The sequence below is a fragment of the Myroides odoratimimus genome (genome assembly GCF_038039805.1).
GTDB lineage: Bacteria > Bacteroidota > Bacteroidia > Flavobacteriales > Flavobacteriaceae > Flavobacterium > Flavobacterium odoratimimum_B.
The window spans coordinates 57,672-115,342 of record NZ_JBBPHK010000009.1; the positions used below are offsets into that span (position 1 = coordinate 57,672).

47 protein-coding genes (1 of these 47 only partly in view) are annotated in these 57,671 nt (G+C 34.0%); 31 read left to right on the top strand and 16 right to left on the bottom strand.

Going from position 1 to position 57,671, the window contains the following annotated elements; translation table 11 throughout:
• On the bottom strand, positions 1 to 624 hold the 5' portion of the coding sequence (locus tag AABL85_RS08720) for a BT_3928 family protein (RefSeq protein ID WP_286415020.1). Its footprint begins 477 nt before the window's first position; only the first 624 of its 1,101 coding nucleotides appear in the window; it begins with the start codon at positions 622 to 624; the stop codon falls past the left edge of the window.
• 28 nt (positions 625 to 652) lie between these two features.
• Positions 653 to 1,198, bottom strand: a complete 546-nt coding sequence (locus AABL85_RS08725) for a DUF1599 domain-containing protein (RefSeq protein WP_286415022.1) — start codon at positions 1,196 to 1,198, stop codon at positions 653 to 655.
• Between the two features lie 124 nt (positions 1,199 to 1,322).
• Here AABL85_RS08725 and folP point away from each other — a divergent pair, with 124 nt between their 5' ends.
• Both folP and AABL85_RS08735 read left to right on the top strand, forming a co-directional pair.
• Positions 1,323 to 2,147, top strand: a complete 825-nt coding sequence (folP, locus tag AABL85_RS08730; protein WP_341309822.1) for a dihydropteroate synthase — start codon at positions 1,323 to 1,325, stop codon at positions 2,145 to 2,147.
• Complete coding sequence (locus AABL85_RS08735) at positions 2,144 to 2,752, top strand: hypothetical protein (protein WP_025124730.1); 609 nt, start codon at positions 2,144 to 2,146, stop codon at positions 2,750 to 2,752. The genes folP and AABL85_RS08735 overlap by 4 nt, the downstream gene beginning before the upstream one ends.
• Positions 2,753 to 2,891: 139 nt before the next feature.
• Here AABL85_RS08735 and rlmH read toward each other — a convergent pair whose 3' ends face one another.
• The 10 genes from rlmH to AABL85_RS08785 all read right to left on the bottom strand — a co-directional run bounded on the left by rlmH (position 2,892) and on the right by AABL85_RS08785 (position 9,356).
• Positions 2,892 to 3,365, bottom strand: coding sequence for a 23S rRNA (pseudouridine(1915)-N(3))-methyltransferase RlmH (rlmH, locus tag AABL85_RS08740; RefSeq protein ID WP_006265824.1), 474 nt, complete (start codon positions 3,363 to 3,365; stop codon positions 2,892 to 2,894).
• Positions 3,366 to 3,505: 140 nt separating this feature from the next.
• Positions 3,506 to 4,207 (bottom strand): hypothetical protein, encoded by a 702-nt coding sequence (locus AABL85_RS08745; RefSeq protein WP_341309823.1) that lies wholly within the window; start codon positions 4,205 to 4,207, stop codon positions 3,506 to 3,508.
• 8 nt (positions 4,208 to 4,215) lie between these two features.
• Positions 4,216 to 4,905 carry a hypothetical protein gene (locus tag AABL85_RS08750; protein WP_341309824.1) on the bottom strand — a complete coding sequence of 230 codons (690 nt, stop codon included), beginning with the start codon at positions 4,903 to 4,905 and terminating at the stop codon, positions 4,216 to 4,218.
• A 6-nt stretch (positions 4,906 to 4,911) separates the two neighbouring features.
• A complete protein-coding gene (locus AABL85_RS08755) occupies positions 4,912 to 5,610 on the bottom strand; it encodes a hypothetical protein (RefSeq protein WP_341309825.1) in 699 nt (232 codons plus the stop codon).
• Positions 5,611 to 5,612: 2 nt separating this feature from the next.
• Positions 5,613 to 6,260, bottom strand: coding sequence for a hypothetical protein (locus AABL85_RS08760; protein WP_341309826.1), 648 nt, complete (start codon positions 6,258 to 6,260; stop codon positions 5,613 to 5,615).
• A gap of 6 nt (positions 6,261 to 6,266) precedes the next feature.
• Positions 6,267 to 6,872: a hypothetical protein gene (locus AABL85_RS08765; protein WP_341309827.1), complete on the bottom strand. Its 606-nt coding sequence runs from the start codon at positions 6,870 to 6,872 to the stop codon at positions 6,267 to 6,269.
• Positions 6,873 to 6,887: 15 nt separating this feature from the next.
• On the bottom strand, positions 6,888 to 7,607 hold the full coding sequence (locus AABL85_RS08770; protein WP_341309828.1) for a hypothetical protein: 720 nt from the start codon (positions 7,605 to 7,607) through the stop codon (positions 6,888 to 6,890).
• A gap of 11 nt (positions 7,608 to 7,618) precedes the next feature.
• On the bottom strand, positions 7,619 to 8,338 hold the full coding sequence (locus tag AABL85_RS08775) for a hypothetical protein (RefSeq protein ID WP_341309829.1): 720 nt from the start codon (positions 8,336 to 8,338) through the stop codon (positions 7,619 to 7,621).
• A 14-nt stretch (positions 8,339 to 8,352) separates the two neighbouring features.
• Entirely contained in the window at positions 8,353 to 8,994 is a 642-nt protein-coding gene (locus AABL85_RS08780) for a hypothetical protein (RefSeq protein WP_341309830.1), read from the bottom strand.
• Between the two features lie 26 nt (positions 8,995 to 9,020).
• A complete protein-coding gene (locus tag AABL85_RS08785; RefSeq protein WP_229949143.1) occupies positions 9,021 to 9,356 on the bottom strand; it encodes a PadR family transcriptional regulator in 336 nt (111 codons plus the stop codon).
• 290 nt (positions 9,357 to 9,646) lie between these two features.
• Between AABL85_RS08785 and AABL85_RS08790 the strand changes: the two genes are divergently transcribed.
• The 3 genes from AABL85_RS08790 to AABL85_RS08800 all read left to right on the top strand — a co-directional run bounded on the left by AABL85_RS08790 (position 9,647) and on the right by AABL85_RS08800 (position 11,795).
• A complete protein-coding gene (locus tag AABL85_RS08790; RefSeq protein WP_341309831.1) occupies positions 9,647 to 9,964 on the top strand; it encodes a rhodanese-like domain-containing protein in 318 nt (105 codons plus the stop codon).
• Positions 9,965 to 9,966: 2 nt separating this feature from the next.
• Positions 9,967 to 10,581, top strand: coding sequence for a class I SAM-dependent methyltransferase (locus tag AABL85_RS08795; protein ID WP_341309832.1), 615 nt, complete (start codon positions 9,967 to 9,969; stop codon positions 10,579 to 10,581).
• 629 nt (positions 10,582 to 11,210) lie between these two features.
• Positions 11,211 to 11,795: a hypothetical protein gene (locus AABL85_RS08800; RefSeq protein WP_341309833.1), complete on the top strand. Its 585-nt coding sequence runs from the start codon at positions 11,211 to 11,213 to the stop codon at positions 11,793 to 11,795.
• 36 nt (positions 11,796 to 11,831) lie between these two features.
• On the opposite strand, the gene AABL85_RS08805 is transcribed toward AABL85_RS08800, so the two are convergent.
• Positions 11,832 to 12,134, bottom strand: a complete 303-nt coding sequence (locus tag AABL85_RS08805) for a DUF6804 family protein (RefSeq protein ID WP_341309834.1) — start codon at positions 12,132 to 12,134, stop codon at positions 11,832 to 11,834.
• Between the two features lie 380 nt (positions 12,135 to 12,514).
• Here AABL85_RS08805 and AABL85_RS08810 point away from each other — a divergent pair, with 380 nt between their 5' ends.
• Together AABL85_RS08810 and AABL85_RS08815 are read left to right on the top strand one after the other, a co-directional pair.
• Complete coding sequence (locus AABL85_RS08810; protein WP_341309835.1) at positions 12,515 to 12,952, top strand: hypothetical protein; 438 nt, start codon at positions 12,515 to 12,517, stop codon at positions 12,950 to 12,952.
• 10 nt (positions 12,953 to 12,962) lie between these two features.
• The gene (locus tag AABL85_RS08815) at positions 12,963 to 18,026 is read left to right on the top strand and encodes a DUF4132 domain-containing protein (protein WP_341309836.1); all 5,064 of its coding nucleotides are present in this window, start codon (positions 12,963 to 12,965) and stop codon (positions 18,024 to 18,026) included.
• Between the two features lie 67 nt (positions 18,027 to 18,093).
• Here the strand turns inward: AABL85_RS08815 and AABL85_RS08820 are convergent, their stop codons facing one another.
• Entirely contained in the window at positions 18,094 to 19,059 is a 966-nt protein-coding gene (locus tag AABL85_RS08820; RefSeq protein WP_341309837.1) for a hypothetical protein, read from the bottom strand.
• Positions 19,060 to 19,208: 149 nt separating this feature from the next.
• On the opposite strand from AABL85_RS08820, the gene AABL85_RS08825 reads away from it, so the two are divergent.
• From AABL85_RS08825 to hisIE, 18 genes are all read left to right on the top strand, one after another.
• Complete coding sequence (locus AABL85_RS08825; protein ID WP_341309838.1) at positions 19,209 to 19,850, top strand: hypothetical protein; 642 nt, start codon at positions 19,209 to 19,211, stop codon at positions 19,848 to 19,850.
• A gap of 19 nt (positions 19,851 to 19,869) precedes the next feature.
• Positions 19,870 to 20,502: a hypothetical protein gene (locus AABL85_RS08830; RefSeq protein WP_341309839.1), complete on the top strand. Its 633-nt coding sequence runs from the start codon at positions 19,870 to 19,872 to the stop codon at positions 20,500 to 20,502.
• A gap of 128 nt (positions 20,503 to 20,630) precedes the next feature.
• A complete protein-coding gene (locus AABL85_RS08835) occupies positions 20,631 to 20,909 on the top strand; it encodes a DUF2262 domain-containing protein (RefSeq protein ID WP_341309861.1) in 279 nt (92 codons plus the stop codon).
• Between the two features lie 412 nt (positions 20,910 to 21,321).
• Positions 21,322 to 22,809, top strand: coding sequence for a hypothetical protein (locus tag AABL85_RS08840; protein WP_341309840.1), 1,488 nt, complete (start codon positions 21,322 to 21,324; stop codon positions 22,807 to 22,809).
• A gap of 23 nt (positions 22,810 to 22,832) precedes the next feature.
• On the top strand, positions 22,833 to 25,529 hold the full coding sequence (locus AABL85_RS08845) for a hypothetical protein (RefSeq protein ID WP_341309841.1): 2,697 nt from the start codon (positions 22,833 to 22,835) through the stop codon (positions 25,527 to 25,529).
• Positions 25,530 to 25,635: 106 nt separating this feature from the next.
• The gene (locus AABL85_RS08850; protein WP_341309842.1) at positions 25,636 to 28,308 is read left to right on the top strand and encodes a hypothetical protein; all 2,673 of its coding nucleotides are present in this window, start codon (positions 25,636 to 25,638) and stop codon (positions 28,306 to 28,308) included.
• Positions 28,309 to 28,907: 599 nt separating this feature from the next.
• Positions 28,908 to 29,951 (top strand): hypothetical protein, encoded by a 1,044-nt coding sequence (locus AABL85_RS08855; protein WP_341309843.1) that lies wholly within the window; start codon positions 28,908 to 28,910, stop codon positions 29,949 to 29,951.
• An 86-nt stretch (positions 29,952 to 30,037) separates the two neighbouring features.
• Positions 30,038 to 31,429 carry an aminopeptidase P family protein gene (locus AABL85_RS08860; protein ID WP_341309844.1) on the top strand — a complete coding sequence of 464 codons (1,392 nt, stop codon included), beginning with the start codon at positions 30,038 to 30,040 and terminating at the stop codon, positions 31,427 to 31,429.
• 102 nt (positions 31,430 to 31,531) lie between these two features.
• Positions 31,532 to 31,996 carry a hypothetical protein gene (locus AABL85_RS08865; protein WP_286395518.1) on the top strand — a complete coding sequence of 155 codons (465 nt, stop codon included), beginning with the start codon at positions 31,532 to 31,534 and terminating at the stop codon, positions 31,994 to 31,996.
• 108 nt (positions 31,997 to 32,104) lie between these two features.
• The gene (locus AABL85_RS08870) at positions 32,105 to 33,397 is read left to right on the top strand and encodes a DUF6051 family protein (RefSeq protein WP_341309862.1); all 1,293 of its coding nucleotides are present in this window, start codon (positions 32,105 to 32,107) and stop codon (positions 33,395 to 33,397) included.
• A gap of 336 nt (positions 33,398 to 33,733) precedes the next feature.
• A complete protein-coding gene (hisG, locus tag AABL85_RS08875; RefSeq protein ID WP_258204727.1) occupies positions 33,734 to 34,591 on the top strand; it encodes an ATP phosphoribosyltransferase in 858 nt (285 codons plus the stop codon).
• A gap of 11 nt (positions 34,592 to 34,602) precedes the next feature.
• Positions 34,603 to 35,892: a histidinol dehydrogenase gene (hisD, locus tag AABL85_RS08880; RefSeq protein WP_341309845.1), complete on the top strand. Its 1,290-nt coding sequence runs from the start codon at positions 34,603 to 34,605 to the stop codon at positions 35,890 to 35,892.
• Entirely contained in the window at positions 35,885 to 36,952 is a 1,068-nt protein-coding gene (hisC, locus tag AABL85_RS08885) for a histidinol-phosphate transaminase (RefSeq protein ID WP_341309846.1), read from the top strand. The genes hisD and hisC overlap by 8 nt, the downstream gene beginning before the upstream one ends.
• Positions 36,924 to 38,015 (top strand): bifunctional histidinol-phosphatase/imidazoleglycerol-phosphate dehydratase HisB, encoded by a 1,092-nt coding sequence (gene hisB, locus AABL85_RS08890; protein ID WP_341309847.1) that lies wholly within the window; start codon positions 36,924 to 36,926, stop codon positions 38,013 to 38,015. Before hisC ends, hisB begins: the two co-directional genes overlap by 29 nt.
• Positions 38,012 to 38,590: an imidazole glycerol phosphate synthase subunit HisH gene (gene hisH, locus AABL85_RS08895; protein ID WP_341309848.1), complete on the top strand. Its 579-nt coding sequence runs from the start codon at positions 38,012 to 38,014 to the stop codon at positions 38,588 to 38,590. Before hisB ends, hisH begins: the two co-directional genes overlap by 4 nt.
• A complete protein-coding gene (gene hisA, locus AABL85_RS08900; RefSeq protein ID WP_286395528.1) occupies positions 38,587 to 39,300 on the top strand; it encodes a 1-(5-phosphoribosyl)-5-[(5-phosphoribosylamino)methylideneamino]imidazole-4-carboxamide isomerase in 714 nt (237 codons plus the stop codon). The genes hisH and hisA overlap by 4 nt, the downstream gene beginning before the upstream one ends.
• The gene (gene hisF, locus AABL85_RS08905) at positions 39,294 to 40,046 is read left to right on the top strand and encodes an imidazole glycerol phosphate synthase subunit HisF (RefSeq protein WP_341309849.1); all 753 of its coding nucleotides are present in this window, start codon (positions 39,294 to 39,296) and stop codon (positions 40,044 to 40,046) included. Before hisA ends, hisF begins: the two co-directional genes overlap by 7 nt.
• On the top strand, positions 40,043 to 40,639 hold the full coding sequence (hisIE, locus tag AABL85_RS08910; protein WP_286395532.1) for a bifunctional phosphoribosyl-AMP cyclohydrolase/phosphoribosyl-ATP diphosphatase HisIE: 597 nt from the start codon (positions 40,043 to 40,045) through the stop codon (positions 40,637 to 40,639). The genes hisF and hisIE overlap by 4 nt, the downstream gene beginning before the upstream one ends.
• A 327-nt stretch (positions 40,640 to 40,966) precedes the next feature.
• Here the strand turns inward: hisIE and AABL85_RS08915 are convergent, their stop codons facing one another.
• Together AABL85_RS08915 and AABL85_RS08920 are read right to left on the bottom strand one after the other, a co-directional pair.
• Positions 40,967 to 42,220: a helix-turn-helix domain-containing protein gene (locus AABL85_RS08915; RefSeq protein ID WP_341309850.1), complete on the bottom strand. Its 1,254-nt coding sequence runs from the start codon at positions 42,218 to 42,220 to the stop codon at positions 40,967 to 40,969.
• 224 nt (positions 42,221 to 42,444) lie between these two features.
• Entirely contained in the window at positions 42,445 to 42,615 is a 171-nt protein-coding gene (locus AABL85_RS08920) for a hypothetical protein (RefSeq protein WP_286395536.1), read from the bottom strand.
• 1,675 nt (positions 42,616 to 44,290) lie between these two features.
• Here AABL85_RS08920 and AABL85_RS08925 point away from each other — a divergent pair.
• From AABL85_RS08925 to AABL85_RS08950, 6 genes are all read left to right on the top strand, one after another.
• The gene (locus AABL85_RS08925) at positions 44,291 to 50,485 is read left to right on the top strand and encodes a DUF11 domain-containing protein (RefSeq protein ID WP_341309851.1); all 6,195 of its coding nucleotides are present in this window, start codon (positions 44,291 to 44,293) and stop codon (positions 50,483 to 50,485) included.
• A 32-nt stretch (positions 50,486 to 50,517) separates the two neighbouring features.
• A complete protein-coding gene (locus AABL85_RS08930) occupies positions 50,518 to 52,629 on the top strand; it encodes a hypothetical protein (protein WP_341309852.1) in 2,112 nt (703 codons plus the stop codon).
• Positions 52,630 to 52,730: 101 nt separating this feature from the next.
• The gene (locus tag AABL85_RS08935) at positions 52,731 to 53,363 is read left to right on the top strand and encodes a hypothetical protein (protein WP_341309853.1); all 633 of its coding nucleotides are present in this window, start codon (positions 52,731 to 52,733) and stop codon (positions 53,361 to 53,363) included.
• A 23-nt stretch (positions 53,364 to 53,386) separates the two neighbouring features.
• Entirely contained in the window at positions 53,387 to 54,634 is a 1,248-nt protein-coding gene (locus AABL85_RS08940) for a gliding motility-associated C-terminal domain-containing protein (RefSeq protein ID WP_341309854.1), read from the top strand.
• 10 nt (positions 54,635 to 54,644) lie between these two features.
• Positions 54,645 to 55,577 (top strand): PorP/SprF family type IX secretion system membrane protein, encoded by a 933-nt coding sequence (locus AABL85_RS08945; protein ID WP_286395546.1) that lies wholly within the window; start codon positions 54,645 to 54,647, stop codon positions 55,575 to 55,577.
• A gap of 15 nt (positions 55,578 to 55,592) precedes the next feature.
• A complete protein-coding gene (locus tag AABL85_RS08950) occupies positions 55,593 to 57,551 on the top strand; it encodes an OmpA family protein (RefSeq protein ID WP_303261484.1) in 1,959 nt (652 codons plus the stop codon).
• The last annotated feature ends 120 nt before the right edge of the window (positions 57,552 to 57,671 follow it).

Consider the following 57,671-nt stretch of genomic DNA (forward strand, 5'->3'; position numbering starts at 1 on the left):
ATCATAGTAGAACGTAATTTGATAAACAGCTTTAGGCGCATCCTCAGGTATTTCCATGCCTTTAGCGATATCTGTACCTACTTTATAAGCTCTAAAGTCCTTAAAGGGTAAGTGGTTTAGCACCCAATAACCCATAAAACTACATAGTGCTAAAGTTATTATAAGAATACTACTATTGACTTTATTAGAAAAGATGGGTTTAATCACTTGATTGTACTTCATAATGATTAAAATCAATATCAGTAGGACAATATCCTTAGTAAATGACCCCCAAGGTGTTAATGGTACTGCATCTCCAAAACATCCACAGTCTGTCACTTTATTAAAGAATGCAGAGTAGAAGGTAAGGAAAGTAAAGAACACAATCATTAAGAATAATAGAGCAATTGTCAGTTTACGTGCATATCCTATTAACAAAGCTACTCCTAGAATTACTTCAGCAATAACTAGCGTTACAGCTAACCCTACTGCATAAGGAGCCAAGAAAGGAATATTTAAAACAGCCTCAGAGAAATACTCTTCAAGCTTATAAGAGAAACCCATAGGGTCGTTTAACTTTACTAAACCTGATAGGATAAATAATACTCCTACAAAGATTCGAGACAATTGAGCAATTATTTTCATAGTTATTTGATTGTGTTAGAACAGTGATTTATTGGTTTGGTAAATCTAAGTGTATCAATGCAAAAACAGAATAGTTAAGCATGTCTTGGTAGTTAGCTGCTATTCCTTCTGATACAATTGTTTTTCCTTGATTGTTTTCGATTTGTTTTACGCGAAGTAACTTTTGTAAGATTAGATCAGTAAGCGAACTTACACGCATATCACGCCAAGCTTCTCCATAGTCATGGTTTTTATTTTCCATTAATTGTTTTGTCTCTGCTACTTTTTTATCGTAAAGAGCAGTTGCTTCTTCTGCTGATAGATCAGGTTGATTAGCTACGCCAATTTCTAAATTGATTAGAGCCATGATACAGTAGTTCACAATGCCTATGAACTCTGGAATTTCTCCCTCATCTACCTTGCGCACTTCATTTTCTTGAATACTTCTCAATCTTTGTGCTTTGATAAATATTTGATCAGTTAAAGAAGGTAATCTTAGGATACGCCATGCACATCCGTAGTCTTTCATTTTCTTCGTATATAAATCTCTGCATATCGCAATTACTTGGTCGAATTGAGTAGAAGTCGTATTCATTTGGATTATATTTGTGTAATATTTTTTCAAAAATACTAATAATACTAACCCTTTGAAAGAGGCAAAAGTATTTTAGTTGTTTTTATTATATAAAACTACACAAAAAAATAATGTATTACACACGATGACAATAAATTGTAAAGGGGAATTAATTGATTTAAGTATTCCCAAAATTATGGGAATACTGAATATCACTCCTAATTCTTTTTTTGACGGAGGGAAGTATAAGACAGATAATGCCTTTCTGAGTCATGCTGAGCAGATGATAAGAGACGGCGCTGACTTTATCGATGTAGGTGCTTATTCTAGTAAACCAAGTGCGGAGTATGTTAGTGAAGAAGAAGAGGTAGACCGTATCGTTCCTATTGTAGAGTTACTTCAAAAAGAGTTTCCTAACATTCATCTTTCTATTGATACTTTCAGAGCAGGAGTAGCACGTGCTACGATAGAAGCAGGAGCATCTATGATTAACGATATTGCTGCCGGATATTTAGATGATAAAATGTTAGAAGCAGTAGGAGAGTTGCAAGTGCCTTATATCATGATGCACATGAGGGGAAATCCCCAGACTATGCAGTCTATGACTACATATAATGACTTAGTAAAAGAAGTGAAAATATACTTCTCAGAGCGAGTAGCGAAAGCAAGAGAATATAAGATTAACGATATCATACTAGATCCAGGCTTTGGCTTTGCTAAAACATTGGAACAAAATTATGAACTGATGAGTAAAATGGAGTTGTTATCTTCTTTTGAATTGCCTATTTTAGTAGGTATATCTAGGAAGTCGATGATCTATAAGTTATTTGATATTACTCCTCAAGAGGCATTAAACGGAACAACAGTATTAAATACAGTAGCTTTACAAAAAGGAGCTCATATCTTAAGAGTTCACGATGTGAAAGAGGCTGTGCAAACAAGAGAAATAATAAAACAATTGAGTATATGAAAAAAGTGCTACTATTAATACCTGCTTTACTATTATTAGTGAGCTGTAATAAGAAAGAAATGCAATTAAGTAGAGCTTCTTTTATCGTTGAAGAAGGAATAGATGATCATTCACCTATTTACTTTGAAACAGGAGAAGAAGGAAAGAGCTTTAATTTAAATGATGCCAACAGAATTGCTGGTACAAATTATATTGTTTCTGTTCAACGCGATTTGAATGCTAAAGAAGTACTACAAGAGATCAAGAGAATTAAAGATCACAAATATGCAGAAGACAATATGCATAGAGATGAGAAGGGAGTATATCTAAGTTATGCTGATACACTACACAAACACCTTTCTCTTTTTCCAATTAAAGACTTAGACTTTGGTTTTGTAGGACCTACTTCTTTAGATAAAGTAGTATATCTAAAAGATGCTAATAACTTTTTAGTAGAAGGCAAGTCAGTAACTAAAGACCAATTAATAGAAGCTATAAAGGATAAAGATAGTCTACAACTAGGAGTGAATAAAGACGTAACATACGAAACTTATTTACAGACTCGTATTTTCTTTGTAGAAAAAGAAGTAGTAGATAAGTTTTTAAAGACAGATTTAATCTATTAGTCGAATCGTGAAACTGTGAAATCGTTAGTTTGTGAAACCGTGAAACCGTTTTTTGTGAAACTGTCCACTGTAAACCGATTAACTGTTCACCGTAAACCGTAAACTGATTACTGTAAACTGTAAACCGTTCACCAAAAACCTATTCGTGATGATAAGGTTCATTGCGCAGGATAGTGAATCCTCTATAGATCTGTTCGATAATAAATAAACGAATCATCTGATGGGAAAATGTCATTCTAGAAAGTGATATTTTCCCTTTTGCATTTTTATACACGTCTTCTGAGAAACCATAAGGTCCTCCGATTACGAATACTAAGGTCTTGATACCAGAGTTCATCTTCTTTTGTAGCTCATCAGCAAAGCCAATACTAGTAAACTCCTTTCCTTTATCATCTAGTAAGATTAGCTGATCAGTAGGGCCTATCTTAGATAAGATTAATTCTCCCTCTTTTTGTTTCTGCTGATCTTCAGACATATTCTTCGCATTCTTGATATCAGGAATTACCTCTAGGTCAAACTTTACATAAAAAGACAATCTCTTCATATATTCATCCATTAACGTTTGTAATGGTTTACTGTCTGTCTTTCCTATTGCAAGTAATTTGATATTCATCTGTCTGATTTATTTTTTGCAAAAGTAGTTTTTTTATAGAAAATAGCACACTGTCTAAGGTGTATTTATAGCCAATGTAATACTAGGTTGCAGATGTACAACGCAATTTTAGTGATTAATGCGATCATAGTAAGGTGTGTTTAAGTTAATTGGTGTCGTCGAATGGAATGGTGTATCTCTTTGCGCATAAAGGGTATAAATACAAAAAGAGAGATATAAATCCATAGTATTAATAAGGTTATCAAAAAGGAGGTTAGAATGAGAAAGCCAATCGATGAAATATAGTTTTGTAATAGATTAATCGAGTTAAAAGAAGGAGTTATAACTAGTATTACAGGGCCTCCAAGAGCCATAGTAGCCACTCTAGTTAAATACCACTTCTTATTACTTTCTTTATTGATCTGTTTGAGTTCTATCTGCCATCTGACCCCCATACCAATAAAGCTTAAAAGAAGTATAAAAGATGTGATTGTAAATATTTCTAAATAGTAATTAGGCAAAGCTAAACCAATAGTGAAACTCAATAAAAATATAGCTAGTGAAACAATTATTTTAGGAATGGTGAAGAAACTTAATAAGACCATATACATCTGTTTTAAGTAACTATTCGTTGCCAGTTTTATTTTAGAGTCCACTACATCACTAAACCCAAATACCCCAAACTTCTTAAACTCTCTGTCTAGTGCTGTTTCAAAAGTAAGTGAACCATCCTCTTTCCATTGAGACTCTATTCCATTGGCTAAGTGATCGACTAGCTCCAGTTCGATATCATAATATTCTACATAGTGCTTCTTTACGAAAGTGTGTAAAGCTTGTATTTGGTCAGTAGATAGTGTTTTCATAACAGTAGTTATAGGGTGTTAAACTTCTTGATAGTAGCTTCTTTTTCTAGTTTGAGTTTAGGAGATATAACATTGTATGTAATGTATATCCAGAGTCCTACGAATAAGATAAGTACACTTGATAACACAATAGACTTATTAGCTATAAACCTTCCGAAATAATATGTGATGTATAGAGCAGATAAAGGAAATGCTATTACAGATAATCTTATTCTATCCATAAACCATTTCTTTTGAGTCGCTTTATGAAGCTTTTTAATTTGAGTCGCCTCTATGATATAATAAATGAAAACTAGAGGCATTAGACTCCATATAATCACAGAGATTATATCTCTATTCTCAAACATAGTTGATAGATAATTAAGCGATGTATATATGATATAAAAGAGTGCACTCGTTAAGAGTAATTTAGGCCAATGCAGGAAGCGCAGAACTTCTTTTAGAATAATACCAAGATAAAAATGCGATAGACTATTCTCCTTTTTCTCAATGATTGTACTAAACCCAAATACCCCAAACTTCTTAAACTCTCTGTCTAACGCTGTTTCAAAAGTAAGTGAACCATCCTCTCTCCATTGAGACTCTATTCCATTGGCTAAGTGATCGACTAGCTCCAGTTCGATATAATAGTATTCTATATAGTGCTTCTTTACGAAAGTGTGTAGAGCTTGTATTTGGTCAGTAGTTAGTGTTTTCATAAGTGTTTAGTTAATAGTTTTTAATATTCTATCTCTTTCATTTTTGTAGGTTGGCTTGATGATATTAAGACTTACATATATACTAAGTATAGTTAAGGTAATACCTGAGGCCATTAATAAACAATCTCCTATAGAATCATAGGTAGTAGGTAAATCAAAGAGCCTTTTACCTTGCATAATGATATTAAAGAAGATTGTATTCGAGAGTAACGAAAAACTCATAACAGATGAATAAGTACTGTCTAATAGTAGTTTTTTATTCACTTTTTTGCGTAACATTAAATCTTTTGCATAGCTATAAAAGAATACAATAACTGGGCTCAGTATAAATATCATTGTTAAGAATTTAAATTCTTGACCTATCCAATGAAGTAATGCTGCAATGAGTAAAACTATAGCTATAACTGTAACTATTAAAGGAAATGTGAAAAACTCTTTTAAAGATCTAAAAAACATATGTTTATATTCTCTGAACTTTTGTTTTTCTCTACTTTCTTGAATAGATAAGAATTTATAAGAACCAAAGTTGTCATATTCTTTAGCTAATAGGTATTCTAAGCTATTATTGTCACTTTCAGACCATTTCTCTTCTATAGAAGAAGCTAGATGATCAGTAAGTTCTTCTATTATTTCGTAATACTTCACATCTTTACTGATGATAAAATCTTTTATCTCTTCTATTTGATTAATAGTAAGTGTTTTCATAATTATAATATTTTAGATGAAACACTGTTGTATTCTTGACTGTATTCTGAGGTCAAGTAAATGGCTATACTTGATAAGAATATAGCTAGTAGTAAGAATGTTAGGTTTAAGTAAACTATCGAAAAAGTACTCGTGAAACTATAATATAAAGATACCATACCATCTAAAACAAATACACTAAACCAAGCAACGCCTTTGGTATATTCAGTGTAGTAATCCAGTTTAAAGTTTGCGTAACGATTCTTTTTATACTTGAGATAACCCATTACTAACATAGGAAAACCTGTGATAGCTAAAGCTAAACCTAATATGAATAATTGATCTTTGATAAAGACATGAATTATAGAGGTAGTGAATATAGCTAAAACAAATAGTAGCCCAATACTTTGCATATCTTTTACAATTAATGGACTAACTATAAATCTAGGCGTTTTGTTGATCACCCAATTAGAAGGCTTTAGTTGACTATGCCATTTAGCTATTGTTATTTTACTAGCCTCGTGAAAATAAGCACCTTCATCCATTAGCTCTTCTATCTCACAGGCAATATGATCCAATACTTCCTCACGAGTATCTTGATACTTGATATTGTATTTAGAGATTAGAGTATCCTCTATCTGTTTTATTTGGTCAGTAGATAGTGTTGTCATAAGTACCTAGTTAATAGTTCGAATGTTTAACTTGCTTATTTCTAATATGTAATATAGTTGATATAAGGATATAATCAATAGTAGAGGAATCAATTTATACGTAAAACCTCCCCAAAAAAATACAAGATAGAATAAGGAAATACCACTATAACCCAATATATCTTTTTTTAGTTGACTTATTCTATATCCTTTGACTCCATAGTACTTAATAGTTATAAATAATGCTGTCATTATACTAGTCAAGGATGTAAATATTCCTATTGTATTCGCTAAATGATAATCTTCTATTATATTTTTAAAGATATAAGGTACTCCTATACCTATTAGCATGGCTAGGATGATATTGAACACATCTCTTTTTACCCATTGACGACCTAAATAAGAAGGTACATTATTGTATCTTATAAACGGGTGTGGTTTTAAGTCATTATGCCATTTATTAAATGTCTTTTTAAAAGCTGTTTCATATCCAAAACCCTCATTCATTAGTTCTTCTATCTCACAGGCAATGTGATCGAGTACCTCATCACGAGTATCTTGATACTTGATATTGTATTGAGTGATTAAGAATTTTTCTATTTGTTTTATTTGGTCAGTAGATAGTGTTGTCATAGTGATTTTTAGTTACTAGTTAGTTTTTAGTAAGTTATTTTTATCTCTAACATATTTTGGTTTTAGATAGAAGTATGCACTGTACTGTGTAAGTAGTAATAGTGTAAGTAGCACACTCTTAGTTGTATATATAAAGCTTAGTGGTAGTATTCCGTTGTCAGTTACAGACATATAATTCTTTATAGAATGAGTACTTCCAAATACTATTATACATATAACACTAGCTATGATACTATAACTTTTATCATTAAGGGTTTTTTTATAACCATTCATATATCTATACTTTTGCAAAGCTTTAAGTGTTTCGCTAAAAACAATTACCTGTCCTATACCAAAAATTATAAGTATTATTAAGTTAGATAGCGATGCTAACAATAGTGAATGCTGTGTTAGTGTCATTAATGAATATAAAGAAAGAACAACAGCTATTACAGCTAATAGTTTAAAAGAAGTTAAACAATCTTTTACTCCTTTTAAGACAACTAGACCACACTCTTGTATCTTTATGTTCAGGATGGTAGACTGTACTTTGCTTAAACCTTTAATCCCAAATTTATTAATCTCTATAGTCAAGGCCTCTTCAAAAGATACTTGGGTATTAGATTCTCTCCATTGTTGTTCTATACCATTGGCGATATGGTCTGTCAGTTCTTCTATTACCTCTATGTATTCAACCTTGTGGTTGATTAGTTCTTGTCTGATTTTATCTAGTTCTAGTGGTTGTAGTGTTTTCATAGTGTAATTAGTTATATTACTTTAGATTGTGATAGTTCATTCTTTTTTTTAAGTACCATAGGTCTCAGTTTATTGAGAATGATGAAAGGGATAATCAACAAGAGTGTAAATAGAATACTTTTAGGTATCCAGATAAAAGCGCTGTTTGAATAGATAAACTGTTGAGAAGTTTTACTGAAACAAAGAATTATCATAGGTATTAAAGAGAAATAGGTTAACTGCTTTGCTAGTAAATAGTACGCATTAGAAATATACCTTTTTGTATTTCCTAGATAAAGTAATTTACAACTACCGTCACTGTCTATCATGATAACTAGATTAAAAGTTACAATCGTAGCTAAATAACCAACATTAAATATTCTGTCTATAAAATACCATTTACTTGAAATATTAAACAGTAGAAGCGTACCAATAAAAATAGCTAGTAGATAGAACACTTTATAAGTTACAAAGTACTCTTTTATACCTAAACCGATGATACGCAAGTACTCATATATTTGAGCTTTATTCATCTGAGTTTGTACTTTGTTTAATCCTTTAACCCCGAATTTATTAATCTCTATAGTTAAAGCCTCTTCAAAAGATACTTGGGTATTAGATTCTCTCCATTGTTGCTCAATACCATTAGCAATATGGTCTGTCAGTTCTTCTATTACCTCGATGTACTCTACCTTTTGGTTGATTAGTTCTTGTCTGATTTTATCTAGTTCTAGTGGTTGTAGTGTTTTCATAGCATTTTCTTTTTTTAAGCAATCTGTGTACGACGTTGTCTACTATTTTCTCTAGATAACACTATAATATTGATACAGTGGTATAGGGCAACTAATGATAGTAGGTCAAGGTCTCCCATAGTAAAGCCGTTAATCATATACCCGTAAACTTTTATACCAAGTATAAGAGTGAATACAAGTAGTATACTACCAGATACCATAGATTTTAGTATCAAATAAGAAGCTCTATAGTGCTGTCTCTTGCGGTTCTTTATGAATAGTAGAACAGATAATACAAGCCCTATAAAACTGATTGCAAAAAAGCTAATATTATGGGTGGTATGATCTAATTTTAAAAAGAGTGAGTTGATTAAGGCAAACAAGAAAGTGATAACACCTGCTATTCTCCATCTGTTATCATCTCTGCGATACCACGTATTAGAGATAAAAGAAGGGACGTGTCTATACTTAAAATCTTTTCTAGGAGTCAACATTGGATGCCATTTATCAAATACTTGTATAAAAGCTTGTTCAAACTCGTATCCTGTATGATATAGCTCTTCTATTTCACAGAAGATATGGTCTGTCAATTCTTCTTTAAGATTGGCATAACGCACATTATATCTTGCTATCTCAGCAATAATTAGTTGTTGTTGGTTTATAGTAAGTTTTTTCATTGTGTTTTGTCTTTGGTGGTTGCCAATTATGTCAATTTTAGGTTGACAATGTTCTGCATATTGCGGATAAAGCTTTCTAGCTCTTCCATTTTAGAAGTAGTTTCTTTTACTCCAGATTCTGTGAGCTTATAGTACTTGCGTACTCGTCCATCTACACGCTCTAGTTCTACATCTAAAAAACCGTCAGCTTCCAACTTGTGAAGGGCAGGATAGAGAGCACCTTCTGTCAAGCTCATTTCACCTTCTGTTACTTCCTTTACCTTTTGCGTGATTTCATACCCATACATTCGCCCATTCTGATCCAGTAGTTTCATGATGATGGCATTGAGGCTTCCCTTATATAATTGTTGTTGCTTTTTCATACTTAAGATTCTTATGTATAGCAAAAGTATAAAAATATCTGATACCTCCAAATCTTAGGTATATACTTTTTGGGTACTTTTCATATTTTGATGTCTAAATGTTTGTTTAGTGTAAGTAATTAGCGTAAAACATGTGTAAAGTGTTAAGGGTTGAGACTGTCTGAGAATTACCTTTTTGAGTGAGAGGCTGCAGGTGTGTTAAATAAAAGGCTTCTTTGAGTACAGTAACCTAAGTTACAGTTAACCTACAAGGGAAGTCATATCTTTACTCTTTTAAACAACAATGGACTATGTTTGGTTTTATAAACAAGTTATTAGGATTAGATAAGGGAGAGTTACTATTCGCTTATATTCAGGAGGGAGCTATGCTAGTAGATGTACGTACAGTAGGAGAGTTTACAGATGGTTCTGTACCTGGCGCTGTGAATATTCCATTAGATACATTAGGATCACAGTTGCATAAATTACCTAAAGAAAATAAGATAGTCGTATTCTGTAGAAGTGGAATGCGCAGTGGTCAGGCGAAGCGTATGCTAGAGCAGAAAGGATATACACAAGTGATAAATGGTGGAACATGGACTAAAGTCGCTAATGTAAAAGGAAGATAAGCATGAAAGAGTTTTGGGATGAACGATATAAAGAACAAGAATATGCTTATGGGATAGCGCCTAATGCCTATCTAGAAGAAGTACTCAAGCCTAGTCTTGACAAGAAGGTTATATTAATGGCAGCGGAAGGCGAGGGGAGGAATGCAGTATATGCAGCGCAAAAAGGATGGAGTGTAAAAGCCTTTGATCAAAGTATAGAAGCTAGGAATAAAGCACTTCAATTAGCTAAACAACATCAAGTAGAGATTGATTATCTCGTCAGTGATGTTGAATCGCTGTCTTATCAACAGGCATCAGTAGATGCAGTCGCGTTAATTTATGCTCATTTTCCAGAGAGTGTAAGGAGGGCCTATCACAGACAGTTAGGAAGTTATGTCAAAATAGGAGGCACATTGATACTAGAAGCTTTTGCTAAAGAGCATATCTATAAACAAAAAGAGAATCCCGATGTAGGAGGACCTAGTAACCCTACGATGCTGTATAGCGTAGAAGAATTAAAAGAGGATTTCTGCGATTTCGAATTTATTACTCTAGAAGAAGTAGATATCGAGCTTTCAGAAGGTCTATATCACAGAGGAATAGCTAAAGTAATTAGGGGAGTAGCGAAGAAAAAATAAGAAATAAAAGAATACATAGAAGCCTTGAAGCACAAGTTTTAAGGCTTTTTTTGTTGCCATAATATAGTGAATATAGAAAGGGTGGTGTAGAAGTAAACGAAGAATAAAAAGTGTTTTTTCAATCTCTAATCCACAAAAGAGTAATAGTATGTAGATCTAATGATAAGGTAGTTTGAATCTTTACTTAAAGGAAAATATGTGGAGTATAAAAGGAGTATTGTTGGACAAAGCTTGCCTTAGCTCCACTATTCTCGGGCTATTGTCCATGTATTGTCGAAGAATAGGAATTGAAACCCCTATTTTGCTAGGGTTAGAGTACCATTACATATTTCTATATATATAAATTATTTTTGTAATATATTGTTTTTAAGTGTGTTGTGTTTTTTGTGGAATAAAAAAAAGAGGTCATTTATTTTTGTTTTTTTGCTCAAAAACAGATAATTACTGTTTTTAGGAAAAAAAAGTAAAGTAGAAGTTGGTAATACTAACTTTATTAACCGAATACTTAGTGAAATAAGAAAAAAGTAATGCTCTTTTTTTACATAGAAGAACATCAAAATGTTGTTAAAAAGACTTTACAATTGAATTAATTAGTCACCTTTGTATATCATTAAAAAAAATAAAAAAAGATGAGAAGAGTAAGTATTGTTGCTGTATTATTAGTTGGAATAGCATTTGTCTCTTGTAAGAAAGAGAAGAAGGTAGAGACGATAGAACCTTTAGAAGAGGTTATAGAGTTTCAAGAGCCTAAAACTGATGCTGTAGGATCAGACATTGTATTAGGAGTAAGTAACTTTTTGAAGAATGAGTTTCTGACAGAAGCAGATTTGAAGGTGATGACAGATACAGATCGTCAGTTTAAGCTGTATACTGTAGATCTAAATGGAGATGGGAAGAAAGAAACTTTTGTAAGCTTAGAGGGAACATATTTTTGTGGCTCAGGAGGATGCACGATGTTATTGTTAGACTCAACTTATAAGTTAATTACTAAGTTTACAGTGATGCAAGGAGCTATTTTTGTAGAGCCTACTGTAGAAAATGATTGGAAAGTCTTAACTGTAAAGTCTGGAGGGGAGTGGAAGAAGTTGGTATATGCTGATGGAACTTATCCTGCTAATCCATCTATTTTAGAAAAAGCACCTTATGATGCACCAAGTGGGCATGCTGAGGTAATCTTCGATCAAGAGCAGAAATTAGATGTGTATGAGTTTTAGTCATTAAAATAAAATATAACCGCGGATGGATTCACTCTATTCGCGGTTTATTTTTTTATTGCTATTAGGAATGTTGATAAATAGACCAATAGCAACTATGACATCCACTATATTCCAAATACTACGACCAAGAGCGACTTTTAAAAAAGGCTGAAACAGTAGAGCTAGTACAATAAAGATAAACATTTCCGTTCTTTCTTGTCTATAATAAGACTTGTACGCAAAGTAACTAAATCCTATACAGGCCACAAAGCGAACGAATTGATAGAACCCATAAGGTAATTTTAAAAGACACATTAAGAGTAAAACAGCAATAGTGATTTTGATAGCTTTTTCCATGAGTATAATAGATGTGAAATATAGTATTAAGGTACGAAATAACTAGATTAAATGCGATGTCGCTAATTACTATTTTTAGAAAATAGGTTATTCGTATCTATCTTTTATAACTATCGGCAAGTTTTGAAATAAATTATCTGCTTATATGAGTTTTTTGCCGATATCGGCAAGTTTTTAAAATAATTTATCTATTTAGGTAGTTTTTTTGCCGATAACGGTAGGTTAAAGGACACTGTCTATGTATTAATAAGGTTGTGTTCATAAGGGAGAATGGGGAATGAGGTGTCAATATGTGTGATTTGCTATAGAATATAGCCAGTTATAGTTATTTACTTTTTTGCTAAAAGTCTTATCTTTCCTCTTTGAAAAAGAAAGTGATTATGGCTGTAAAGCGAGTGAATATACAGATCAAACAATTGAATAGACTAAGTGATGAGGTAGAGGGACTGACGATAGTGATAGCAGTGCCTACTGAAGCAGTTACGGTAAGAGAGTTTCTTAGTGCCGTAGTGATACAGCAGGTAGAGCAACACATACAGAGGTTCAAACAGCGCGATACTGTAGAACAATTAAGCACTACACAAGAAGCATTAGATACTATTCTGTTTAGTAGTAAACTTCGCTTCAAGTCACCTGAGAAGTACAGAGATATCGATATAGCAGAAGAAGTACAGCGCGTGATACAGGCGTTTGAAGATCAGTTGTTCTTATTGTTTTGTGGAGAGCGAGAGCTGCTGTCATTAGAAGAGGTCATTGTATTAAATGATACTAATGCCTTTGTCTTTATTCCCCTTAATTTTTTAAAAGCTAGTTTTTAAACAGACCCCGATGAATAATAATATTGTAACTATACTAAGAGACTATCAAGTAGATCACCGTACTTACGCAGAGATGCATAAAGAGCTTTATGCGATGGTGTATAACGAGGATTATGTAGGTGTGAAATTAGAACCACATATCGCTATGTTAGGACTACATTTTACTGGCAATAGCAGTGATCCGGAAGATTCTATTTATAGCCCTAAGGTGTTTACACGTCATGATGAGACTTTTGTAGAGATGTTAGCAAGTAATTCTGTTGGGATGTGGCGAGAAGCGGAGTATTACGCTTTATTGGTATACTTTTTTGGAGAGAGGTTAGCGCCTTGGGTACAGGAATTATTAGATCGAGTAGATGAATATATCTTAGGAGAACAATATGATATAAAAGAAGCGACATGGCGTAATCAAGAGCATTCTTTCTTAAAGCAATGTAATGTTATTTCAGGACTGTTATATGGCATATCGTTCTATGACAATCATAACTATGATTCTTATAGTGTAGAGTTGCCACTTCATAAGCAGGTGGAGTATAGTATGCACCTCTCGCTACCTAACTACCTTCCTTATGTATGGGCAGTAGCTTTAGATAAGGGAGATGTGGAATTAAGCAAAACAGTAGAAGATATCTGTGATGGAGATAATGAATATGGGCGATGGACACCTTCTTTTTTATTGATGTTAATGGCATCAAAACAATCAAAGTATTGGGAGAAGGTAAAAGATATTCTTGTAGATGCAGGGCGCGAAGAGGGAATTAGACAAGATATTACAAGGTTGTTATCACATGTACAGGTAGCTAACTTAAAGTATTTTTTAGAAGTTATTCTCTCTCATAATTTAGTGCGTTATGAAGCCGTGCGTACAGAGTTAGCATACCACTTTAGAAGTCATGTAGAGGATGACAAACAAGATAATGTAAAGCGACTATGTGAGTTGATGATTTATACTATAAATCACTATGAGTATTTTGATGATAAAGAATTATCTACATTCAACGAAAAAGAGTTTTACGCATTGATGCACTGTTATCTGTGGATACACAGAGAGATGGCATTTGGCTTTGTAGAGAGTGCATTTGAGGAAGTAGAGCGCAAGTTTCAGCTTGTAATATTAGAGTTCTTACCTAACTTTAATGAATATACGGTAGAGTCTGTTCTATTTAGTAAAGTATTAGCAAGTAGAGATCAAGAGTTTATCGCTATGCTTCTAAACCGAATAAACCAATATTTGGAAGGAAGCAGATCTTCAAGGTATTTTATACAACAAGAAAATTATGAAGAGGTCTATCAGGTATTTTATGACTTATATGAACAGTATAAAAGTGGAGAGACACTAATCTTGAAGAGTAGTGTAATACCAGATTATTACAGAAGCTTTGAATTGAATAAAGAAGAGTTGTTGACTTCATTGTTGTATTTGACAGAAGAATCATCAGAAAAGGCGAGACTGTTTATAGATAAGCGAAACACTTTTACTACAGAGTTTAAAGAAGAATTATTAAATGTCTTGTTGTTTGGAGGTAAAAAATATGGGCTTCAGGGATATGGATATAGTTTTACAGGAGAGATACAGCCTACCTATGAAGTACAAAATGAGTTAGCTTTCGCTTATTTGAAAGAGCGCAAAGAAACAATAGCCTTTGGTTGTATGCGCTTCTTAGCAATCGCTACCTTATCAAGTAAAGACGAAGAAGAAATAGTAGCATACTTTAAAGGGAAGTTTAAAAAGACACAACAGCACTTTATCCGTCTATTAATCTCAAGACAAGATGATTTTAAGGATAGACTATTAGAGCAATTGATACTGAGTGAAGATGTGAATCAACGTTTAGCCGCAATGGAAGGACTATTGGTGCTTGCTCAGAGAGATGAAATACATCGTCAGTTAGGTATTTGGCTTGCACAGTTAGATGCTCTGGATATTAAATATTCAAAAGAGGAAGAAGAATACTTAGTACTCTTGCGAGACTATGGACGTCAAGGAGAAGAAGGACAAGATACAGATATAGCATTATACGATGCTACTGTGGTGAGTGCTATCACATTGCCTTCAGTGGAAGAGAATACTTTATTTAGTCAGCGCATTGCACATAATTGGGGACTTTCTAAGAAATGGGAGGAGGTAGTACGTGAGTTAGATAGTCTTGAGCAGGTGATAAAACAATATGCTACGTATGAATATGAACATTTTAATTATGGAAAAGCAGAGAAGGTACTCTTAGGAACGCACTTCACGAAGATGCATGGTTATGCAGATGATGGTGAATGGACAGCAGAACAGCACTTCCAAGATTACCCACTGTATGAAGTATGGGATCAGTGGTTCGTAGATAGTAAGTTGGATACTTTAGACTTATTCTTGCTGCATTGTGCTACTTCAGAAATAGAGGTTCCAGATTTGGTAAAACCATTATTAGAAGGGAAGTTACCTTATTTTTATAATGAACTCTCAGCTAAATATGACAACTATTGGTATGCGATGGGAACGGTGTTTACTTGCCTAACCTATCAGTATCCATTTAGAGAAAAAACAGCCTATTGTTTAGATGGTTTAAAAACAATCTATAACAGTATTACTCAAGAGGTTTTAGATATAGAAGTACGCACTTCTGTTTATGGAGAAGAGTATAGCTATACATGGGTCGATTATACGGATTTATCTTGGTATGCAGAGTTTATATCTATAGAGGACTTAACAGAAGAACAGTGTTTAGCATATTTCAAACTATTGCGTTGGCGTCAATTGAATTGTAATAAAGCAGATGATAGTTATTATCTGTTGCCTTTTGAATTGATGGCTTTTGCCTGTGATAAGAATGAAATTACGCGAGATGAGTTTATACAGTATTTAGTTACCATAGATAATAGAAAGTCTTATTTCAGTTCAATGTTACCTCCTTTAACAAGGCGATTTATAACTGATAAAGTACAGCAAGTCTTAGTTGAGTTTAAAGCGTATTATTTACAACAGGTTATGGATAGGGATAACCCTACGACTAAGGTATTTGATATTGTCTTTGACTTTCAGGAGATAGAAGGAATGCAGTATTTCTTTGGGTTATTGCATAAGGTAAAAACGACTGGGATTTCACAAGAAAGTATTTATTACTATGCTGAGATGCAAATCACGATTAAGGAATTAGGGCAAATCTATAGTAAACTTATTCGTAGAACAACACCTCTAAGTACTGATACTCAAGAGATGTTTAATGCTCAAGTAACAGAGATAAACTTCAGTGCAGCACAATGGATAGAAGTGGCTGTAGCATGTCCGCAGTGGATAAAGTACATTACGACTTATTTAGATTGGCAAGGATTAGAGTCTGCAATATGGTGGCTGTTCGCTCATCTGCTGGACAATCAACAAGAAGAGGAACGAAACAAGATACAAAAACAGATACAACGCTATTCTGCTATAGCGTTAGAGGAGTTTGAAGGAGGTGTAGTAGATATAGATTGGTTCTTTAGTTTTTATCACGTATTAGGAGAAGAACGTTGGCAGATGCTTTATGAGTCAACTAAGTTTATGGCAGTAGAGGGACATACTCGTGTGAAGTTGTATGCAGATGTATTGTTAGGCAAGGTGTCTATGAAAGACTTGAAAACGAGAGTTATCTCTAAACGCGATAGAAACTATGTACGTGCATGTGGTTTGTTTCCTTTATCTGAGACAGATAGAGAAGGAGACCTGATGGATAGATATGAGTTATTAGAACAGTTTAAAAAAGGTTCTAAGAAGTATGGAGCTATGCGCCAAGAGAATGACTTAAAGATCTATAACGTAGCGATGCAGAACATCGCGAGAGCAGCAGGGTATACTGATGCAGTGCGCTTTCAATGGTCTATGGAGAGCGTACAAGTGCAGTCTATTCTGGAGAACTACAAGGAATTGGTATTAGATGAGTATACATTCTCTTTGACGGTTTCTGATGAGGGAAAAGTAGAGTTGACAGTGAAGAGTAAAGGGGATAAGCCCTTAAAAGCGATACCTGCTAAACTGAAAAAGAATGAACAAATCATAGATTTAGTAGAACGTCAGAAGGCACTGAAAGAACAGTATAGTCGCTCTCGTCTGAACTTAGAGCAGGCGATGCTAAGACAGGATGTGTTCTCTTATGCAGAGATGCAGAAGTTGTTACTACACCCGATTATTAAACACCACTTGGCTAAGTTGGTTTTTAAGTGTGGTGAGGTTTACGGTTTGTTTGTAGAGGGAGTATTTACTACTATGGATGGAGAGGTAATGGATGTACAAGGAGAGGAAGAGTTCGTGATAGTACACTGTTATGATTTATATCAAAGTGGGCAGTGGGTTAACATACAGGCCTATTTGTTTGATAAACAAATAGAACAGCCCTTTAAGCAAGTGTTTAGAGAGTTGTATTTACACAACGAAGCAGAAGAAACAAGTATAGGTAGTTCTAATCGCTATGCTGGCTATCAGGTTAAAGATAAACAGACTTTAGGATTGTTTAAGACCAGAAACTGGCAATATGAATATTATGCTAATTACAGTAAGCTGTATTTTGATGAGGATATTCGCGTTGAAGTTTATATTGACTATTCAGGGGGAAGCAATGCAGATTATGGAGACTATGTCAGCTTAGAACATATCTTATTCACTAAAGCTTCTACCGATGAAGTAATTGCCTTAACAGAGGTTAATCCTATTGTCTTTAGTGAGGTCATGAGAGATCTTGACTTGGTAGTAAGTGTCGCTTATGTAGGAGGAGTAGATCCGGAGACAAGTCTATCTACTGTACAGATGCGCATGGCTGTTGTCAGAGAAACAGCACGATTATTGAAACTAACAAATATCGAGTATAAAGAACGTCACCTTGTTATCACAGGGACTAAGGGAACCTATAGCTTACATGTCGGTAGTGGTGTGATTCACTTGATACCAGGAAAACACTTGTATATCGAGCCTGTACATACACAGGATAGAGGGAAGTTGTTCTTACCTTTTGTAGATGATGATCCTAAGACTACAGAGATTGTATCTAAAGCTTTAATTCTATCCAGAGATGGCAGTATCAGAGATACAGGGATATTAAGACAGATAGAGTAGAATAAACTAAGGCTGAGTAGTTTTATACTCAGCCTTAGTTTATTAATATTGTTTTTGAGATATAGTATTATTCTACAATATTAAGTTGATATCTCATGAATATATTTTTTTGTTCCTCAAATTCATTACTTGCTTTACTGAAAGTAAAATCGTTAGGGTGTTTTTTAGCAAACTCTGATTTTAATTTGTTTAGTTCACTTCCCATAAGAACTTCTTTAAACCCATCAGTAGATTTACTTCCTTTAGCATCTAACCATTGATTAAATTTTTGTACTTGTGCCTCTAATGCTTTTTTGTATTCAGGATCAGAGATATCGTTTAGCAAGGTTAGATCTATTTTTGCTTTTGGTAATGAAGCATAAGGTGTTTTCTCGACTAAGAATTCTATTGTAGCATCATTCACCGTTTTAAGATAGTCTTTAAATTCTTGTTCTCTGTATATTTTGTAAGCAGTCTCTTGGAATTTCCCTGCTTGATAGTTAGGGTCATTTAATAGACTGCGGTTACTTCTTGTGATAATAGGGTTGGTTAATGTTAAACCTTCAGGCATAGGTTCATCTAAATTATACTTCCAATCAAAGTCATGTTTGTCAATAATTAGCTTATTACAAGGTTTGAAAGGAATAAATACAGTCACAATAGAATCATTTATTTTTAAACGAACAGAGTCACTTTGTGTTCCTATAGCCCATTCAATAAATTCTTCAGTAGCTCGTTGATCATTTTCATTTATAAATAGTTGTTTGTAAAATATGTAAGTGCTCTGTGTAGGATTGATAATCGCTTGTCCTTTATTGACACGACCACCATTGTGAATAGTGATTTCTTGATCGTTGTATTTAAGTTGGTGTTTACCATATTCCAAGGAAATTTGTATCATAGTTACAGGTGGAATATCATAAGCAGTATCATCGATATAGACAGTGATAGGTTCTTCTGTTGGATTGTCTATCCAATAATCGTTGGAACTACTATTACAAGAGGTAAATAGTGCACTTATACATACTAAGCACAATAAGATTAATTTTTTCATTTAGTGTAATTTTTGTATAAAGATATTTGTTATTTAAGAATAAGGTTGTTATATTGTTGATTATCAAAAGGGTATTTAAGTAGTATTGCTTGTTTTTTGTTAAGGAATGTAAGAGGATTTTAAATATATTTGAAAGGATTTAATGTATTATGAAACAAATATATATTTCGTGTAGCTTTTCTATGCAAAAGGAGCTTAGAGAAGTGATGAATCAACTAAAATATCAGATAGATACAATCGGTTATCGCCCTTTTGTGTTTATAGAGCACTATAAGTTTGAATTTCATCAAGAGAAAGAGATGATGATGCAAGCGATGAAGGATATTGATGAGAGTTGTTGTTTGTTTGCAGAGACTACAAATAAGGGAATTGGGATAGGTATAGAAGCTGGATATGCTAAAGCACAAGGCAAACCTGTAGTCTATCTACGTCAGGCTGACGCATCACATTCTACTACAATGTCTGGTATATCGGATTATCTTATTCTCTATCACAACACAGAGGATTTGGGCAGACAAGTAAAAGAACTGCTATTTCAAATACAATTAGAGGTAGAATTAAGAAAGTATATTTTAGATTTAGTACGTGAAGAAAAACAGGCTTTTACAAAAGAAGTATTAGCTTACTTAAAAGATTACAAGTTGAAAGGCGGAGGACAAGAAAGAGGGATAGAGATACTTACAGCATCGGGCAATGTATATGATGAAGTCCCTCAGTGGAGAGATAAGATAGAGGATGTATTAGATATGATGACAGGGTATTGTTCTCCTGAGTGGAGAGTGTGGGAATAAAAATGAAGAGATTAGAAATATGAAACAAACAATTTTAGATAGAATAAAGGCTTTAGGTGGGGATATTAGTCAAGTAAAAAGAAAGTCATTAGCAGAAGACTTGATGGCGATTACATTCGATACAGTATTATATCCGAAGCCAGAGGATACACCTTGGGCAGATGAAGAGGATCAAGAGCCTATTTATGGTTTAGGAGAGTTTGTTGATGCTCATCAAGAGCTGATTACAACTGATAAAGAGGCTTTTTTTAATAAGATGATAGCTCATTATTATGTAAATACAGAAGAAGGAAGAGGGCAGATGTTTTGGACAGCAGCTCCTTTTACACCCTATAAGGAAGGAACGGAGGATTATGAGGAATGGAATACTGATTTTATGGATGAGGATTTTGTTAACCTAAGCGAGATAGAGAAAGTAGTAGGTACAAAATATCCAAGCATGATACAGTTATTCTATAGTTATGGTTTCCCTGATCATTATTATATTTGTATAGATGATCCTAATCAAGAGAATCCAACAGTATTCGGTACAGATCATGAAGAGTTCTTTATGGAAGTTACTAATGAAGGAAGTTTAGAGGAATTCATGCAAAAGTTTATGACTCCACAGGAATTGATTACTATAGTAGATAAAGCAATAAGTAAAAAATAGATATGAAATTAACAGCACAAGATTTTAAAGCATCAGAATACGATGAAGAAACATTAGAGATGGATTATACTTTAGGTGAAGAAGTAATTAATCTTTCTATTTATAATGGCGATGATTAGTTAGAAGAGATTCTAGAAGATGTCAATAAGGTAGTAGCTCAGTTAGAGAAATACAATGCAGAAGGAAAAGATCTTATTGTAGAGGAGCTGTATGATGTGTATAGTGAAAAGAACGAAGGATTGTCTGAAGAGCAGTTTAGAGATGAGTTAAATTTATTGTCTCTGTATTTTACTGGAGATGGTGAAGTAGAGTTTAATTATGAAGGAGGAGCATATTTCGGAGACCATATTCTATCTATTGAGATGGTTGATGGAGAGTTTGAATCTCATGTAGCGATGAATGGGTAAGATAATGTAATGTTAGAAATAGCAGAAGACCAGAGAATTTCTCTGGTCTTTTTTATTTATAGAAATTCACAAGGAGACATTGGTCAATGCTTTTTATTTTTATTGCTGAATTTGATGTTAATTACTTTGTTTTTAGGGCTAATTGTTAATTAATGTATTGTTATTTTGTTAATTGGTGTTGTTGTGTTGTTTTTTTAACATATGTGGTTAAGATATATTCTTTCTTTTTGTATTTATGTGTTTGTTATTTTTATTTTTTAATAAATATTTTGTATTTTAATGTTGTTTTTTGTGTTTATAAAGCATATAAATTATTTTTTTTAATATTAATTGTATGGATATTTTAAAATATTAACTTTGATAGCGCATATAGTATGGAGTAAATATATTGTTCACAAAAAAATAAAATAGAATGAAGAAAAAACTACTGTTGTTATCTTGTTTGTTTACTATCGGATTAGTAAACGCACAAGAATCTCAAAAGCGAATTGGAATAGGTGTTTCTCTACCAGATCCAAGCGCTATTTTACATGTGGAATCCACTGATAAAGGGGTGTTAATTCCAAATGTTGTTATTGAAGACCTTAGTAAGAAAGATCCTATTGAAGGGGAAATAAAAGAAAGTTTATTAGTATATAACAATGATGCAACACATGTAGCTAAAGGTTACTACTATTGGACAACGAATGCAAAAGGAGATAGTAAATGGGTTCGAGTAATTACAAGTGATGATGCAAGTGAAATTTTAGGTGGACAAATACAAGAGAAGTTTACAATTGAAGAGAAAGACATTGAAAAATATGTACTTGACACAGATGGTAAGATTAAGCTTGATGCTCAAGGTCAGCCTGAGACAGAAACATTAAAGATTAAAGGTCTTGTTGTTTATGCTCCAGATAAGCTAAAACCAACAGAAGATATTGTCAATATTGATGTTCCTGAAATTGTGAAAGAGTCTCAGACTTTGACCTCTTTTGAATTAGGACATTATCTCTTATACCACTATGATAATGGTAAGTCATACAGAGAACCTTTAACTCCAGAGGAGCAATTAGAATTGAGTACAGTTCAAGAAGGACAGCCAACAACAGAGTTGGAGTTGATCTTTAGAGATGAAAACCAAAATGTACACAAATATGCTGTTAGAGATTTATTAGGAGCTGATAATGAAGAGGTAGCAGCGATTACTAAATTAGAAGTAAACAGTACTTTAGATGGATTAGACTTTACAGATGATAAAGGAACAGAGAAGAAAATTAGCTTAGTAGAGGTAGTTAAAAACTTAGAAGCTAAAACATCTCTTGATATTACAGCTGATGATGAATTGATCTATATCAATGAACTTGGTGGAGGTTCTACTTTCCGTTTCTCCTTGCGTACGATCGTACGTGAGCCATGGAGAGTTGCCGAGACTAACAAAGAAGCTACTTTAAACTCTGAGAATATTTTTACTCAAGGATGGGTAGGAGTAGGAGTGACTGCAGCAGAAGCTCAAGCGGCAATTACAAGTCCTAAACCAGATGAGAAATTGCGTGTAAACGGAAGTATCTATGCTCGAAATAGTTACTATGCCGATTACGTATTTGAGAATTATTTTACTAAAGAGGCTTCGTCTTTAAAATACGACTATAACTTCAAAGATTTATCTACGGTAGAATCATTTATTAAAGAAAACTATCACTTACCAGGTATTACACCTGTATCAGCTCTTGATAAAAGTGGTGAGGAAGGATATTTAATTAATGTTTCAGAATTGTCTATCCAATTGTTAGAAAAGGTAGAGGAACTTTATCTGCACACTATTGATCAACACAAGATAATCAATGAACAACGTGAGCAGTTAAAAATGCAAGAAGATCGTCTACAAGCAATCGAAGAGTATCTTAAACAATTAAAGTAGTACAATAAAAAACAGATATGATTATGAATTATATAAAAAATATAGTGAAACACTTTGCTGTAGTGCTAATGCTGTTTTTGAGTATTGGAGCTTTTGCTCAGGTAAATAAGACTGCAGGTACACGTATTACAGATGTCACTACAGAAAAGGAATTAAACCAGGCAGCTATTTTAGACTTAGATAGCTCTACTCGTGGATTCTATATGCCAAGGATGAATACTGCTCAACGCGATCAGTTAGGAGAGAAGTTATTAGAAGAAATGGCAAATGGAAAAGAGAATACAGGTTTGTCTATTTACAATACGACGACGGACTGTATTGAGTATTGGAATGCTGAGACTTCAAAATGGCGAAGCTTATGTGGTAGCTTACCACCTGCAAAACTGGATTTCTTGGATGGCTGTAGCAATATAGACGTAGATGGATCTATTCAGATTCCGGGTGTACAAGGACCTGCTTGGCAACAAGGGATATCTTTAAATGGAGATCAAAACTTTATTACTATTCGCGTATATGTTTCTCAGATTGGTACGTATCAAATCAGTGCTGATTCTGGTAACGGGTATTTCTTTACTGCTGATGGACAATTTCAGGCAGAAGGAAATTACACTGTAGTATTAAAGGGTATGGGAGCTCCTAAACAAGGATATGATCAAGGGGGTACAGGTAAGAAAGGAGACCAAGTAAAGTTTACTTTTAATGGAGTCCCTTCAAAGAAATGTCCTGATGGAGTTGAAATTAAAGTGGTTCCTGCTGATTTGCGCTTAGAAATTGTAAGAACTACTTACGAAGCAGCAGGTAAATATTACGTAGGTAAAGAGGCAAGTGAAGATGAAGGAAATACATTGACATTACAAGTAGATGTTAAGATACCTGGTACTCCAACTATTAGTGCTGTAAATGAAACATTGGGGATTGGATTTGTAAAAGTAGTGGAGTTTAAGCAAGCTGGTATTCAGGACGTTGTATTGACGCCGATGAGTGGTAAACTTCTTCCAAATAACAATGATGATGCAAGTTATCCTCTTGAGCTTGATATTTCTGTGAAGGAAGCTGATAAGACAACTACAATTAACGGTGCAAAAGCAATTATCAAAATAGAAGGAACAGAAATTTCTTTTGACCCAACTAAAGTTGACTTTGGTCGAGAGCCTATTTACAAGGATTCTCCTATGAATAAGAATCACGTGATAACGGTTCCTGTTAAAGTAATCGCTTCTGGTAAAGCATCTTTATCGCTTAAAAATGCTGAGGGAGTTGAGTTTGAAGCTAAGGATGTGGTGTTTAATAAATTGGACAATCCAAATGAAACGCAGAATGTCGTGTTCACTCCTGTGTTAAATGATAAGAAAATGCCGGCAGAGGATACTTCTGATTTTACAATGTCTGGTGTGGCTTCTCGATTTACAATTACAGGTGATAAGATTATTAAATTTAATCTTGCTCAAAAACCAGTATCTTATACTGTAGATTGTGCTAAGATTAAATCAAACCGTTCAACTGTACCTTATAATAAAGAGATTGGTGATACTTATCACATCATCGTTCCTGTGGATGTTGATGTTGCTGGAGAATATGAAATTGTGACAGAGAACGCTGCTGATGGATTATTCTTTAGTAGTACTGTCAATGGAGTAAAACAAGTATTTCCTGGAACAGGACCACAACAAGTGATTCTTTATCCTGTAAACAAAAATGTTGTACCAGCTAATAAAGGAACTTACGACGTTCGTATTATCAATACTGACGGTAATGCAAAAACGATGTGTGAGGCTAAGTTCAAAGTAAAAGTCGGAAATCCTGATTTGAATATTTTATATATAGGTTCTGATTACGAAGCTGATTTTTATGTATTTGACCGTTATGTATTGCGTGGAAATAAATTTGGAGAGACTGGTAGAATACTTGAAACAGGTCAGTTAAAAGTAGATAAAGTTATTTTGCACTATGCCGATCGTATAGAGAGAAAAGTATTGCAACCTAATAGTTATGGACATGCTAATGGAAAAGCCATGAGAACAGATCTTGCCAATAAAATTAGCACTGGTGATTACAACTTTATTTTCATAGACGGAATTAGCACCTTTAATTATAGTATGGATAAGCAGGTTGCAGATGCACTTGAGCAATACCTGAAAGACAAGAAGGGAATTGTATTAGCGGCTTCATCTCTGTCCAGATATGATGGAGGGTATAGGGCTAGAATGAAAACAATGAGTGCTTGGGGGAATGATGGAAAAACCTATCCTGAGAAGTATGCTCTTCTCGATTTAGTGGTGAAGTTAAATAATAATATAGATTTTGATACTAAGTATTTAAGAATTGCAAATAATGAGAAAGATGTACTTGGTTTCTTAGCTCCAAATGATCGATTGAAGATGATTACGCATTATAGCTATATGCCAGGCTATGGAATTATGTGGTATTTTGGGATGTCATCTTTAGATCTTACAGGAGGAAACTTTATTGCTTTGACAACAGCTACGCAAAACTCTCCTGAAGGAAGTATTGTTATACACAAGGATTACGATTTTATTTTTGCTCCTGTACTTGAGAGTACGCAAGACCGTTTTATGTTTGATTATCTTAAAGTAAGGAATAGTCCTGATTATGATATTATTACGAGAAATGGTCCGGATCACAATAACTATAAAAAAACGTATGATGCGTATATGGGGAATTTACTTATCTCTATCTTCTCTAAATTAATGAATGAATAATTAATAGATAAAATAAAAACTCCTAATTGGTTTTAGATTAGGAGTTTTTATTCTTGGTTATTTCTGTACTTATAGGAATGGCTAAGACTTATCAAACTTATATTTTATGAATAAGATAAAAAATAGTATAAAGCAGCTTGCTGTTGTTCTTTTATTGCTTATTTGTTCTACTGTTTGGGCGCAAAATGAAAAGAGTGTAGGGACTCGTATTACAGATAAGACAACGAATAAAGAATTAACAAGTACAGCTATATTGGATTTGGACAGTTCCACACGTGGATTCCATATGCCAAGAATGAATACGACTCAACGAGATCAGTTAGCTGCTCGGCTAATGGCGGATGAGACACTTGGAAAAGAAACTACGGGGATGGTGATATTTAATACGTCTAATGATTGTATTGAGTATTGGCATGCGAGTACGGGAAAATGGAGAAGTTTATGCGGAAGTTTACCTCCTGCCAAGTTTGACTTTATCACGGGGTGTGAGAATATAAAGCCAAGTGGTGGATTTACGATTGAGGGGATACCTGCTCCAAGTTGGCAGCAAGGTTTTGCTTTAGATCCTACGAAGCACTTTCTTCAAATAGAGGTTTACGTTTCACAGATTGGTACGTACAGTATTAGTGCAGATTCTGGCAACGGTTATTTCTTCTCTGCTGAGGGGCAGTTCCAAGCTATTGGTAATTACACCATCTATTTAAAAGGACGTGGTATGCCTAAGAAAGGGCATCCACAATCAAGTGGTGAAAAAGATAAATTGAAGTTCACCTTTAATGGATTGCCTTCTAAGAAGTGTAATGTGGGATATGATGTAACCATTATCCCAGCATTTTTAAAATTCCAGATTAATAAAGCGACTTATCCTGCACTTGGAAAGTATTACTTCAACGAGGATATGAGTGAGGCTGCTGGTAATAAGATTGATTTATTAGTTAATGTGGATGTTATTGGTACAGCTAAAATTACGGCTAAGAATGATGCGCTTGGGCTGCATTTCTTTGCTGAAAAAGAGTTTACTTTAGACGGGCCAAAACAACCCGTTACTCTATTACCTGTAGCAGGTCATGTCAAACCTTTAAAGAACGACTTAGAGAGTTATGAGTTAACTTTTGAAGTAGATGGTGTTCCTTTAAAAGATATTGATGTTACCATCAACGAAGCGAAAGCCTCTGTTAAGGTGGAGCCTACGACAGTTGCCTATGATGCTACGCAAGTAAACTTTGGCAGTGAACCATTATATCGTGGTACTGCTATTAATGCCAGAAATACGATTACAGTTCCTGTTAAGGTGGTTTCACCTGGTATCACTAAACTAAAACTGACCAATGCTGAAGGAGTGGAGTTTGTCTCTGAGTCACAGACTTTTGTTCGAAATAAAGTGAATCCAGATCAAACGGTACCTGTGGTATTTAAAGCTAATGTGAATGGTATACAAATGCCTTCGTCGCCAACATCTGATTTTACGATTAGTGCTGAGGAAGGGCGCTTTGAAGTGGAAGGTGATAATGTAATCACGTTTAACTTAGAGGTTAAGCCGGTTGCGTACACAATTGATTGTGCAACAATTAGTTCAAGCCGATCAACGATTCTACTCGATAAGGAGATTCAAGACACTTATACTATTATAGTCAAAGCAAATGTAACCGAGTTAGGTGAGTATGAATTAAAAACGACAGTTCCTGTTCAAGGAATTACATTTAGTAGTACCCGTGACGGTGTAAAACAGGAGTTTAAAACGTTAGGTGCTAATGATATTGTGCTGTATGCAGAACAAAAAACTATTGCCCCTCACGATAGAGGTGTAACTGATGTTTCTTTTATAAATAATGATGGTAATAGCGAAACTTTGTGTAACGCTACCTTCCCTGTACGTGTCGGAAATGCTCCATTAAATATTTTATATATTAGAAATGACCGTTATACTGATGATTACGTACAAATGTTAGGAGAGTACTTAAAGAATGATAGGTATTATAGTGAGACTGGAGAACATGTAGAGGTTGGTCCTAAAGTAGTGAAAACGATTGCTGTAAGGACTGATTATAGTTCAGGCTATAATAGTGAGATAGGTGTTCAGCGTAGAGCTGAAATTGTGACTGAATTGAACAAGGGAATTTACAATTTAGTAATTATTGATGGAGGACCTATTGCAGCTGTTGCTCTTGATGCTGCAGTTCACACAGCAATAGAGAATTATATCAACAGCGGTAAAGGATGGTTTGTTGTTTCACAAGAAACGGATATTGCAAGATATAAAAAATTATTTGAAGGGTTTAATAGATCAGATCTTTCACCAGAATCGAGAGGGTTTGGTACCATGTTAATGAAGTTCAATGGTGGAGTAGATACACCTATGGCTGTAATCCCTAATGTTAAGCGAGAGACCACACCAGTAGGATATGCAGTGCCAACGAACTCTCATTTTACGATGATGACGAAGTATGCCTATGTGAATAATTATAGTATATGGCAGTCGAGTGTAGAGCCATTAACTTATGACCTTACAGGTTCACAGTTTGAGCCTTTGACTACTTTGAAAGCTGATCTTTCACCAGTAGAAGCAATGACAATGATTCACAAGACGAAGAAGATAGTTATTTTGCCGATGACGAATGATGTTCAGTATAGAGGATTACTTGATCATTACAGTTATATAAATGGTGAAATGGTAACTGCTAAGTTTAGGGAGTATAATGCAAGATATGATACTCATTACCAAAATTCCTATTTCTTAGGAAACCTATTTACTACTATAATCACAGATTTAATGAAGTAATTTGAACAATTGAATTTAGTTCAATAATAGGACTAAAAGGGCTGTCTCCTCGTGATAAGGAGCAGCCCTTTTTGTTTGTGTACTATTGCCTTTCTCATTTGTTGTGATTGAAATACTTCCTTTGAGTAAAATGTTAGGCAAGAAATAATCTCAAGGTTGCATCTTTAGACGTGTGAATTTGGGTATTCTCATTTGTGTTGAATGAGCTTGGTCTTATTGTGGTTTTCTGTATGTTGTTTATGTAGTTAATAGCTTATTTGTGCTGTGCTATGAGGAACTGTAGATTAAGGCAGTGAGTTTTCATTTACTAAAAGAAAAGAGGTTATCTCACTATGAGATAACCTCTTTATCTATTATATTAATTATATTCTCACTCTTTAATTTACTCGTGTTACCCCACCTTTTTATCCTTGAATAAATAACAAAAAAGGTAAAGTAGGTGACAAAGAAGTAAAGAGCCTCCCGTTAGTGTGATTAGATCAAGTGGAATTATATTGGTCAAGGCTGAAATAAAAAATTAGAGTATCTTGCTAATATTGGGGGGGTAAGTAATAGATACGATGTTTTTATGTTACTTTGTAAATAACAAAAAAGACAATATGAAAGTAGCTGACGAAATCAAATCAATTAATACAAAAGACAAGAATAAAGCAATGCAATTACCTGTGCGCGAGTTAGAGCAGGAAAGCAAAGGGCATTATGTGGCTTTTGTCGATGATGGAGAACACAGTTACGATGTACAATTAACCATTCAGGCTACTAAGATTACAGCATTTAATTGTGATTGCCCAAATGGAGAAACAATGTGTTTACATAAAGCAGCTGTATTATTCGCTATGGAAGAAGGAAAAAGCTCTTCTAAGACAAAATCAGTTTCATCTACTTCTAAAACTAAAAAAAGGAAGTTGACAGAGAGTGAAGAGATCATGTTAGGCTTGGATAAAGAAGCTATTACAGGTTGGTTAGCAGGTATATTTAAAAAAAACAAGTCTTTAGAGCAGTTGTTTTTACTTACTTTCTCGGCAGAGGAAAAACAGTACACGACAGATCAAGTAAAAGAAATTATGGAGCAGACAATAAAGTCTGTTGCAGGGCGTAGAAAAACATTAGAAGGAGCGAATGTCAAGAAGTTAATGGATTTAATGGCTATTGCCTTAGAACCAGTGAATCACTATGTGATGGTTAATATTAATAAACCTATTGCACAAGATATTTATGCTATGGTGATCGAGACGATGACTGACTTTGATAGACGAATTAGGACTTATAGCAAGCGCATAGAAGGATTCTATGTAGAGTATATTGAATGGATGGCATTGACAATTAATAATATACAAGATACAAAAGTATGGGAAGAGGTTATAAGGAATATTGTATTTAGAACTTTTGAACACTTTGTAAATAAGAAGGTAGTGGGCAAAACGTATAACGACCTCTTAGTAAAATACGTTTACAAATCGGCTACAAAAGAACAACAGAAATATATAGCTGACGAACTCATTGTTCATTTACTTTCTACACCTGTAAAACGCCAACAGATGGATTTTACTTATGTATTATTTTTAAAGGAAGTAGCAATAGATCAAGATGTTTATGATAAGGTAGAAGACTTTTTTACTATTGATATTTACAGGAATTATTAACTATATAAACAAAGATAAAAACTATTGCATTTTGTGATATTATATCATACAAAGTTTTTATCTTGTGAGAATAAAACAACAATATTATGTTCAACGCAGAAACTTATAAAAGAAGAAGAGAAACACTTCAGAAAACTATACAAGCAAAAGGTATTTTATTGTTTTTAGGAAACATAGAGAATCCTATTAATTTTGCGGATAATGCTTCCCATTTTAGACAAGATAGTACGTTCTTATACTATTTTGGTATTCAACAACCACATCTAGCTGCTATCATAGACTTAGATGAAAATAAGAGTATTGTTTTCGGAGATGAGATGTCTATGGATGCTATTGTCTGGATGGGAAGACAAGAAACTTTAAAAGAGAAATGTGAGAAAGCTGGTGTAGTAGAGACAAGACCTTATGCTGATTTAGCTATTTATTTAGCTACTGCGATGAGTATAAAAAGGACTATACATTATCTACCACCTTATCAGTCGTTCAACAAGATTTTATTAAGTGAATTACTACATATTTCTATAGCTGACTTTAAACCTTCTGTGCCGATGATTCAGGCTATTGTAGCACAACGTGAAATCAAAGAGAAACAAGAGATTATACAGATAGAAGATGCTTTAAAAGTATCTAATGAGATGCACTTATTAGCGATGCGTATGGCTAAGCCAGGTGTGAAGGAGTATGAGATCGTGAGTGCGATACAGAATGTAGCAGGTAGTCACAACTGTGAGTTAGCGTATAACTCTATTGTAACGATTAACGGAGGCATCCTACACAATCATTATAAGATGAATACATTACAATCAGGTAAGTTATTGTTAAATGACTCTGGTTGTGAGACACCAATGGGGTATGCTTCTGATTTGACGCGTACATATCCTGTAGATAAGACTTTTACACCAGAGCAACGCGATTTATATAATGTAGTCTTGAACTCTTTTGAGGGAGCTAAGGCAGAACTTAAAGCTGGAGTAAAATATAAAAATGTACACTTAAAAGCCTGTGAAATATTAGCGGAGGGGTTAATCGACTTAGGCTTTATGAAAGGAAATGCACAAGATGCTGTAGCTAATCATGCGCATACGATGTTCTTCCAATGTGGATTAGGACATATGATGGGATTAGATGTACACGATATGGAAGATTTAGGTGAACAATATGTAGGATACACTGCTGAAGAACCTAAGGATACAAAACAGTTTGGTATTAAGTCATTGCGTTTAGGAAAAGAATTAAAAGCAGGACATGTACTAACGGTAGAACCTGGTATTTACTTTATTCCAGAGTTAATCGAGATGTGGGAGGCAGAGAAGAAATATGCAGAGTTTATCAATTACGATAAAGTAAAACAGTTTGCACACTTCGGTGGTATTCGTATAGAGGATAACTTCCTAATTAAAGAGGATGGTTATCAATATTTAGGACCAGAGTTGATTAGAACTGTTGCAGAGATAGAAGATTATAAGTCTAAGTATTAAGAAGCTATTTTTATATTTAATATTTAAGCCGATAAGTTAATTGTTACTTATCGGCTTTTAGTTTAACTTATATTATAAATTAGTACTATAAATAAATTGCATATGTTAGATATAACAAATGGAAATATAGTGTTAGAAGAATTTAATTCTGTCATCTATAAGGGGATGCAATTAGAAGAATTAAAACAAACAGACTATTATAAGGCTAAATACGATAGTTTTAGAGATGTCAATACAGGATACTATTGGTATGGTTTTAATCCTTTAAATTGGGAAGGGTATCAAGTACGGATTAGTATTTGCTTCTTTGAAGATACGTTAGAGAGTATGTATATATACACGATAGATGATCTAGATGCGAAGACTTGGGATGATTGGACGGAGAAGAAAGAGATAGCAGTCTTTGAACGCAATAATGCTTTTATGCGTAAGTTATCTGGTCAGAAAGGAAAGAAGAAGAACTCTCCTTATCCTCAGTGGAGTGTTGCTTTTGATTGGGGAAGGCTGTGGTCAGTATATGATCCGAGAAGTGCAAGTAGTATATCAGGGCTGTCTTATAAAAAGTAGATTAGTTTTTTTATAATTAATTGAAATAAAGCTTAGTAATATGATAAAGATAATTAATTGTTCAAAATAATTATATATTAATAATGCCTGATTTGAGTAATAATGTCAGTGGTTATTGCGTTAGTACTATGCATACATAGTATTTTAAACCAACCTAATCCTAACGCCATGCATTACTACCAATTACACGATCAACTCAAAAAGCTTTTTAATACAGAAGATGACTATATAAAAAGTGAAGAGTTAGATATTGAATTCTTTAAATACGTTTTTGAATCTACACAAGCAGCTAATGTACTATGTGGTTCAGATAAATTGTATTGTGATGAACATCATGAGAGTTTTGAAGATACTTTTTGTAAGTTGATTACAGACACAGATCACTTATTAGATATTTCTGATTATAGTGTAGAGGAGAATAAGAAATTTAAGATTATTGTTTTAAAGACATTAGAGCAAGAGGTATCAGGAGAAGCGATAGTGATGTTTCATGGTTTAAATGAGAAGAAATGGGATAAGTATTTGCCTTGGGCTTATGAGTTAGCAAAACGCACTAAAAAGGCTGTAGTATTGTTTCCTATAAGCTTTCACATGGATCGAGCACCTCTTGAATGGTCAGATCGAAAATTGATGTTTGAAGTAGCTCAGAAAAGGGCAATGCATTGGCAGGAGAATTCAGATACGAGTTATGTCAATGCAGCTTTAAGTACGCGTATGGAGGCTAATCCACAACGTATGTTTTGGTCTGGTTTACAGACATACTATGATTTTATACAATGGGAGTCTCAACTAAGAGAAGGTAAGTTCCCTAGTCTTTCTAAAACAGCTTCTATTGATTTGTTTGGTTATTCTATAGGATCGTTTTTATCTATTATCATTTTGATGGCTAATCCTAATGGAATATTGAATAATACTAAGTTAGTGTGTTTCTGTGGAGGAATGACTATTGATAGAATGTTTCCTGTATCTAAGTATATCATGGATGGTAAGGCAACTATTATGATGCAAAAAGTGTTTGCTCAATTATTAACTACAAAGTTTATAGCAGAACCTCGTTTAAATCATTATCAAAATAAAGAGTTACACCCAGGAGAAAGTTGGTTTAAAACAATGCTTCGTTATAATCATCATCAAGAAGAAAGGGAAGTTCGCTTAAAAGAATTAGAGAATCAGATTTACTCAGTCAATCTAAAGAATGATGAGGTAGCTCCTGCGGTAGAAGCTTTAAATATGCTTAAAGGACCTTATAGAGATATACCTATTGGGGTAGATATTCTAGACTATCCATTTCCATATAATCACATGGTTCCTTTTCCTTTAACAATTAAAAATGCTGAAGAAGTAGATACACATTTTAATCTAACAATGGCTAAAATGGCAAATTTTTACTTAAAGCGATAATCTTGTAAACTCCTTGTTGTCATTGGGTTTGAGTATTGGTTTTAGAAGCGAATGTTTGAAAAGTATAAGAAATAAATAAAAAATATTTGTCGAGGGTATGAAAATAATACATACATTTGACCTATCAAATAAACAATAAAAGACATGTATCTTAATCAATTACATCATCGTCATCATTCTACTTGTACTCTTACGAGCTGGTAATGATATGGTGTATTTGAATCCAAAATATCTAATTATCCCGTTTGAGTAAATCAGACGGGATTTTTTGTTTTTAAGCATATTGCTATTTTATATTTCCTATTGATTTACTCAAACATTATAATCTAAAATATGATGAGTAAATTAAAAATTGCAATCCAAAAAAGTGGACGTCTTAGTGAGAAATCCCTAGAATTATTAAAAGAGTGTGGTATTAAGTTTCCCAATGGTGGAGGTAAACTAATTGCCGAAAGTAAAAACTTTCCTATTGAAGTATTGTTCTTGCGAGATGATGATGTAACCAAGTACGTCGAACAGCAAGTAGCTGATATCGGTATCGTGGGAGAGAATGTTTTCATTGAAGCTAATCTTTCTGTGAATGTTTTAGAATACTTAGGCTTCGGAAGTTGTCGTTTAAGCTTAGCTGTTTCAAAAGAAGTAGATTATCCTGGGATAACATACTTCGAAGGAAAAAAGATAGCTACTTCATATCCATTCATTTTAGAGAAGTATTTGAAAGAGCAAGGAGTAAGTGCTACTATAGAGTTTATTTCTGGTAGTGTTGAGATTGCCCCTAGTATTGGATTGGCTAGCGGTGTGTGTGATATCGTGAGTAGTGGATCTACACTGATGTCTAATGGGCTTAAAGAAGTAGATAAGGTACTGGATAGTCAGGCAATACTAATTAGTAATAAAGCTTTAAGTATTGAGAAACAGGCGCTGTTAGATAAACTCTTGTTTAGAATAAAGTCCGTTTTAAATGCAAAAGAACGCAAGTATATCTTATTGAATGCGCCTAACGATAAGTTGGAACAAATCATTTCAATATTACCAGGTATGAAGAGTCCTACTATTCTTCCATTAGCTGATGAAGGATGGAGTAGTTTACACTCTGTCATCCAAGAAGATCAGTTTTGGGATATTATCGATGAGTTAAAAAACTTAGGAGCAGAGGGAATTCTTGTAGCTCCAATAGAAAAAATGATTTACTAAACTAAGAAGTTATGATTACAATATACAAACCAACAAAAGAGGAATGGATAGGATTGATCAAACGTCCTATTATTACTACAGAAAGTTTAAATGAGAGTATTAGTACTGTACTAAAACAAGTTAGAGATAGAGGGGATGTAGCTGTTCAGAATTACACCTCATTATTCGATGGAGTACAACTGAAAAACTTCAGAGTAAGCAAACAAGAAATTGAAGAAGCCACTACTTCAGTCAGTCAGGAAATAAAAGAAGCTATAAAGGTAGCTGCATCTAATATTAAAAAGTTTCACCAATCTCAGATCGTACATGAGGAAAAAGTAGAAACAACAGAAGGGGTTAACTGTTGGAGAAAGAGTGTGGGAATAGAAAAGGTAGGACTTTATATACCAGGGGGAACAGCTCCTTTATTCTCTACTTTATTAATGTTAACTATTCCAGCTCAGTTAGCAGGTTGTAAAGAGTTGATATTGTGTACACCGTGTAACAAACAAGGCAAGGTAAATGAAGTAGTGCTTTATGCTGCTCAATATTTAGGAATAGATACAATTTTTAAAATAGGAGGAGCTCAGGCTATTGCTGCTATGGCCTACGGTACAGAGACTGTTCCTCAAGTTTATAAGATATTTGGGCCTGGTAATCAGTATGTGACTAAGGCTAAGGAGCTAGTACAGGCAGAAGGTATAGCTATTGATATGCCAGCGGGGCCTAGTGAAGTTTTAGTTATCGCTGATGAGGTGGCAGATGCAGATTATATAGCTGCAGATTTGTTATCACAGGCAGAACACGGGACAGATAGTCAAGTAGTCTTGGTAACGACAACGAAACAAAAGATAAGTGAAGTAACAGAGGCTTTAGAAAAACAACTAGAAGAATTACCTCGAAAGGACTTAGCCATACAGACATTGAACAATAGCTTGATGATAGAATTATCGACTATAGAAGAATGTATTGCTTTTAGCAATGCTTATGCACCTGAACACTTAATCTTGAATATAGAGAATGCCGAGAAGTATATAGACTTAGTGATCAATGCAGGTTCAGTGTTCTTAGGCGCTTACTCATGTGAGAGTGCAGGGGACTATGCTAGCGGAACGAATCATACCTTACCTACTAATGGATATGCCAAGAGCTATAGCGGGGTATCTGTAGATAGTTTTGTAAAGAAGATTACTTTTCAAAAGTTAACGAAACAAGGGCTGAAAAATATAGGTAAAACAATAGAAGTAATGGCAGAAGCAGAGGAGTTAATCGCTCACAAAAACGCTGTTAGTATTCGCCTTAAAAAACTAAGTAATGAGTAATAGTAAAATAAATATAAACGAATTAGTACGCCCTAATATTAAGATCTTATCTCCTTATACCAGTGCAAGAGATGAGTATAAAGGAGATAAGGGGGTATTCTTAGATGCGAATGAGAATCCTTATGGTAAAGTGAACCGCTATCCTGATCCTTATCAACTTGAGTTAAAACAAGTGATTAGTAAGGTAAAAGGAGGTAGTGCTGACCAATTGTTTTTAGGTAATGGAAGTGATGAAGCTATTGACTTATCCTATCGCATATTCTGTGAGCCCAATAAGGATAAAGCTATTGTATTTACACCAACCTATGGAATGTATGAAGTGTATGCTAATATCAATGCTGTAGAGCTAATTACACTTCCTCTAGATGAGGTATTTCAGATAGAACAAGCAATGGTAGAGCCTTATCTAAACGATGATACTGTGAAGTTGATGTTTATCTGTTCGCCTAATAACCCTACTGGCAATCTAATCTGTGAAGAAACAATAGTCACATTGCTTAATCGCTTTAAAGGAATTGTTATAATCGATGAAGCGTATATTGATTTTAGTAATGAACCTTCTTGGTTAGATAAATTGTCACAATATAGTAATCTAATCATTTTACAGACCTTGTCTAAAGGGTGGGGAATGGCAGGTCTACGCATCGGTATGGCATGGATGAACGAAGAGGTGCTTTATTATTTTAATAAAGTGAAGTCTCCTTATAATTTGAGTGTTGTTAATCAGCAACTTGCGATTGAAACGTTAAGGGATGTCGAGGGCTTTAAAGAGAGAATAGCACTACTTTTAAGTGAGAAAGAAAGAGTGATTAGAGAATTAAGTACATTGTCTATTACATCGTTTATCTATCCTTCAGAAGCTAATTATCTCTTAGTTAAATTCGACAAGGCTGATCAACTGTATCAAGAGTTAATAGATAGACAGATTATCGTGAGAAATAGAAGTAAAGTAGTAGAAAATACTTTGCGTATTTCGATAGGAACACCAGAAGAAAACAATCAATTAATAACTGCATTAAAAGCTATAGAACGTGAAAAAGAAAGTATTGTTTATAGATAGAGACGGAACTATTATTAAAGAACCTGAAGACTTTCAGATAGATAGTTTTGAAAAATTAGTATTCTTACCTAAGGCTATTTCTAGTTTGTCTAAAATTGCTCGAGAGTTAGACTATATACTTGTATTAGTTAGTAATCAAGATGGTTTAGGAACTGCTTCATTTCCAGAAAACACTTTCTGGCCAGTACAGAACTTTATTTTGGATACACTAGCAGGCGAGGGAGTGACATTTACAGATATTTATATAGATGATTCTTTTGACTATGAGAATAAACCTACGCGCAAACCTGGGCTCGGAATGTTAGGTAAGTATGTATATGGTGATTATGATTTGGCTAATTCGTATGTATTAGGAGATCGATTTACAGATATACAATTGGCAGAGAACTTAGGGAGTCAAGCTATTTATATCAATGAATTAAAGGATGATAGAGCTGCTCTGTCTACAATGGACTGGGAAGAAATCTATCAGTTTTTAAAACAACAGCCTCGTATAGGGAAAGAATATAGAAAGACCAATGAAACGATTATTGATATATCTGTAAACTTAGACTGTGCTAAAGAATGTAAGATTAATACTGGATTAGCCTTTTTTGATCACATGTTAGAACAAGTGAACAGACATGGTAATATCGGTTTGGAGATTGAAGTAAAAGGAGATTTGCAAGTAGATGAGCACCACACGATAGAGGATACTGCTATAGCCTTAGGTACAGCCTTTAAAAAAGCATTGGGTACTAAGAAAGGGATAGAGCGATATGGATTCTTACTTCCGATGGATGAGTGTTTAGCACAGGTAGCTATTGATTTTGGAGGAAGGGCTTGGTTAGTATGGGAGGCTGAGTTTAAGAGAGAAAAAGTAGGTGATATGCCTACAGAGATGTTCTTTCACTTCTTTAAATCGTTCTCTGATGCAGCGAGTTGTAACCTAAATATTAAGGTAGAGGGAGATAATGAACACCACAAGATAGAGTCTATATTCAAAGCCTTTGCTAAGGCAATAAAGATGGCAGTGAGCAAGACAGAAAATTACAATATCCCTAGTACTAAAGGTATACTATGATCGCAATCTTAAAATACAATGCAGGTAATGTACAGTCTGTACAGAATGCAATAGAACGCTTAGGATATAAAACTGTAGTGACAGATGATCTAGCGATACTCACCTCTGCAGATAAGGTAATTTTTCCAGGAGTAGGAGAGGCTTCATCTGCGATGAGATACTTAATAGATAAGGGATTGGATAAAGTAATTATAGGATTGCAACAACCTGTTTTGGGAATTTGTTTAGGAATGCAGTTGTTGTGTAAATCGAGTGAGGAGGGAGGAGTAGAAGGTTTAGGTATCTTTGATAATGAGGTAAAGCTGTTTCCTGCCTTAGACATAGTTCCTCATATGGGATGGAATAACTTTAGTAGTCTGAAAGGACCTTTATTTAAAGGAATACAAGATGCAGATGATTTTTACTATGTGCATAGTTATTACGCAACATTAAGTGAGAGTACTATTGCTGTGAATACCTATATACAACCTTTTTCGGCGGCTTTACAAAAGGATAATTTCTATGCAGTGCAGTTTCACCCAGAGAAGTCAGGTAAAGTAGGAGAACTATTAATAAAGAATTTTTTAGAATTATGAGAATTATACCAGCGATAGATATAATAGGAGGGCAGTGCGTTCGACTATCTAAGGGGGATTATAACACCTCTAAAGTGTATAATACCAGTCCAGTGGAAGTGGCAAAACAGTTTGAAGATGCAGGAATTGAGTATCTACACGTAGTGGATCTAGATGGTGCTAAGTCGAGCCAAATAATGAATGCTAAGGTATTAGAAGAGATAGCTACTCAAACCAATCTACAGATAGACTTCGGTGGAGGTATTAAGAAGGATGAAGATATCATTACTGCTTTTAATAGCGGTGCTAAGCAAGTGACTGTAGGAAGTATAGCAGCGACTAAGCCAGAACTATTCTTAAGGTGGTTAGATGCTTATGGAAGTGAGAAAGTAATATTGGGAGCAGATTGTAAGCAACGCAAGATTATGACTCAAGGATGGTTAGACTCTGCCGATACAGACGTGTTAGAGTTTATCCAGTCGTATGAGCAGAGAGGGGTGTCTTATACCATAGTCACTGATATAGAAAAAGACGGAATGCTAAGCGGACCTGCGATAGAGTTGTATAAAGAGATTATAGCGAATACGGAAGTTAAGTTGATCGCTAGTGGAGGGTTAACTACTGTAGCCGAATTGTATAAACTAAAAGAGATAGGTTGTGAAGGAGTAATCATAGGCAAAGCTATTTATGAAGGAAAGATAACCTTAAAAGAGTTGAGTGAATTATGCTAAAGAAGAGAATAATAGCCTGTATGGATATTCAGAATGGCGAGGTGGTCAAAGGGATTAACTTCGTTGATATACAGCGAGCTGGTGATCCTATAACATTGGCAAAACGCTATGTAGTGGAAGGCATAGATGAATTAGTCTTTTTAGATATCACTGCTACAATCGAGAATAGAAAGACATTAATTGGTTTAGTAAATGAGATCGCGAGTCAGATAAATATACCATTTACAGTAGGAGGAGGGATTAGCACTAAAGAACAGGCGATCGAATTAGTTAGGTCAGGTGCGGATAAGGTAAGTGTTAATTCTGCTGCAATTAAAAGACCAGAATTGGTTAGCGAAATAGCACAAGCCCTAGGGAGTCAGTGCGCTGTTGTAGCTATAGATACAAAATACGAAGATGGAGAGTGGTGGGTATACAGTGCAGGCGGGCGTATTAAAACAGATCTTAAGACTGTAGAATGGGCAAGAGAAGTAGAGCGCTTAGGGGCAGGCGAAATATTATTAACTTCTATGAATAATGACGGTACAAAAGACGGTTTTGCACTGGATATTACAGCTGAGGTAGCCAAGGAAGTGAATATTCCTGTGATTGCTTCAGGTGGTGCAGGTGCTATAGAACACTTCACACAGGTATTCACTCAGACGCAAGCTACAGGTGCCTTAGCAGCGAGTATTTTTCACTATGGAGAAGTAGGTATACCAGAGTTAAAGCAGATGTTAAAAACAAATAATATAAGTGTAAGATGAAATTAAATATCAATTTTAATAAAGGAAATGGGTTAGTACCCGTGATTATTCAGGATAAAGATACCATGCAAGTATTGATGCAAGGATATATGAATGAGGAAGCCTATCAACAGACAATCACAGAAGGAAAAGTAACGTTCTACAGTCGTACTAAGAATAGGCTTTGGACCAAAGGAGAAACCTCAGGAAATTATTTATTGGTCAAAGATATTAAGACGGACTGTGACCAGGACTGCCTTTTGATATCCGTAGAGGCAGTAGGAGCGACATGTCATACAGGAACTACTTCTTGTTTTGGAGAAATGACAGACAAAGGCTTTGTCTATCAATTAGAACAAATCATCAGTGAGCGAATAGATGATAATATAGAGTCATCATATACCAATCAACTTTACAAAAGAGGTATAAACAAGGTAGCTCAAAAAGTAGGAGAAGAAGCAGTTGAGTTAGTTATCGAAGCTAAAGATGACAATGATGATTTGTTTAAGAATGAAGCAGCAGATTTATTGTACCACTATTTAATCCTTTTAAAGGCAAAAGGTTTTGTACTAAGTGACATAGAGGCTGTATTAAAAGAAAGACACCTTAAGTAACTATCCCTATATTCTGCGATGTATAGTATGGTTTCAAAATTTTGATATTTCTGTTTAGGAATATATTTTTTCTAAATATACGAATTTTGAAAAGCTGTATATCAAAATAAAACAGACTTGCTCATAAATAGCAAGTCTGTTTTTGTTTAATTTGTATGAACTAGCTGTTTCCTTTTGTATGCAGACTTAGTGATTACCAAGACAGTAAGTGATCAGTCCGTTATTTTAAATGATCTAACAGACTGACTACGGACACAGTACGGAGTTAATACGGACTCATTTCGACTTAAAATGAAATATATGTAATAGCAAAGTAATAGAACTATGCTACCAATCTTTTAATGCAAATACCTGTGAACGAGAGTTTACATTTAGTTTTAGATATATATTACTAATATGATATTTAGTAGTACTAATTGTTATACTTAATTCATGCGCTATTTCTTTATTTGTGAGTCCATCCCAGATAAGGTAGAGCACATCTACTTCTCTCTCAGTTAGTTTATAATTGTTCTTTAAGTGGTAAGATAAGTCTCCTTGATGATCTTTAAGTGTGATAGTATCAGGCTGCTTTAGAGTTTGTGTATTCTTTTCATGAACTAGCAGTTTATGGTAATTCTTTAGCATTAATACATATTGAAACATAAAAACTCGGTTGCGTACATTGTGTTTTTGGTTTTTTCTGACTAGGACATAGTTATTGATAATACTCAACACGATAATCGCTGATACATAAAGCTTTAAGTTTGGCATAGCGTGATTCTGAATAGTGATAGGGTCATCTATTTCTAGATTGATAAAGCTCAGTCCTAACAGAATACATAATGATATTAAAAAAGCTACATAAAGATAATATTGTTTTTTATGTTTTAAACTTCTTTTGCTTAATTGAACAAAAGTAAAGAATACCAGTACTGTGATATCTAGTAATATGGAATGTTTTCCTCCATATAAATAGCTAGAGAAGTATAATACGATGGCTATGATAGAGGTAAGCGAGTACAGTTTTAATTCATTTTTATACAAGAATCGCTTTGTTCCAAAAGGATAGTATGTAGAAAGTAACATGCCTATAAAAATGATAGAGGAAGAAACGATCGTTGCTTTTAAAAAGGATTCAACTGATTGTAAATGAATGTAAAATAAGTTTAGAATATCACCTGTAATAAAACAAAGTGTGATGAGTAACTGTATAGATAAATAGCTAATCCATTTTCGTTCTTTAAAGATTTGGTAAATAATAAAACTAGCTATTAATCCTAAGAAAGCCATGCCATAGAATATACCTGATACAAAATAGTTGATAGGTAGATCTATATAAGCACTCATATCTTGATGTAGCTGAACGCCATTAAGATGAGTAAGAGTTACATTATCTTGATAAAGAGATAGTTTACTTACTACTATATTTTGAAGCATTTTTGAGAATGTATCGTATAAGTTATGTGAAGTAAAGGTGAGTATTGTACCCTTTATCTTGATAATTAAAATAACTAACCAAGCCATAAGGACATAGCTTAGTATTACCGATATAGGCACTAATCCTATATGGGTATATTGTTGTTTTTTTTTCGAATCCATTTTAATTTTTTAACAATAAATAATCAATACTATAGAATAAAATACTAGGGGATTGCTTCTGTTTTAGCCCAAAACTGTTGGCATTCGTATTTCTCTATAATAGCAATATTTGACTTTGATAGTGATAAAGTCTATATAATTAGTATACAAGTAGTATTAGTTAAGGATTGAGTGGCGAATAATACTAGAGTAAAACTTATTATATGTGATATACTATGTGTCTTTTAGTATTTAAAAGACATATTGATCTCTAAATCTTCTTTTCTGTAATTGTTAAATATTTTAGAAGTATAACTTCTAAAGGATAATAGGATGTATTGGATTTTGAATACATTTAAGAGAGTTGGTTCTGGTGTAACCTCTTTGTTTTTAATTAGTTGCTTTTCTTTTACCATTTTTATTGTTGTTTTGTTTTGAATAGGCAATATAGAGCGAAAAGCTGTAATATATACTATAATAAAGTATAGTTCTTTGTTAAATAATGAGCCTACTTATCACTTTAAGACATTTGTGAATTAGTGCATTATGTGATTATGAAAGTGATTTATTAGAGTAGTGACATTTATTAACAGTAAGACTAAGGCTATTGTTAAAAAAGAGATGTGCTCTTAATATCTTAAATAGAGACTAGGCTAGGAAAATATTAATTTTTGAGAGTGTTTAAGTTATCTGTTTCTCTAAGGTTTTAAAACATATTATTCTGTAAAAATTATAAAACTAATCATCTACTTCCTATTATTATAACAAGCTTAGTTGTAGTATTTATCTAGATTATTATAAAAATTATATACGATATTGTCAATTCTGTTTTTACTTTTTTTAGGTTTAAGATTCTTTCATATATGGTATAACCTAGACTATTTTGACACTATTTTACATTTTTTAAAATCGAAATATATCATTCACATAATTGATGTTTCACATTTTGTAGTGTAGTAAATGATGGGGAGATACTGTTTTTTAGAATGGTTAAAATTAGTAGAGTACTAGTCCTAATTTAAGTTTTTAAATTATTGATTTTTAGTTTTTTGTTGTTTTTGGAACCTGCTTTTTAAACTTTTTAAAAGTATCTATTTAAGATTATTAACAACCGTATTGGGCTTCTATTTATGATAAAAACCATGCTTAAGTATAGGCAAAACCTCTCGTGCAGTGACTAATTTTGTTTTTGAATTTGGGAAGAGATATAGTTCCAGTGAATCTAGATAGTATTAGCAGTTTTGATTTTGTGGGGACAATGGAGAACTGTTACACTCCCTCAATATGTTTTAATAGTATATTCAGTTGAGGGAGTTTTTTTAGAGGAGTGGAGATAGTGCTAGATTTCTAAACAAATTCCCTTACTAACGAATTATTATAAATCTGATTCCTTAGGTTTTCCTATGGATGACAGAAGAAGTTTATTAGCAAAAACGATTTGAATACTTGGTATTGGTTGATAAAAATAGATAGCATAAGTAGGATTAGTTATTTCGCTCTAATTAAGAACTCACATTTAGTACTGCGAAAGTAGTAGAGAGCGAGATGGTGATTTACTAGTTGTTGATTTTATTAACTGTAGCCTAATATCTAGCTGGTCGTTTTGTACCTGTGACCGCAGAGAACATATTACAATGTTGCGATGTGATACATGGGAATTAGTAATTATCGTGTAGATAAGTTCTAAGTTTCGCTGTGGAGTGGAAGTGGAGCTTAATAAATTAATCTTTATCATTTATGGAAAAAGTAAGTATGGGAATAAGAAATAAGTAAGTATAAAAGGTTTTGAAACTAGGTTTTGAAAACTTCACCACGAAGTGGTGTTAAGATGAGACTTATAGAGTAAGTAAATCTTTTATTCGATAGTAATTGTTCTTCGCGAATTCAGTTCTTCGTTTAATTGTTATTCCACAACTCACAATAGCTGGAATATTATACATGACAACTCACAATAGCCATGTATACTGTTTTTTTACTCCTGTAATTTAATCTTACATCTTCTTCAATGTAATGATTATGATCTGTGCTCTAAACTCACAATAGGAGTCTGGTCATAATAGTATTTTATAAAACACAATTAACAAACAACAAATGAAACAAAAAACTACTTTTTCTCTATGGAAGAGGTTACTGCTTTTGCTCATCCTGTTCGTTCCTTTAGTAGAGTCTTATGGGCAAACTAAGGTGTATGCTACAGAGTTAATTAAGAGTAAAAATGTTGATAATCCAAAATATGCAACTGATGGGAATTTAGCAAGTAAAGGTACATTACATGCACATCCAGGGGCGTTGTTGATAGGTAAGAAAAGCGGATATTTAGAATACAAATTTCCTAATGCAGTACCGAGAGGAAAACACACCTATGTAAAGATAGGGATGGAAAACAATGAATTACTAAATGGTTTATTAGGTGGTTCAGTAGGTAAGTTATTATCTGGTCTTTTGAATGAATTACTATTGGGAAGCCACAGATTTGATGTTAATGCTTACAATGGGAATACGAAGGTTCTTGAAGTTAAATCAGTAGATGGTTTTGGAACTAAGCAAGCTAAATTGATTCAAGATAAGAAGGGGGATTACATGATTGCATTTCAGTTAGATCAATCATTTGATCGAATGACTGTAGGTAATAGTAGTACGGCTTTATTGGGATTAACCGGTGATAAATTATTAGAGGTTTATGATACTTACTACGTAAAAGAAGATGGAGAAAGCTGCGGTAGACCAATAGGTACTTCATTTGATTCTGCAGGTATTGAAATTGATCTTTTAGGAGGTTTGCTACAGAATAAATTCTATGAAGCTATAGATGGAAAAGAAAATACATATTCTTTATTAAAAAGAGAAGGTGCTGTAAATGTAGGAGTTGGAGGGTATATTTCTCAGTTTTTTTATTTTCCAACTACTTCTAATGCATCCACTACCGTTAACTTAACGATAGAGTCTCCAAAGGGGTTGCTTAGTTTGGATTTGTTAAACGCTATTGAAATAAGAGCATATAAGGGAGACAAAGAGGTATATACGAAGTCTTTAGAGGGAGGTTTACTTAATGGTGTAAACCTTTTAGGATTGTTGAAGACACCTGGAAAGAAGACTCTAACATTTGCTCCTGGAAAAGAGTTTGACAGAATTGAATTAAGAGCAAATAACACATTAAATGTTGGAGTGTTAAGTGATGGTTTACGTATTTATGATATTGAGCGTTTTGATACATCGAAGTGCCCTAATCCTAATATTGTAGTTCCTGCTCCGACTGAATCTCCTTTTGATATAGCTGCATGTGCTACTGTTGTCAAGGATTTTAAAAATGTTGATTTTGTTACAAATGCTATAGATGGAAATAACGAAACATATGCTACTCTATATGCGAATAATGGTTCTTTACTATCTACTTTGCCTTCGTCAGGAATGATAGAATTGTCATATAGCCAAAAAGTATCAGCGAATACAACTTCTTATATTAGAATTGATTCTGATAAAGATGTATTGGAAGCTTTATTAGGAGGAACTTTAGGTAAGTTAGTTAACGGTGTTGCTGGTCTATTGTTAGGAGATCACTACTTTGAAGTTGAAGCCTTCAGTAATGGTGTATCTGTATCTAAAAGCTCGAGTATAAGTGGTTTTGAAGGAACTACTAATGGAGCGGTATCACTAGTACAAGATAAGATTGGTCGTTATTATTTAGCAGTTACACCAACAGCTGAATATAATAGTATACGTATAACCAATAGAGTAACAGGATTGCCAACAGGTGAACAACGTATGTTAAAGGTATATAACATGTGTCGTGAGATTGGTTCAGATCCATGTTATCCTGCTCAGTTTACTTCATATAATCAAGCAGGGTTAAATCTAAGTATTGCTAATTTAAATGAAGCAGGTGTTAAGAATCCTTACCATGCTATAAGTGGTAATTCATCTAATTATTCAGAAATTAGTTCAGGTACTCTGGCTATAGGTACAGGAGTAAAACAAGTTATTTACTTTCCCAAACCATCTTCTAATGGTGATAAATTAGAAGTGAGAGTACAGTTTAACCCTAAGAGTGTACTTTCATTAGATTTATTAGGTTCTTATAAAGTAACTACTTATTTAGGTAGTACTAAAAAACAAGAGTTTACTTTAAAACAGGGATTATTAAATAATCTTGATTTATTAGGTCTATTGCAGTCTGGTGGAGTTCAGTCTTTGATTTTTGACACAAGTGTCGAAGCTTTTGATAGAGTTGAGATTTCTACAGTTACATTACTTAACCTTGGAGTAGCACCAGCTATTCGTTTGTATAATGTCAAACGTATTAATGATGTATGTATTGATCCAATGACCGAAAGTCCTTTTGAGTCTTCTGTATGTGCTACTGAGTTGTTAGGAAGCAAGTATGTGGACGATATTTCTAATATTTTTAATGGAAACTTTGATTCCTTTGCAACTATTAATTCAGATGCAGGAATTTTATTAGGAGGAAATAAAAGAGCTGGTTTTGTCGAAATTGGTTATGACCACATCGTGAAGGCTGGTACTACATCATATATTCGTTTTGATTATGATAAAGGAATATTAAAAGGCTTATTAGGAGGTAGTCTTGGAAATATAGTAAGTGGACTGTTAAACAATATTGTTTTAGGAGATCATTTTTTCGAAATAGAAGTGAAAGATGAACATGGTGTTGTGTTAGAAGGTAACAGTAGAGGTATTGCAACAACCTTCAAAAATGGTGAAATAAGAGTGGTAAGTGATAAGCTTGGCCGTACTTATTTAGCTATAACTCCAAGTAAAAATTATAAATCAGTGAAGATCACTGATAGAAATGAGAGCGTATTGGGCATATTAGCTCCTGCTACTTCTATGAATGTGTATAATATGTGTTATGAAGGTAGTGCAGACTCTTGTGTTGATGCTTTTGCGACATCATTTGACTTTACTGGATTAGCATTAACAGTTAATGATCTGTCTGGAGCTGGTGTAGAATATCCTGAGCGCGCTATAGACTCTAATACAACTAACTATTCACGTATTAGTTTAGGAACTCTTAATGTTGCAGGAAGTGTAAAACAATGGATATTCTTTAATTCAGTTTCTGAGAAAGATGATGTTACTAATATCAAATTTAAAACAGAGTCAGGAGGAGTTGATTTAAATGTATTAGGAAGTTTAGAGATTAAAGCCTATTTAGGTGATAAAGTAGTTCATACACTTGATCTATCTAATGGTTTAATTAACGGTATTAATGTTTTAGACTTAATCACTAAAGGGGATATGGTTAATTTACCATATACACCAGGTGTTGCGTACGATCGTATATCAATCGGACTTAAGAGTGTGTTAAATGTATCTGTGTTGCCTGCAATTCATTTGTATAGTGTAGAAAGAACATGTCAATCTTTAAATCAAGATCTTGTTAGTTGGAAGTCTTATAAAGTGAATGATGATTCAACAGTTCAAAAAGTTGCTGGTGGAGAAGAGGTAGAGTATACTATTCACGTTAAAAATGTAGGTGCTACTGATGTACCAACTTTATTAATAGAAGACAGACTACCTGCTGGGTTAACATGGACTTCTGGAGGGACACATAACAATGGTGTAGTGACATTCAAAAAAGAAGAAGGTATAGTTGTAAATGGCTTAGTTACATTTAGCTTTAAAGCTAAAGTGAATGCAGATTTAGAAGGAATTTCTCAAATTAGAAATATCGCTACAGTAAAGGTTGATGAGACAGATAAAGGAGTAAATACTTATCCAGCTATTGACAATAAAGACCCTAAAGATCCAAATACAAGTGAAAAACCAGGTGCTGTATTAGTTGTTGATCCTCTTTATGATATCGAGTTATCTAAAGTAGGATTGAGTAATGGAAAAATTAGTGATCAAGCACAGTTAGGTGATGAGATAACCTATACAATCTCTGTAGAGAATAAAGGGAATAAAGCATTAAGAAATATTTTACTTAGCGATGTTCTTGGTAATGTGATTGGTTCAGAAATAGAAATTGTAGAGGTGGGATCAGGTGTGATTCAAAACAATACTATTAGCTATGTTATCGCTCAACTTAATGTAGGTCAAAAAGAAACTTTCGTAGTTAAAACCAAAGTAATTGGGTTACCTACAATAAATAAAATTTCGAATAAAGCTATTTCTATAGTTACATTACCTGACAATACAACTAAAACAAAAGAAGTTGTATTTGACTTAGCAAGTAATTGTAATGATATTTTTGAAAATAGCATTGTTATAGAACAAATAGCAGATGTATGTGCTTATTCAGAATTTGTATTAAAAGCAACATTAACTAATCTTGCTCCTAAAGATTTAAAGAATCCAATATTTAAATGGTATAAGAATGCTGATTTATCAGACACGCCATTAGTAGGACAGGAAATTAGAACAACTATAGAAAACACGACTAAGTTTTATGTGACTGTTGAAGGTCTTGGTTATTGCTTTAATGGTGTACCAGCTGAAGTAGAAGTTAAAACTCTATCTGGGCCAGCTAAACCTATCGTGTCAAGTACTCAAGCTGATATATGTGAAGGAACATTAACGACATTATCAACTGTAGAGGGTGCAACTGAATATCAATGGTTTTTAAATGGAGTATTGATTGAAGCTCAGGATGAAAAAGGGCAACCTGTTCGTTTTGGTCATTCAATAGAAGTTAATACAGCAGGAGATTATAGTGTTATAGTTTCTAATGGAACTTGTTATTCTCAAGAGTCAGATGTTTTTACTGTTAATGTAAAAGAAGTAGCTGAATTATCTATTGAGGGTGATCAAAGAATTATCACTAAAGTGGGAATTAGTACTCAATTACCTAAAGCTACAAGTAGCAATGGTAGTGTCGTTTGGTATGATGATAAAGGACAAATTTTTAATGGAAATTCAGTGACCTTTAATACTCCAGGTATTTATATGTTTACCATTATATCAGAGCTTAATGGATGTTCTACGGTTGAAAATATTTCGATTACTGTTTATGATGAATCAAATTGTCCACCTCAAATAGAACGCGTTTATGCAAAAGGAAAAACTTCTAGAGGTTTTATTGTAACAGGTGGTGTATCAAATATGAATAATGCTATAGATGGTAATCCTAAAACATATTCTACAATTACTACAGGTTTAGGTTTATTAGGTATAGGTACTACATGGCAAAACATATATTTTGATGAGACAGTACCAGCGGGTACACCTGTGTCAGTTAAGTTAGGAAAAGAATTTAGTGGGGTTACTGTAACAGGAGGATTGTCAGTTGTTGGGTTAGATGAAAATGGTAATGATATTGGTACAATTAAACCAGTTAAAGGAGGTCTAATAGATTTGTTGTCAGCTGATAGCGTTACAGAGTTTACATTTGTGCCTTCTAACTCAAAAGGACCACAAGCTTATAAAGGTGTTCGTGTTGTACAAGGTGCTTTATTGAGTGTAGGACAAAATGCTAAGGTTTATAGTGTTTATTACTCAAAAGCAGGGGCAATTCAATGTGAAGCTGTTGCAGATAACGTAAATCCTTCTGTACTAGATGTATTACATGGAGTAGATGATTTAGGCTTAGGAGTATTGAGCGCTACAGCACCTATAGTTAATCCATGGAATGCGGTAGATAATGATCCTAACACTTATGCTGAGATTGTTAGAGGAGTTGCAGTGTTGAATGCTGCTACTTTAACAGTAATATTCAAGCAACAAGCTATGCCAGGAGATGAACTGCATATTATTACAGAAACACCTGGTAATCCAGTACTAAGTTTAGAATTGATTAAAGGGTACTCTATTCAACGTTATTTAGGAGACAAGAAAGTAGGACCTAAATTAGAAGGGGGAGTGGATATTCTTGATCTAAAAATTTTAGGTTTAGGTTATAAGAATAAACACAAACTTATTGTAGCTCCGTTTGACGAACCTTTTGATAGAGTGAAAATTTCCTATGGTAATATTGTCGGTGTATTTGGAGACTTTACACGTATCTATGATGTGAATATTGTACCTACGATAGGAACGGGAGTAAAAGAGGATGAAGTCATAGATGTATGTAATTATGGAATGTTGAAGCTATCGATGATAGATGCGTGTACTACATACGAGATATATACTTCTGAAACTGGAACTGATCAATTAACGGAAGTAACTCCGTTTGAATTTTACTTAAAAGGATTAGAACAAGGTGAACAAACCATCTGGATTCAAAACGTTCGAAGTGGTTGTCCATTAGGACCACGTATTCCGGTTAAAGTGAATGTGAAAAACTGTTCAGTTAAGACAAACCTGAACATCACAACAAAAATTAAATAATTAGAAACAACAATATTTATATATAACAAGACATGAAAAAAATCACATTAATAGCGGCATTATTAGGAACAACATATTTTGCAAATGCACAGGTAGGGATCGGTACGCCGGACCCTGCTACTTCTGCAGAATTAGACATCGTAGCTAAATCAGGAAATAAAGGTATCTTAATTCCTCGTGTTACTCTTACAGCAGAGAGTGTATTTGCTCCTATTACAGGTACTCAACAAGAGAGTTTATTGGTGTATAACAATGTAGAATCTACTTCTATGCCTAAAGGTTTTTACTACTGGGATGGTGCTAAATGGAATAGAATCATTGGTAAAACGGAATTAAATACCGTGGTAGAAAACTTAGGAGATAATATCACTACTATCACAAATGACGTTAAGAACCTTCAAGCTGTTGTTAACTACATTTTGCCATCTAATCCTGATAATACAGATCTTAATAAACCAGGACATACTACAATTGTATATGATAATACGACAGGAGATATGTATGAGGTAGTATATGATGCTACAACTAAAAAATACATTACTAAAAAGATCGACTTACTAAAGATGATCCAAGGCAAAGAAACGAATACTTTCTTTAAAGATATCAAAGATGCTAATGGTAAAGTAACAGGGTACCTGTACTTCAACGAAAAAACGATTGTTGAAGCTATTGGTACAGAAACTGATCCAGCTAAGATTAAAGATATACTAGATAAGTTAGATGACACTACCAAAGGAGCTATCAAGATTGACGTTAAAGGAACTGTAGTAAACAATTTCAAAGAGATCTTAGAAGCACCAACTACAATTACTGTTACTACAAAAGAAGGTGATAAGACTTTCACAACTGTAGAAGAGTATTTACAGTATATCTCTCAATCTGCTGATGGTAATGTAATCTATAAAAATATCAGTACTGATCCTGCTAACCCTAACTGGGTATTCCAATACTATGATAAAGCTACAGAAGAGTATAAGACGATTAACTTACGTGATCTAGTAGCAGGGACTGAGTCTAAAACTACTATTGTTACTTATGAGAATAAGCAGTACTATTTGTCAGAAGCTTATATCGTAGGTGGTGGAGAATTAGATGTGACTAAATGGACAGCAGTGCCAGCAGGAGCTATTCACGTAGATGTAGTAGGTGGAGTGATCAATAACATTGAGGAGATCTTAACGACTAAAGGCAATATTACTATCCAAGTAGGAGGAAAAGATATGAACTTTACATCTGTAGAAGAGTACTTACAGTACATCACTCAGTTCTCTGAAGGTAATGTTATCTATAAAAACATTAGTACAGACCCTACTAAAGAAGAGTGGGTATTACAGTATTGGGACAATACTGCAAATCAGTACAAAACTATCAACCTAACAGATCTTGTTGCTTCAGTAGAAACTAAGACTAATATCCTTAGAACAGAAGCTACAGCAGATAAGACATTATCTACTTATGAAGCTGTAGTAGCACCAGTAGAAGCTAATGTTAAGAAAGGAGAAATCTTCTATAAGTATAATAATGAAGATAAAGGTGAGCAATTCATTAACATGACGGCTGATATCATCTCTTCTATTAAGAATAATGAAGAAGTGAAGAAAGAAATCACAAATGTATTGAACCAAGGCGGTAACGTATATTTTGGAGATCATGATAATGATGTAACTACAGATGAAGTATTCTATAAAATAGAAATTAAGAATGGTAAAGAAGAGAAGACTCCTATTGAACTACCAGCTTCATTCTTATTAGAGATTATCAAAAATTATAAAGAGATAATTAAACAAGCTTTAGGAGATAATATCACAAACGAAGGAGATATCGTATTCACTGGGAATATCTATAATGGTCGTCAAGTATTATTAGCTAAAGGAAGTACTACGACGAATGGTGATTCTGCTAAAACTACAGGTGTAGAATTAGCTAATGCTACAGGTGATAACGCTATCAATGGTGTGTTATCTATCAAAGTACTAAAAGCGGGTGTAGTAGTTACTGAATCTACAAAAGACGTGAAAGTAGATGGTACTAAGATTGACTTTAATATCGGTGTAGGAAATATCTATACAGCTTTACCAAAAGATACTTACGAAGTAGTAGTAGAGTACTTAGGTAAAGAGGTAAAGCCTACAACTCAACCATAATTTAGAAAACAACAAACAACAATTAATTCTTTTCAGAAAGGGAGAGGCTAAAGCCAACTCACAATAACGGCCTCTCCCTTTTATTAAATCAAACTCACATTATGAAAAAAATATATTTAAGCTTGGCTCTTGCTATTTTTGCAACAGCTGGTTTTGCACAAACTAAAATAGGTGTTGTAGGTAAGTCTAATGCAGATGTAAATACAAATGCAGTATTAGAATTGGAAGCTGAGAACAAAGGACTTCTTTTGCCTCGTGTGGAATTAACCAAAACAACAGAAGCCACTCCTTTAAACGCACATGTTGAAGGGATGACTGTCTATAATACTAAAAAACAGAATGATGTAGTACAAGGTTTTTATTATAATGATGGTTCGAAATGGCAACAGATGGTAACTACGGATAATAAAGCTGTCAAGTTCTTCTATATGCCTTCTATTGTTTTTGATACGAGTATTATCACTGATCCTGCGACAGTGAAAGAAGTGAATCTATATCAAGAGTATGTAGATCAGTTTGGTATGAAAGATAAAGCACGAACATTTAAAAATGCTAGTGCTCCAGATAGCATTCCTTATTTTCATAGTGCTGATCAATTAGATTACTATGTTACTGATTACGATCCTACTGTTTTTGAGATTGTAAATATCAGTGATGAGGGGATCATGCAATATAGAATATTATCTAATGGTACTCCTACCTCTATCATGAATATCGTATTCTCTGTAAAATAACTAACTAGTAAAAGTGATTCACTATGGTTAAGAAAAGAACACTCTTAGTAGTTTCTGGCTTGTGCTCTATAGCTACTATGGCACAGACAGTAAACAAGGGAGGGCTATATGTAAGCCCAGAAGGGATAATGTCTACACATTATGCCTTAGAGAACACAGATGAAGCAGACTTTAAAAATAACGGTACGCTATATGTTTATAATGATATTATAAACAATGGTGCTTTCTTTGATTATAAAGGAAAACTAGCACAAGGGACTACTATTTTTAAAAGTGATAAACAACAGACTGTATCAGGTAGCAGTATCAGTAAGTTTAACAATGTAGTGCTAAATAACACAGCAGATAATATTGCATTTAATGTTGTTAATGATGTGGTAGTACAGGGCAAAGTGGACTTCCAAGACGGTATTGTCAATGTAGATGAGAAAGACGGATCATTTACTTTTCTAAAAGATGCAATTGCAGTTAATGCAAGTGATAATAGTCATATCCAAGGAACTGTAGACAAGGAAGGAAACAACGAATTTGTGTTCCCTATCGGAGATAAGAAGTATTATCGAAACGCTACGATTACAGCACCTAAAGAAGAGAAAGACATTTTCGTAGGGAAGTATAACTTAGATGATAAGAACTTCTTTACTTCTCATAAACATAAGTCTGGAGTAGTAGAGTTAGTAAACGAAAGAGAGTATTGGCTAGTAGATCGTAACTCTAATGCGAAGAGCGATGTTATCTTGACATTAGGCTGGCATACAGATACTACTCCTGTAGAGTTATTAAAGACTCCGGAGAAGAACTTACGCATTCTTCGTTGGGATGCTAAGGATCAGCTTTGGGTAGATGAAGGAGGTATCGTAGATGTTGATAATAAGACAGTGACTACACCTACATCTGTACGTGGATACGGATTCTTTACATTAGGTACTGTGAATACAGATTTGATACTAGATGGAGACGTAGTGATCTATAATCTAGTAACGCCTAATGGAGATGGAGAGAATGATTTCTTCTTAATAGATAATATTAATCGTTTCCCTAATAATAAAGTTGAGATCTATAACCGTTGGGGAGTGAAGGTGTATGAGACTTCTAATTATGACAGTAATAATAACGTATTCAGAGGGTATTCTGATGGACGTGTTACAGTGAACTCAGGAGAAAAACTACCTACAGGAACTTATTATTATGTGATTAGCTACGAATACAGAAATGCTAGCGAAGCACATACAATTAGAAAATCAGGGTATCTACATTTAGACAACAACTAAGATTTTACGAATGACAATTAATAGAACAATAAGAAATATAAGTGTGTGTATGTTAGCCTTGTTAGGAGCACAACAAATGCAAGCACAACAAGATCCACAGTACACACAGTATATGTATAATACCTCTAATATTAACCCTGCTTATGCAGGTACTAGAGGTAACCTAAGCATTTTCGGTAACTACCGTACGCAGTGGGTTGGTTTAGATGGAGCGCCTAAGACAGCTAATCTGTCTGTGAGTACGCCCCTAGGAGACTCGGGATTAGGATTAGGGGTGAACTATATGAATGATCGTATAGGAGCGATGGATGAGAATAATATCTCTGTAGACTTATCGTATGCTATCGATGTTAATCATGACTATAAATTAGCATTTGGTTTAAAAGCTACGGCTAACTTACTGAATGTAGATTATACTCGTCTGAATATCTATAGTGGAAAAGACCCTGTAGCGATGACGAATATAGATAATCAATTCTCACCTAATATAGGGGCAGGTCTGTATCTATATTCTGAGAAATCATATTTAGGATTGTCTGTACCTAACTTTTTGACTACAGATCGCTACGACGATAATGAGGTGACTACGATGCGTCAGAAAGCGCATTTCTACTTAATGGGAGGATATGTGTTTGAACTAAACCCTAGTTTGAAGTTTAAACCAGCTTTCTTAGCGAAGGCCGTTTCTGGGGCACCATTGCAGATGGATCTGACAGCTAACTTCTTAATTATAGACAAGTTTACTGTAGGAGCAGCATATCGTTGGGATGCATCAGTTAGTGCATTAGCAGGATTCCAAGTGAATGATAACTTATTCGTAGGATATTCTTATGATGCAGATACGACTAAGTTAGCGAATTACAACTCTGGATCTCATGAGATATTCCTAAGATTCGATTTGTTTAATAATCGCACTCGTATGAATACACCAAGATTCTTTTAACGAAAACTATAAAGTATGAAAAAGAAGGTTATTAAGTTTTTCTCAATAGCCTCTTTTTTCTTAATAACAGTAGGGGCAGTAGCTCAGACTAGTAAGGAGAAAAAAGCGGATAAGAGCTTTGACTACTATGAGTACGTCAATGCAATCGAAATCTATGAGAAAATTATAAATAAAGGGTACAAAAGTGTTAACACACTTACTAAGTTAGCAGATGCTTACTATTTTAAAGGTGAGCTAAAGACTGCGCATAAGTGGTACGAAGAGTTATTTATTTTTGCAGAACAAGAAGGGCATAAGCTACCATCAGAGTACTACTATAGATATGCGCAGACGCTGCGTTCTATAGAAGACTATAAAAAGGCAGATGAGTATGTAAGTCGCTTTGCAGAATTAGAGAAGAGCGATAGTAGAGGTATATTATTCGAAGAAAAGAAAGATACTTACTTAAAGGAGATTAATGCCATGATACAGCGCTATGATCTGAAAGTACTCCCTATTAATAGTGTGTATTCTGACTATGGATCGAGTATCTTAGGAGACCAATTAGTCTTTGCATCTGCTAGAGAAACAGAGCATGGAGGTAGAGTACATAAGTGGACTAATGAAGCATTCACTACTCTGTACAGTACAGTGATTAGTAAAGACGGTAGCTTTAGCGAGCCTGAGCCTTTAGATAAGTTTGGAAACGCAAAGGTCAATGTAGCATCAGCGATCTTTACTAAAGATGGTAAGACGATGTACTTCACGAGTAATAACTTTAAGAAGAAAAAGAAAGTTCACAATGAAGACTATTACATCTTACTGAAGTTATATAAATCTACTTTAGACGAAGATGGAGTATGGACAGAAGCAGTAGAGTTGCCATTTAACTCAGATAATTTTAATACTGCTCATCCCGCTTTATCTCCAGACGAGAGATGGTTATACTTTGCTTCTGATAGAAGTGGTACACTAGGTGAATCTGATATCTATAGAGTCTTTATAGAAGAAGATGGGAGCTATGGTACACCTGAGAACTTAGGGGCTAGAATTAATACAGAAGGACGTGAGACATTCCCTTTTATCTCTAAGGATAACTATCTATACTTCTCATCAGATGGACGTCCAGGTTTAGGAGGATTAGACGTATATATGGCTAAGCTAAATGTAGATAATACATTCGGTAAAGTAGTGAGTGTAGGAGCTCCTATTAACAGTTCTTCAGATGACTTTGCATTCTATATCAATGACAAAAACAAAAAAGGATTTATTAGCTCTAATCGTGAGGGAGGAGTAGGAAGTGATGATATTTATTTCTTCCAAGTAGTAGACTGTAAGCAGCAGATAGAAGGGCAAGTGTATAATACCACAACTAAAATGCCTATAGCGAATGCTACAGTAGTATTATATGACAATGCTTATAAAGAACTAGCTACTATTATTACTGATGCTAATGGAAACTATAAGACAGAGCCGTTAGACTGTAACTATAAGTTTAGACTAAAAGCTAGTGCAGATACATATCTTACAGCGGAGGTATCTACTGTATTAGGAAGAGAGTTTAATGTATCTAAGAACGTAAATATAGGTTTAGACCCAATAGTTGAAAAGATAGAGAAAGACGATGATTTATTTAAGAAATTGAAGTTAGATCCTATCTATTTTGATTTTGATAAAGCTACTATTCGCCCTGATGCAGCAGTAGAGTTAGCGAAGGTAGTAGAAGTGCTTAATATGTATCCAAAACTGAAGATAGATGTGCGTTCGCATACAGATAGCAGAGGTAATGATGCTTATAATATGAAGCTGTCTGACCGTAGAGCTAAATCAACAGTAGCTTGGATGGTAAAACAAGGAATAGAAGAAGATCGTATCACAGGTAAAGGGTATGGAGAATCACAGTTAGTCAATAAATGTGCTAATAAAGTACCATGTACAATCAAGGAACATCAAGAAAATAGAAGAAGTGAGTTTATTATTCTGAATATAGAATAACACTGTTTCGGTTAGTGATTTTAAAAAAGCCAGTTTGTTATGACAGACTGGCTTTTTATTTTCTTATCATAATGTCATAGAACGGGCAGAGAGGAGTGGTTCTATAGTTCTATTAGAATG

Excerpts from the sequence above, each read along its gene's own strand:
- AABL85_RS08930 (WP_341309852.1), top strand. The coding sequence starts at position 50,518 with ATGAAAAAAATCACATTAATAGCGGCATTATTAGGAACAACATATTTT.
- AABL85_RS08865 (WP_286395518.1), top strand. The coding sequence starts at position 31,532 with ATGTTAGATATAACAAATGGAAATATAGTGTTAGAAGAATTTAATTCT.
- AABL85_RS08950 (WP_303261484.1), top strand. The coding sequence starts at position 55,593 with ATGAAAAAGAAGGTTATTAAGTTTTTCTCAATAGCCTCTTTTTTCTTA.
- AABL85_RS08850 (WP_341309842.1), top strand. The coding sequence starts at position 25,636 with ATGAATAAGATAAAAAATAGTATAAAGCAGCTTGCTGTTGTTCTTTTA.
- AABL85_RS08785 (WP_229949143.1), bottom strand. The coding sequence starts at position 9,356 with ATGAAAAAGCAACAACAATTATATAAGGGAAGCCTCAATGCCATCATC.
- AABL85_RS08860 (WP_341309844.1), top strand. The coding sequence starts at position 30,038 with ATGTTCAACGCAGAAACTTATAAAAGAAGAAGAGAAACACTTCAGAAA.
- AABL85_RS08725 (WP_286415022.1), bottom strand. The coding sequence starts at position 1,198 with ATGAATACGACTTCTACTCAATTCGACCAAGTAATTGCGATATGCAGA.
- AABL85_RS08745 (WP_341309823.1), bottom strand. The coding sequence starts at position 4,207 with ATGAAAACACTATCTACTGACCAAATACAAGCTTTACACACTTTCGTA.
- AABL85_RS08820 (WP_341309837.1), bottom strand. The coding sequence starts at position 19,059 with ATGAAAAAATTAATCTTATTGTGCTTAGTATGTATAAGTGCACTATTT.
- rlmH (WP_006265824.1), bottom strand. The coding sequence starts at position 3,365 with ATGAATATCAAATTACTTGCAATAGGAAAGACAGACAGTAAACCATTA.
- AABL85_RS08815 (WP_341309836.1), top strand. The coding sequence starts at position 12,963 with ATGAATAATAATATTGTAACTATACTAAGAGACTATCAAGTAGATCAC.
- AABL85_RS08750 (WP_341309824.1), bottom strand. The coding sequence starts at position 4,905 with ATGAAAACACTAACTACTGACCAAATACAAGCTCTACACACTTTCGTA.
- hisIE (WP_286395532.1), top strand. The coding sequence starts at position 40,043 with ATGAAATTAAATATCAATTTTAATAAAGGAAATGGGTTAGTACCCGTG.
- AABL85_RS08770 (WP_341309828.1), bottom strand. The coding sequence starts at position 7,607 with ATGAAAACACTACAACCACTAGAACTAGATAAAATCAGACAAGAACTA.
- AABL85_RS08940 (WP_341309854.1), top strand. The coding sequence starts at position 53,387 with ATGGTTAAGAAAAGAACACTCTTAGTAGTTTCTGGCTTGTGCTCTATA.
- AABL85_RS08845 (WP_341309841.1), top strand. The coding sequence starts at position 22,833 with ATGAATTATATAAAAAATATAGTGAAACACTTTGCTGTAGTGCTAATG.
- AABL85_RS08855 (WP_341309843.1), top strand. The coding sequence starts at position 28,908 with ATGAAAGTAGCTGACGAAATCAAATCAATTAATACAAAAGACAAGAAT.
- AABL85_RS08920 (WP_286395536.1), bottom strand. The coding sequence starts at position 42,615 with ATGGTAAAAGAAAAGCAACTAATTAAAAACAAAGAGGTTACACCAGAA.
- hisD (WP_341309845.1), top strand. The coding sequence starts at position 34,603 with ATGATTACAATATACAAACCAACAAAAGAGGAATGGATAGGATTGATC.
- hisF (WP_341309849.1), top strand. The coding sequence starts at position 39,294 with ATGCTAAAGAAGAGAATAATAGCCTGTATGGATATTCAGAATGGCGAG.
- AABL85_RS08925 (WP_341309851.1), top strand. The coding sequence starts at position 44,291 with ATGAAACAAAAAACTACTTTTTCTCTATGGAAGAGGTTACTGCTTTTG.
- AABL85_RS08790 (WP_341309831.1), top strand. The coding sequence starts at position 9,647 with ATGTTTGGTTTTATAAACAAGTTATTAGGATTAGATAAGGGAGAGTTA.
- AABL85_RS08780 (WP_341309830.1), bottom strand. The coding sequence starts at position 8,994 with ATGAAAAAACTTACTATAAACCAACAACAACTAATTATTGCTGAGATA.
- AABL85_RS08755 (WP_341309825.1), bottom strand. The coding sequence starts at position 5,610 with ATGAAAACACTTACTATTAATCAAATAGAAGAGATAAAAGATTTTATC.
- AABL85_RS08830 (WP_341309839.1), top strand. The coding sequence starts at position 19,870 with ATGAAACAAACAATTTTAGATAGAATAAAGGCTTTAGGTGGGGATATT.
- hisG (WP_258204727.1), top strand. The coding sequence starts at position 33,734 with ATGAGTAAATTAAAAATTGCAATCCAAAAAAGTGGACGTCTTAGTGAG.
- AABL85_RS08800 (WP_341309833.1), top strand. The coding sequence starts at position 11,211 with ATGAGAAGAGTAAGTATTGTTGCTGTATTATTAGTTGGAATAGCATTT.
- AABL85_RS08915 (WP_341309850.1), bottom strand. The coding sequence starts at position 42,220 with ATGGATTCGAAAAAAAAACAACAATATACCCATATAGGATTAGTGCCT.
- hisH (WP_341309848.1), top strand. The coding sequence starts at position 38,012 with ATGATCGCAATCTTAAAATACAATGCAGGTAATGTACAGTCTGTACAG.
- folP (WP_341309822.1), top strand. The coding sequence starts at position 1,323 with ATGACAATAAATTGTAAAGGGGAATTAATTGATTTAAGTATTCCCAAA.
- hisC (WP_341309846.1), top strand. The coding sequence starts at position 35,885 with ATGAGTAATAGTAAAATAAATATAAACGAATTAGTACGCCCTAATATT.
- AABL85_RS08765 (WP_341309827.1), bottom strand. The coding sequence starts at position 6,872 with ATGACAACACTATCTACTGACCAAATAAAACAAATAGAAAAATTCTTA.
- AABL85_RS08735 (WP_025124730.1), top strand. The coding sequence starts at position 2,144 with ATGAAAAAAGTGCTACTATTAATACCTGCTTTACTATTATTAGTGAGC.
- AABL85_RS08810 (WP_341309835.1), top strand. The coding sequence starts at position 12,515 with ATGGCTGTAAAGCGAGTGAATATACAGATCAAACAATTGAATAGACTA.
- AABL85_RS08840 (WP_341309840.1), top strand. The coding sequence starts at position 21,322 with ATGAAGAAAAAACTACTGTTGTTATCTTGTTTGTTTACTATCGGATTA.
- AABL85_RS08760 (WP_341309826.1), bottom strand. The coding sequence starts at position 6,260 with ATGACAACACTATCTACTGACCAAATAAAACAGATAGAGGATACTCTA.
- AABL85_RS08775 (WP_341309829.1), bottom strand. The coding sequence starts at position 8,338 with ATGAAAACACTACAACCACTAGAACTAGATAAAATCAGACAAGAACTA.
- AABL85_RS08795 (WP_341309832.1), top strand. The coding sequence starts at position 9,967 with ATGAAAGAGTTTTGGGATGAACGATATAAAGAACAAGAATATGCTTAT.
- AABL85_RS08825 (WP_341309838.1), top strand. The coding sequence starts at position 19,209 with ATGAAACAAATATATATTTCGTGTAGCTTTTCTATGCAAAAGGAGCTT.
- AABL85_RS08945 (WP_286395546.1), top strand. The coding sequence starts at position 54,645 with ATGACAATTAATAGAACAATAAGAAATATAAGTGTGTGTATGTTAGCC.
- hisA (WP_286395528.1), top strand. The coding sequence starts at position 38,587 with ATGAGAATTATACCAGCGATAGATATAATAGGAGGGCAGTGCGTTCGA.
- AABL85_RS08805 (WP_341309834.1), bottom strand. The coding sequence starts at position 12,134 with ATGGAAAAAGCTATCAAAATCACTATTGCTGTTTTACTCTTAATGTGT.
- AABL85_RS08935 (WP_341309853.1), top strand. The coding sequence starts at position 52,731 with ATGAAAAAAATATATTTAAGCTTGGCTCTTGCTATTTTTGCAACAGCT.